A 56,398-nucleotide genomic window follows, 5' to 3' on the forward strand; every position below is an offset into this window, starting at 1 on the left:
GAAGACGGTGTTGCGCAGCAGCTCCAGCGCCTCTTCGCCGTAGCCGACCGCGGCGATCTCGACGTCTGTGTCCTCGATCAGCCGCGACACGCTCTCGCGCTGACGCACGTCGTCCTCCACCAGCAGGATGCGCTTGACCTTCTGCGCGAGCTTGGCTTCCAGGCGCTCGAACACGGACCTGAGTTCCTCGCGGGTGGCGGGCTTCTGCGCGTACCCCACCGCGCCCATGTGCAGCGCGGCCTCGCGGCGGTCCTCGACCGACACGATGTGGACCGGGATGTGCCGCGTGACAGGGTTCTCCTTGAGCCGCTCGAGCACCGTCAGGCCCGAATGGTCGGGCAGACGCATGTCCAGCAGGATCGCGTCGGGCCGGTATTCGAGCGCGGTGTCGTAGCCGCCGTCGGCGTTGTGGGCGATCAGGCAGCTGTAGTTGAGCTCGTGGGCGAGGTCGCAGAGGATGCGGGCGAACTGCGGCTCGTCCTCGATGATGAGCACGCAGCGATTCTTGAACGGATAAGTATCGCGATCGTCCGGAACCCGCTCGATAGGTTCCTCCCCGGCCGACTCGGCCGCCGGGCGTGCCGTCGGCCTGGCGAGGCTCGCCGGTGCCGGCCGCGAAGGCTCGACCGCCGCGGGCAATGCCGGCTGCGCCGCGCGGGCCGGCTCCTCGACCGCATCGGACCCGGTCACGGGGGCGACATAGTTTTCCGGAAGGACCAGCGTGAAGGTGCTGCCCGAGCCCGGCTCGCTTTCGACTTCGATATGGCCACCGAGCAGCTGCGCCAGCTCGCGGGAGATCGACAGGCCCAGCCCGGTGCCGCCATAGCGGCGGTTGGTGGTGCCGTCGGCCTGGCGGAACGCCTCGAAGATCACCGACTGCTGGTCTTTCGGGATACCGATCCCCGAATCGCTCACCGCGAACGCCAGCTGGCCCATGCCGTGGCGCCGCACCCTGAGCGTGACCGAGCCCTTCTCGGTGAACTTGAAGGCATTGGACAGCAGGTTCTTGAGGATCTGCTCCAGCCGCTGGCGGTCGGTGAAGATGCTCGGCGGCAGGCCCTCCTCGGCCTCGACCTCGAACTGCAGCGACTTGTCGATGGCCTGGGCCAGGAACAGGCTCTTGATGCCGTCGAGCAGGCGCGGCAGCACGGTCACTTCCGGCAGCACGTCGAGCTTGCCGGCTTCGACCTTGGAAATGTCGAGAATGTCGTTGATCAGGCTCAGCAGGTCGTTGCCGGCCGAGTAGATCGAACGGGCGAACTGGACCTGGTCGTCACTGAGGTTGCCGTGGGGGTTGTCGGCCAGCAGCTTGGCCAGGATCAGCGAGCTGTTCAGCGGCGTGCGCAGCTCGTGGGACATGTTGGCGAGGAATTCGGACTTGTAGCGGCTGGCACGCTGCAGCTCGTCGGCACGCTCTTCCAGCATCAGCTGGGCGTCGTTCAGGCGGCTGTTCTTCTCGTCCATCTCGTCACGCTGGCGGGCCAGCGTGTCGGCCTGTTCGGCCAGCTGTTCGTTGGTCTGCTCCAGCTCGGCCTGCTGCTCTTCCAGGTGAGCCTGGGATTCGCGCAGCGCGTTGGATTGCTCTTCGAGCTCCTCGTTGGCCGCGCGCAGCTCTTCCTGCTGCACCTGCAGCTCCTCGTTGAGCTGCTGGGTCTCGGAGAGGATCTGCTGCAGCCGCTGGCGGTAACGCGCCGCCTCGATGGCCGAGCCGACGTTGTCGGCGATGCGCTTGAGCAGCTCGCCATCCTCTTCCTCGAGCGGCCGCAGGAAGCCGAGCTCGAGCACGGCGTTGAGCGTGCCGCTGTCCTCGATCGGTGCGATCAGGACCGAGCGCGAGGCGGTATCGCCCAGCGCCGAGCTGACCTTCAGGTAGTCCTGCGGCAGGTCGCTCAGCGCCATCGGCCGCCGCTCGAGGGCCACCTGGCCGACCAGCCCTTCGCCCAGATCCAGGGTGCGGTGCTGGGCGAGCTGTTCCTTGTCGTAGCCGAACTCGGCGACGCGGTGCAGGCGACCCTCCTGCATCACGTAGAGCGCGCCGGCCGCCACGTCGATGTAGCGGGACAGGAAGCTGAGCACGCTCTGGCCCAGCGCCGGCAGGGTCAGCTCGCCAATGATCGCCTCGCTCAGCTGCATCTGCCCGGTGCGGTACCAGGCCTGCTTTTCCAGGGCCTGGGCATGGAGCTGCTGCTTGTTCAGCGATTCGCCATAGCTGGTCGAGAGCGACATCAGATCGCGCCGCCCCAGCAGCACCAGCACGCCGCTGAACACCAGGCTGAACAGCAGGAAGCCGCTGACCAGCGCCGCGCTGACGGTCTCGGCGGTGGCCGTGCGGCCGTTGCGCTTCTGCCGCTCGGCGGTGATGTAGTCATCGATTTCGGTGCGGAACTGCTCCATCAGCAGCTTGCCGCGGCCGGACTTCACATAGTCCTCGTACGACAGGCCCTGGCGGCGGCGCTCGATGGCCGCCTGGCTGAAGGCGTACCACTGCTGGTGCAGCGACTCCAGCTGCTCGACGCGGCGCAGTTGCGACGGGTCGCCGTCGGACTCGCTGCGCAGCTGGTCGAGGCTCAGCCTGAGCTTGGGCAGGCCGCGCACGTATGGCTCGAGGAACGTCTCGTCGCCGGCGATCAGGTAGCCGCGCATGCCGGTTTCCAGGTCCACCTGCTGCTTGAGCGTTTCGGTGGCGGTCCCGACGAGCTTGACCGAGCGCTCGACGTAGTGGCCGACCTCGAGGAGGTAATAGACGATGGCACAGAAGAACACCGCACTGAGCAGGCCGAAGCCCAGCGGCAGACCGATGTTGCGGTTGAGAATGCGCTTGAAGCTGTGCTGGTCGATGAAGGAATCGCTCATCGGGTTTCCTTATCCGGTTCGCCTAGCTGGCGGGCCCTGTTTGGAAGAGCGGTGAAACGACATTCCGGCCCGTGGCCGTAGCGTTCCGTTTCCCGGCATCTCTTGAGTGCGGGGCGCGGGATAGGTTCCCTCGCCCCCCTTTACGGGAACCGGACTTTACACGGCAAGGGGACGCAGCACAAAAAAGCCCGGCATGGGCCGGGCCAGAGCGATGGAGGACGGCTCAGCGGCGAGCGATGATCCATACCGCATGGATGATGCCGGGAATGTAGCCCAGCAGCGTCAGCAGGATGTTCAGCCAGAACGCACCGGCAAAGCCGACCTGCAGGAACACGCCCAGCGGCGGCAACAGAATGGCGACGATGATGCGAATCAGGTCCATGAAGCTCTCCAGAAGGACAAAAGGGCCGTGTGCGGCCTACGCTTCAATCGACCCGACGTCAGCGGAGGGGTTCACTGCACCCTTGGGCGCGCGGGAAGGGCCTGGGAAAGCTTCGCGGTCAAGACCGCGATTGTCTTTCGGCGAGCCTGACCCAGGCCGGCGCTACACCGCGTAGCCCAGCACCCGTGGCAGCCACAGGGCGATCTCGGGGAACAGCGCCACCAGCAGCAGCGCGCCGCCCATGGCGCAGACGAACAGCAGCGCCCAGCCGATGGTCTGTTCCAGGCGGATGCGCGCCACCTCGGCGGTCACCATCAGGTTGATCGCCACGGGCGGGGTGAACTGGCCGATGGCGATGTTCATCGCCAGCAGGATGCCGAACCACACCGGGTTCCAGCCGAAGTGCTGCATCACCGGGATGAGGATCGGCATCAGGATCAGGTAGATCGAGATGGCATCGAGCAGCATCCCGGCGAGCAGCACCGCGACCATCACCAGCAGCAGCAACACCGCGCCGTTGTCCGACAGCGAGATCAGCCATTCGGCCAGATGGCGGAAGGTCCCGAGCATCGTTCCGGCCCAGGCGAAGATGCCGGCCAGGGCGATGATCAGCATCACCACGCCGGACACCACCGCCGCCTCGCCGACCAGCCGCCAGAGGCTGCGCCAGTCCAGCTCGCGGGTCACGAACAGGCCGATTGCCACGCCGTAGGCGACCCCGGCGACCGCCGCCTCGGTGGGCGTGAACAGGCCGCTGCGCAGTCCGCCGAGGATCAGCACCGGGGCGAACAGCGCGGGCAGCGCCTGCCTGAAGCTCTCGCCGATCGGCGGACGCTCGCCCTCTTCAGGCGACTCCCAGCCATAGCGGCGCGACAGCAGCCAGGCCGGGATCAGCAGCACCAGCCCGGCGAGGATGCCGGGGAACAGCCCCGCGGCGAACAGCGCGCGCAGGTCGACACCGGGCACCACGATCGAATAGAGGATCAGCGCGATCGACGGCGGAATCAGGATCGCGGTGGACGCCGACGCGGCGATCAGCGTTGCCGAGAAGGGCTTGGGATAGCCCGCGCGGGTCATGCTCGGAAGCATCACCATCGCCACCGCCGCGGCATCCGCCGGGCCGGAGCCGCTCATGCCGCCCATGATCAGGCACACCAGCACCGCGACCAGGGCCAGCCCGCCATGGCGCGGGCCGATCAGCGCCTGGGCGAAGCGCACCAGGCGCAGCGCCACGCCGGCCTTCTCGAACACCAGGCCTGTGAGGATGAACAGCGGGATGGCGATCAGCGGATACTTGGCGACGCTGTTGTAGGTGTTGGTGCCGAGCGTCGCCAGCATCTCCGGGGAGAGGCCGGCGACGATGCCGATGGCGCCGGCCAGCCCCAGGGAGAAGGCGACCGGCACGCCGAGCAGCAGGAGCGCCAGGAAGCTCAGGATCAGCCAGAGATCAGGGCTCATCGGACAGCCTCCCGCGCAGGCGGTCGAGGGTCATCTGGGTCAGCCGCACCAGCATCAGCAATGCCAGCAGGGGCAGCCAGACCACGTACCACCAGTTCGGCAGGCCGAGCCCGGGGGACTCGGACTCCCACTGGTATTCCTCCAGCGCGAACTGCCCGCCGAACCAGAGCACCAGCCCCAGCACCAGCACGCCGGCCAGCCATTGCAGGAGGATCAGCGGCGTGCGCAGCCGCGGAAACATCCGCTCCAGCAGCCCGATGCGGATGTGTCGGTTGCGCCGCAGCGCGACCGACGCACCGCCAAAGGTCAGCACCACCAGCAGGAAGACGGAAATCTCCTCGGTGAAGGCGAAGGAAGCGTCGGTGAAATAGCGCACCACGACGTTGGCCAGGCTGATCACCCCGACGAGCGCCAGGGCCAGCGTGGCCAGCACGCGCTCCAGGGGCGCGTCCGGTTGGTTGTTCATCTCGTAAACCTCGAATCCCGGCGCTCACGCGCCGGGGATGCATTCGATCAGGGCTTGGCGACCGCCTCGCCCGCCGCGTCCATCAAGGCCTGGCCGATGCGCGAGGACCACTTGTCGCGCACGCTGGCAGTGGCCTCGGCAAAGGCCTGGCGTTCGGCCTCGCTGAGTTCGATCACCTCGACGCCCCGGGCGCGGATATCCTCCAGACGCTGGGCTTCGAGGGAGCGGGACAGCTCGATCTCCCACTTGCCGGCATCGATGGCCGCCTGGCGCAGCAGCTCGCGGTCCGCCTCGGGCAGCTCCTTCCAGATGCGCTGGTTGACGGCGAAGATCAGCGGGTCGGCCATGTAGTCCCAGAGGGTCAGGTGCTTCTGGCCGACCTGATCGATACGCGCGACGTCGAATACCGACAGCGGGTTCTCCTGCCCGTCCACCGCGCCGGTGGTCAGCGCCGGCTTGGCGTCGGCCCAGCTCATCTGCGTCGGGTTGGCGCCCAGCGCGTTGAAGGTGTCCTGGAACAGCGGCGAGCCGACCACGCGAATCTTCAGGCCCTTGAGATCGGCCGGCGCGCGCAGCGCACGGGCCGAGTTGGAGATCTGCCGGAAGCCGTTCTCGCCCCAGGCCAGCGGGACGATGCCGCGCTTCTCGATGGCCTCGAAGGCGAGCACACCGGCCTTGCCGCCGGTGATGGCGTCCAGGTCGGCGCTGTCGTTCATCAGGAACGGCAGCGAGAACAGATTGAGTTCCTGCACCTGGGGCGACCAGTTGATGGTCGAGCCGACCGCCATGTCGATCAGGCCCGAGCGCATCGCGGAGAACTCCTTGGTCTGGTCCCCGGCCACCAGCTGGGCGTTGGGGTAGACGCGCAGGGTGATGCGGCCCTCGGAGCGTTCGTTGACCAGGTCGGCCCACTTCTGCGCCGCCTGGCCCCAGGGGAAGGCGTCCGACAGGACGGTGGACACCGAATACTCGCGGGCCTGCGCGACGAAAGTGGCGGACAGCGCGGCGGCAGCGGCCAGCGCAGTGAAATAGCGGGACAGTTTCATGATGGCGTCCTAGGATCGTGGGTCTGTTGTCTTTTTTATGCGAGCAGCCACGGCCGTGGTCGGCAGTGGCGATCCGTGGCAACAGGATAGTCGCCGGGCGGCGCCGGATAGGCGCGGGAGAAGGGACGCGGGGGCTGAAGGATGGATCGACAGCGCGTGTTCGAGGGGCGTCACCGGCCGAGCTGCCTTGTGGGCAATACGGCAGCCTGGCTCAGGCCAGACGGGTGCAATATCGCAGAACGTGACCGGGAGCGCCATTACCGGCGCTCCCCGCGGGCGCGTCAGGGTCCTGGCCTGAAGGATGCATCGCTCGACCGATACCGGCCGCCTGCCGGACTAAATCTGCTCGCCGTGCAGCACCTTCTGCTGCCAACGGGTCGAATCTGTTAGACATGGCTTCCCGGAGGTGGATATGCCCGACATTCGATTTCAACGGATTGACACTGCAACCCTGCCCTGCCTCATGACGGTGCCCGAAGGCACCCCTCCGCCCAGCGGATGGCCCCTGCTCTGCTTCCTGCACGGCTATGGCGAAGCCGCACCGCTCCCGATCGAACAGGGCCTGACCCGCCACGGCCCCTGGCACGAAGCCGTCCCCGGGGAGATCCACCAGCGCTTCATCATCATCGCGCCGCAGCTGCCCCAGGCCGGCGACTACTGGAAACTGGTGGCCGGCGACGTCGAGGTCCTGGTGCGCCGCGCCCTGCTCGAACAGCAGGGCGACCCGTCGCGCTGCTACCTGTGCGGCTTCAGCTTCGGCGGCAACGGCGTGTTCGACATCGCGCTGAGCCAGCCGGGCCAATGGGCCGCGCTGTGGACCGTCGACCCGACGCGCGCGCCCCAGGTGCCGCTGCCCCATCCGCTGTGGGTGTCGATCGGGCAGGTCACCCGCCGGCTGCAGGCGCGCTTCATCCAGACGCTGCACCTGCAGCCGGTCACCGAGGAAGAGCCCAGCGGCGAGCGCCTGTACCTCGACGAAGGCGCGGACCACGTCAACTCGGCACGGCTGGCGTTCGCCGACCGGCGCATCTATGCCTGGCTGCTGCGCCACCGCAGCGCCGGCTGACCGCATCACGGGCCGGGCGGCGGTTCGTCCCGGCCCCGCTTGCGGCGGATGTTGATCAGCGACACCACGGCCAGCGCGATCATCAGCCCCGCCATGTCGTAGCTGCCGCGTCCGAGGTAGCCGAGCGCCGCCACCGCGCAGACGGTCAGGCCCAGCCAACTGATGAAATTCATGTCCCGCTCCTCTGCCCTGGTGAGGGTTGGACCACCCGGCGCCAGGGTTGGCACCGACCGTTGCGCTTGCATTCTTTACACCTGCACGGACCCTGCGCAGCGCGCCGCGCCTCGCTGTAATGATATGGTTTCTCACTTGCAAACGACCGAGGAGATTCCCACCCGTGAAAAAGCTCGCCCTGTCCGCTTCGATGCTGCTGGCGCTCACCGCCTGCAGCAGCTCGCCCGACGCGCCCACGCCGCCTGCGACCAGCGCCGGTCTGAGCGTCGGCCAGCCCGACGGCACCCAGATCGTCGTGCCTCGCAACCCGCGCAAGGTCGTGAGTTTCGACTTTGGTAGCGTCGATACGCTGGTCGCCCTCGGCCTGGGCGATCGCATCGCGGCCACCCCGTCGGGCGTTCCGGCCTACCTGCAGAGCAGCCTGCCCGCCCGGGCCGATGCCGGCAGCATGAAGGAGCCGGACCACGCGGCCCTGCGCCGGCTGAATCCGGACGTGATCATGATCACCGGGCGCCAGGGCGAGGAAGGCCAGGCGCTGGCCAAGATCGCCCCGACGCTGGACATGAGCATCAATGCACGGGACTACCTGAGCGGCTTCGAGCACAACGTCCTGACCCTAGGCTCGATGTTCGACAAGCTGCCCGAAGCCCAGCAGCAGCTGCGGGTGATGGCCGCCAAGATAGGCCAGGCCCATTCCCGCGTCGCGAATTCCGGACGGCGGACGCTGGTGCTGACCCACAACGCCGGCAACTTCTCGCCCACCGAACAGCCGCTGATCTACTCGGTCCTGCAGGCGCCGCGCGCCTTGCCGGCTCCGCCAGCCCCCAAGCCCGGCGAGCCGCGTCAGCGTCCGCAACCGGTGGACCTCGAACAAGTCCTGGCGGCCGACCCGCAGGTGATCTTCATCATCGACCGCAGCGCGGCCATCGGCGCCGAGCCGCTGAGCAGCGAAGCCCTGCGCGCCTCGCCGCTGAGCCGCACCAGCGCCGGACGTGAGGGCCGCATCGTCTACCTGACTCCCGCCCTGTGGTATCTCTCGGGCGGCGGGCTGCTGAGCATGAGCCTGCAACTGGACGAGGCCGCCGCGGCCTACTGAGGCATCCGACCGGCAGCCGCCGCCGTGGCGGCTGCCCTTGGCGGCTGACCGGCCCGCATGCGCTCCAGCTCCCGGGCGTCGTGGCTGCAGAACAGGCTCACTTCGTCCTTGTGCTCGAGCGAGAGCATCCACAGGCGGTGCTGATTGGCCAGCCGCGCGCTGCGGTCGACCTCCATCATCCGCTGGTAGAACGCCAGCCCCGGCGTGCAGTGGCGGTCGACCTGGCCGACTTCCTCGCGATAGAAATACGCATCGCCCGCATGCAGCAGCCAGCCCTCCGTGGTCTGCAACGCCACGCCCGCATGCCCGTGGGTATGGCCGGTCAGCGGAATCAGCAGGATTTCCGGCGGCAACCCCGCCAGCTCGCGCACCGCCTGGAAGCCGAACCAGGTGTCGCCGCCCGGCTGGTAGAACTGCCAGTCGCGCACCTCGTCCCACTGTTTTTCCCGGTAGCGGTTGCGGCCGATGATGCTGCGCGCCGTCCGGGCCGCATCCATCTCGCGCTGCAGCACGTGCACCTTCGCCTGGGGGAAATCCTCGAGCCCGCCGGCGTGATCGAAATCCAGATGGGTCAGGACGATGTGGCGCACGTCCTCCGGCGCGAAGCCGAGCTGCTTCACCTGCTCCAGCGCCGTGTAGCGCCGCTCGAACCGGATGTTGTTGAATAGGATGAAGAACGGGCTCAGGCGCTTGCGTGGCGTGGCCACGTCGCAGCTGCCGAAGCCGGTGTCCACCAGCACCAGGCCGTGATGATCGGTTTCGATCAGCAGGCAGTGGCAGACCAGGCTGGCGGTCAGCCCTTTGCTGAAACCATCGAACAGGGCCCCGCCCACGGGACACATGCAGCCACAGTTCAGATGATGAACGCGCATGGAAGGCTTCCCCCCGGCTGTTATAAATCGAACCTCGGCCCGGCCCGCGGCCTCATAGTCATGAGAGAAATCCCGGCGAAGGGAAGTTCAGCGAGCCCGCCGAACGTCGCCTTGCCTGCGAACGGAGGAACCGATGCCCCGCCTGGTCTACCGGATGCTCTGCTGCCTGGGCCTGCTGCTGGGGCTCAACGCGCCGCTGCTGGCCGCCGCGCTGGCCGCCGCGCCGGTCGTCCTGCTGGACGTCGAAGGAGCGATCGGGCCGGCCAGCGCCGGCTACATCGAACGCGGCCTGGAGCACGCGGCGGACGAAGGCGCGCAGCTGGTGGTCCTGCAGCTCGACACCCCCGGCGGCCTGGACAGCGCCATGCGCAGCATCAACCAGGCGATCCTGGCGAGCCCGGTTCCGGTCGCCACCTACGTCACCCCCAGCGGCGCCCGTGCCGCCAGCGCCGGCACCTACATGCTCTACGCCAGCCACATCGCCGCCATGGCGCCGGGGACCAACCTCGGCGCGGCGACACCGGTGGCCATTGGCGGGCCCGGCTCGCCCGCCGGCGGCGAACCCGCCGACAAGCCCGCCGAACCCGACGCCATGGGCAGGAAACAGGTCAACGACGCCTCGGCCTATATCCGCGGCCTGGCGCAACTGCGCGGGCGCAACGCCGACTGGGCCGAACAGGCGGTGCGCGAGGCGGTGAGCCTGTCGGCCAGCGAAGCGCTGGAACTGAAGGTCATCGACCACGTGGCCCGCGACGTCGACCACCTGCTCCAGCAGCTCGACGGCACCACCCTGACCCTGGCCGCCGGCCCGGTCACCCTGCGCACGGCCGACGCCACGCTCATCCACCACGACCCGGACTGGCGGGTGAAGCTGCTCGCCGTGATCACCAACCCCAGCATCGCGCTGATCCTGATGATGATCGGCATCTACGGGCTGATCTTCGAGTTCTCCAGCCCGGGCGTGGGCGTCGGCGGCGTGCTGGGCAGCATCTGCCTGATCCTCGCGTTCTATGCCCTGCAGATGCTGCCGGTGAGCTATGCCGGGCTCGCGCTGATCCTGCTCGGCATCGGTTTCATGGCCGCCGAGGCGTTGCTGCCCAGTTTCGGCGTGCTCGGCATTGGCGGCGCGGCCGCCTTCGTCGCGGGTGCCGTGATGCTGATGGACACCGACGCGCCGGGCTTCGGCATCCCGCTGGGGCTGATCCTGACCCTCGCGGTGGTCAGCGCGGTGACCATCTTCGCCATCCTGTTCATGGCCGTGCGTGCCCGGCAGCGCGCGCCGCTGGGCGGCGATGCCGAGCTCATCGGCCACCTGACCCCCGTCACCGGGGTGCGCGAGGACGATCCGCGCCAGGGCTGGGTGATGCTGCGCGGCGAACAATGGCAGGTCCACAGCCAGGCGCCGTTGCTGCCGGGCCAGCAGGTCCGGGTGACGGCGCGCAACGGTCTGAAGCTGGACGTAACCGCGGCTGACCAACAGCCGCCCAGAGGAGGCAACTGATGGGTTTCGAAATGAGTTTCTTGGTGCTGGCGTTCCTGGTGATCGGATTGCTCGCCTCGACCTTCCGCATCCTGCGCGAGTACGAGCGCGGCGTGGTGTTCCAGCTCGGGCGCTTCTGGAAGGTCAAGGGCCCCGGGCTGATCATGGTCATCCCCGGGCTGCAGCAGATGGTGCGGGTCGAGCTGCGCACCCTGGTGCTCGACGTGCCGACCCAGGACGTGATCTCCCGCGACAACGTCTCGGTCAAGGTCAACGCGGTGGTCTACTACCGGGTGGTCGATGCGCAGAAGGCGATCATCCAGGTCGAGGATTACCACTCGGCGACCAGCCAGCTGGCCCAGACCACCCTGCGCGCGGTGCTCGGCAAGCATGACCTGGACGACATGCTGGCCGAGCGCGAACAGCTCAACAACGACATCCAGTCGGTGCTCGATGCGCAGACCGACGCCTGGGGCATCAAGGTGGCCAACGTGGAGATCAAGCACGTCGACCTCGACGAATCCATGGTGCGCGCCATCGCCCGCCAGGCCGAGGCCGAACGCGAACGCCGCGCCAAGGTCATTCATGCCGAGGGCGAGCTGCAGGCCTCGGAAAAGCTGATGCAGGCCGCCGAGATGCTCGGCCGGCAATCCGGCGCCATGCAGCTGCGCTACATGCAGACCCTGAGCAACATCGCCGCGGACAAGAACTCCACCATCGTCTTCCCGCTGCCGATCGAGCTGCTGCAAGGGCTTTCGGCGCTGACGTCGAAAACCATCAAGACCACTCCCGACACGGACAAGCCATGACCCACCGCTCCCTCGTACTGCCCCTCTCGCTCGCCCGCGGCCTGCTCGGCGCGCTGCTCGCCCTGACCCTGCTCAGCGGCTGCGCCGCCTTCACCCAGCGCGACCCGCTGAACATCCAGGTCGCGGGAATCGAACCGCTGCCCGGCGAGGGGCTCGAGCTGCGCCTGGCGGTGAAGCTGCGCCTGCAGAACCCCAACGATTCGGAGATCGACTACAACGGCGTGGCGCTGGACCTGGAAGTCAACGGCCGCCGCCTGGCCAGCGGTGTCAGCGACCAGAGCGGGCGCGTCACGCGCTTCGGCGAGACGGTGCTGACCGTGCCGGTGACCATCTCGGCGTTCTCGGCGGCCCGCCAGGCCTTGGGCGTCGCCGAGGCCGGCGGCATGCAGGAGGTGCCCTACGTGCTGCGCGGCAAGCTCGCCGGCGGGCTGCTCGGGACAGTGCGTTTCACCGAGAAGGGCACCTTCGACCTGTCCGCCGCGACGGGCGGGATCTACCGCTGAGCGCCCGTCCAGCCAGCGTCATAGCGGCGTCTCACCACAGCATGAGGCCGTAGCCCACCACCCCGAGCCCGAAGCCCATCTGGGCCGTGAGCAGCGCCCGGATGGCGAAGGTGTAACTGACCACCGGATTGTTGCCCTGCGCATCCAGGGCGAACAGGCGGTAGCTTTCCGGATAGTCGGCCTCGATTTCCCGCAAGGCCAGGATGGTGATGCTCAGCAGTTGCCGGCTGCGGGCATCGACCAGCCAGAACACGGCGGCCAGCAGGACGGTAAAGAGGCCCAGCAGTATCAGCAGGCCCGGCGAGAAGCCCCGCTCCAGGGCGGTCAGCACGCCTCCGTCGGCGAAGATCGCCAGCAGCACGAAGAAGTTGAACCCGCGCAGGCGCTGCTCGGCATTGAGCTTGAAATGCGCCCAGACAAACCCTCGACTGTCCACAGGCAATCCCCTATCGAAACGGCCGTCGCCGTACATGAGAGCGCGGCCGCCGGCGATAAATCCCGGCACGGATGCGCAAGGCGCGGCGGATTGTTCATGCACGGGAAACGGTGCATCCAGCGCCACGCACTTTATCCCGGCCAACGGTCACAACAGACTGAACTCTGGAGGCGGCGTCCGCTGCCTGAGACAGGAGAACCCGATGAACACTGACCAGAAGATTGCCATTGTCACAGGGGCGTCGCGTGGTATCGGCCGCGCGATCGCCCTGCGGCTCGCCGCCGACGGTTTCGCGGTGGTGGTCAACTACGCCGGAAACAGAAGCGCGGCCGAGGAAGTGGTCGGCCTGATCGCCGAACAGGGCGGCAAGGCCTTCGCCGTGCAGGGCGATGTCGCCGAACTGGCGGACATGCAGCGGCTGTTCGAGGACACCACGCGCCGGTTCGGCCGGGTGGACGTGGTGGTCAACAATGCGGGCACCATGCCCTACCTGAAGATCGCCGAACTGGACCTGCAGGGGTTCGACGAGGTCGTGCGCACCAACCTGCGCGGGGCCTTCGTGGTGCTGGGCCTGGCCGCGCAGCACGTGGCCCAGGGCGGGCGGATCATTGCCCTGTCGACCAGCGTGATCGCCAAGGCGTTTCCCGCCTATGGGCCCTACATCGCGTCGAAGGCCGGCGTCGAGGGGCTGGTGCACGTGCTGGCGAACGAACTGCGGGGGCGCGCCATCACGGTCAACGCCGTCGCGCCGGGTCCGGTCCCGACCGAACTGTTTCTCAACGGCAAGACCGACCAGCAGATCGAGCAGATCCGCCAGCTCGCGCCGCTCGAACGCCTCGGCACGCCGGAGGAAATCGCCGCCGCGGTGTCCTTCCTGGCCGGCCCGGACGGCAGCTGGGTCAACAGCCAGGTCATCCGGGCGAACGGCGGGTTCGCCTGAGCCGGCCACGCGCAAAAAAGGCCCCTGCTCGAGGGGCCTTGTTCCGTTCAGTGATGCTGACACGCCTGGGAAAGCGTGCGGTGCACCGAGCGCCGCTCGGTTCCGTTGCTGTCGAGGTAGACCATGGCCTCGTCCACCACTTCGCACAGCTCGGTGGCGGGCTGTTCGATGCGCAACACACGGGCGATATCCAGGCGGTCGCCGTAGCGATACGACTCGGATTCGCCGCCCTCGGCCGCCTGTGAAGGACCTGCGAGCGCCAGCAGTGGCAGTACGAACAGGATGAAGGGGGCACGCTTGTTCATGGAGAGACACCGTTAGAAGATTGCGTGACAGAAACGCTCTGCGCCTTGAGGGAAGGGGTCGCCAGGCGACTATCCAGCGAGTGGACGCCCGGACCGCGCAGCACGAGGTAGAGCGAAAGCACCAGCATCAGCAGCGGATACTCGATGCCTCGATCGATCCAGGCCCAGGTCGGCGCCAGGATGTAGACGATGGCCAGCATCTGGATCGCCATCAGCGCCGCGACCACCCGGGTCGCCAGGCCGACGGCGAGCATCAGGCCGCCGAGGCCCTCCAGCAGCGCGACCATCAGGGCGAAGGTGCCCGGAAAGGGCAGACGGAGCACCTCGTCGATCAGCCGCGTCGAGGCGGCCATCGGGTCCCCCATCGAGCCGTGCGCCTGGCCGAGCAGCTTGGGCAGCCCGTGGGTCACCATGATCGCTCCGTAGGTCGCACGCAGCAGCGCGTAGGCGATCGCCTCACCCCGCGCCGCGCCGGGTGTCGCCAGGGCAGCGAACAGACTGAGCAGTTTCATGGGCGCCCCTCCGATACGGCCTGGGAATGTGCGCCCCAGAGGACGTGCAGCCTGGACGCCAGCAGCCCCGCCACCGCGCCGAGCGTGGCGGCGCCGCCCAGCTCGCCGAAGGTCAGGAGGGTCGGGGGCAGATGCGAGGCGAAATAACTGACCAGCCCGAGGAAGAACGCGAGCAGATTGTTGAAGACCGCCAGGCGCCGCGTCGACAGCACCAGGACCGCGACCACGAAGACCACCGGCATCACGGTCAGCGGCCCCAGGGTCGGCGACAACGCCGCGGTTGCGGCGCCGGCCGCCATGCCCAGCGCCAGGCCGGCCAGGGTGCAGGCCAGGTTGATCGCGCCCTGGCGCACCCCCGGCGCTCGGGTGAAAAAGGAAATCCAGCCGATGAACATCGCCCAGATGGGCAGCTCGACGATCAGCGCACAGAAACTTGCGGCAAGCGCGGCGACGGCGGATTCACCAAGGGTCAACTTGAAATGGTCGGGGATGGTCAGGGTCATGCTTCACCTCCATAAGGACTTACCCGAGACGTGGGCAGGTCGATTGTGGAAGGCGAAGACGGTTGGATAATCGTCGCCGGGTTGTTAAGACTATTCCGGCACCCTGAACAATGGATAAGGCGCATGGACCGGCTGGACACGCTCAACCTCTTCATCCGCATCGTCGAGCTCGGCAGCTTCACCCGGGCCGCCGGCGAGCTGAACCTGCCCCGGGCCACCGCCACCCAGGCGATCAAGAGCCTCGAGGCCCGCCTCGGCGCGCGGCTGCTGGAGCGCACCACGCGGCAGGTCAAGCCCACCCGGGACGGGCAGGCCTACTACGAGCGCTGCAAGCGGATTCTCAGCGAACTGGACGACGCCGAATCCTCGCTCAGCACCCTGGCCGGCAACCCGAGGGGCACCCTGCGCCTGGACCTGCACGGCTCCCACGCCACGCGCATCATCCTGCCCAACATCCAGGCCTTCCGGGAGCGCTACCCCGGGATCGACCTGGCCATCAGCAGTGGCGACCGCCTGGTCGACCTGGTGGGCGAAGGGATCGACTGCGTGGTGCGGGCGGGCAACCCGCGTGACTCCTCCCTGGTCGCCAGACGCCTGGCCGTGATGCCGGAAGTGATCTGCGCGAGTCCCGCCTACCTCGCCCGCTTCGGTACCCCCCGCCACCCGGACGAGCTGAGCGAACACCAGGTCGTCGGCTTCTTCAGCAGCAACCATGACATCCGCTACCCGCTGACCCTGCTGGTCGACGATGAACCCACGGATTTCGAACCGCAAAGCTGGATCAGCGTGAACGACGCGGAGTGCTACACGACCTGCGCGCTCAACGGCTGCGGCCTGATCCAGGTGCCGCGCTTCAGGGTGGCGCCCCATCTGCAGGCCGGCGAGCTGGTGGAGGTGCTGGCCGACTGGCCGAGCCCGGGCCTTCCGGTGTCCGTGCTCTACCCCTACCACCGTGAGCGCTCGCACCGCGTGAAGGTGTTCGTCGACTGGGTGGTCGACCTCTATGCAGAGCGTTTCGCCGAGGCGCCCTAGCGCGCCGCCGGCTCCCTGACGCCCGTGCGGCGCCTTACAGCTTGAAATGCCCGACCAGCTCGTCGAGCTGGGTCGACAGGCTCTGCAGGCTGGTACTGGCCTGGTTGAGCTGATCGGCGATCTGCGCGGTTTCCTGGGTGAAGTGGTTGATCCCCTCGACGTTGCGGTTGATCTCCTCGACCACGCAGGACTGCTCCTCGGTCGCGGTGGCGACCTGGATGTTCTGGTCGCTGATCTGGCTGATGTGGTCGTTGATCTGCTCCAGGGCGGCGGAGGCCTTGCCGGCGAATTCCACCACCCGCTCGCTCTGCTGACGGCCCCTGGCCATGACTTCCACCGCGGCACGGGATTCGTTCTGCAGGCGGTCGATCACCTGCTGGATCTCCTCGGTCGAGGCGCCCGAGCGGCTGGCCAGGGTGCGCACCTCATCGGCCACCACCGCGAATCCGCGGCCCTGCTCGCCGGCACGCGCGGCCTCGATGGCGGCGTTGAGCGCCAGCAGGTTGGTCTGTTCGGAAATGCTGCGGATGGTGTTGAGGGTCGAACTGATGGCGTTGATCTGCCCGGCCAGCGTCTCGACCACCTGGGAGGCCTGCTGCAGCTCGCCGCTCAAGGTGTCGATCTGCTGGTGGGCCTGGACCACCACCTGGCGTCCATCGCTGGCGTGGCCGCTGGCTTCGCGCGCCACGTGGGCGGCGTTTTCCGCGTTGCCGGCGATTTCGTTGACGGTCGAGCCGAGCTCGTTGATCGCGGTGGCGACCTGCACCGTGCGATCGCTCTGCGCGGCGCAGTTGCTCTGGGTCAGGCGGGCCCGTTCGGCCACTTCGCGGGCCATGACCGACAGCTGGCGCGAGTTACCGGCGAGCTGTTCCATGGTGCGGTGGATCTTGTCGATGAAGCGGTTGAAGCTGCTGGCGATGTCGCTCAGCTCGTCCTGGCCGGGCAGCTCGATGCGGGTGTTCAGCGCCAGGTGCTCGGCGGCGTTGCCGAGTTTGTCCTGGAGAATGGAAACCCGGCGGCGCAGGTTGGCGACGATCAGCCAGGCGGTGATGGCCGACACCAGCAGGCCCAGGGCGATGATCGCCAGCTGGCGGCTGCGGCCGCTGGCATAGCTTTCGTGGCTGCGCTGGTTCTGCTGTTCGGCCTGCAGCAGCAGGCTGTCGAGCAGCTCGTTGGCGCCCTGGCGCATCACCCCGTAGCTCTTGGCGTACTGGTCACGGTAGATGAGTTGGGCACGGGCCATGTCACCGCTGTCGAGGGCGCGCAGCATGGGCGTCAGTTCGGCGCTCACCATGCTTTCGAACTGGTCGAACAGGCGCTGCGCCTGTGCCTTGCGCTCCGGGTTGGCCTGGGCTTCGACCGCGCGGCGCATGGCCTCGCGCATCTCGGGGATGTCCTCGTTGAGGGCCTCCTGGACACGGGTCTTGACCCCGCGCTCGTCGCGCAGGCCGGTCTCCTGCAACAGCATCATGTCGATGCCCACGCGCATGCGCGGAATGCGCGACGCGGCTTCGGCCATCGCACGCATCGGCGCCGCGGTATTGAGGTAGAGCGCGCTGGCCTCGCGCTGCATGGTGGACATGCTGTTGAGGCTGGTCACCGCCACCAGGATCAGGGCGATGCAGGGAATGGCCACGGCGATGATCAGCCGGCTTTTCAGAGTCAGAGAGTCGAGGCGCATGGCGGCCTTCCTTTCGGGAGCACAGGGGGTGTCGTCCGTCCATGCCGGCAGGATGCGGCGGCATTCGGGTCCTATCAGGAGATCGGCAGAGCGGGACGAAACATGAGACGGCCTGCGACCTGTCGTCGCAGGCCGGGCGTGCAGCGAGACGGCCGGAACAGGCGGAAACGGGCGGTTCACCCAGACGCCGGCCGTCCTGCTGCGCGGCTTTGCGCAGCGGGCGGTGGCGATCGAACAGACGGCTACGAACGCTCGGGCGGGCGCCTCAGTCCTCCGTGCGGCAGCGCCCGGCCCGGCAGCGATGGGCCTCGTGCTTGGGGTCTTCCTGCAGGAGCTTGCGGGTGACGCCGTTGGTCCAGCCGAAGCCGTCCTGCAGCGGATACTCGCCGCCGCCGGCGTGCTCGGCGGTGGGCCGCAGCACGTATTTCTCGACCAGCTTGCTTTCGCGCTCGAACAGGTCCGAGACGATCATCAGCCAGCGCTTCTCGATCTCGATGGCCAGGTCGTGGTGCCCGTAGTGCTGCAGGCCGCGGATGCCCATCCACTGCAACGGCGCCCAGCCATTGGGACGGTCCCATTGCTCGCCGCTGCCGCTGACTTCGGTGGTGGAGAGCCCGCCCGGCGCCAGCAGCCGCTCGCGCACGATCCGCTCGACCTTCGCCGCCTGCTCGGCGGTGGCCAGGTGGACGAACAGCGGCACCACGGTCGCGGCGGTGAGGTTCTCGCGCCGCACGTCGCGCTGCCAGTCGTAGTCGAAGTAGGCGCCCACCTCCTCGTTCCACAGGTAACGGTCGATGCCTTCGCGGCGGCGATCGGCCCGTTCGCGAAAATGCGCCGCCGACTCATGGTCGCCCTTGATCTCGCTCAGGCGCGCGATCTGCTGCTCGAGCTTGTACAGGAAGGCGTTGAGGTCCACCGGCAGCAGGCGGGTGGTGCGAATGGTGGACAGGTCGGAGGGATCGTCCAGCCAGCGTGAGCTGAAGTCCCAGCCGGACTCGGCGCCGGCCCGCAGGTCAAGGTACACGTGGTGCGGTGGCCGGCCGGAGCGCGCGGCGGTTTCCACGTCTTCCCAGTAGGATTCGTCGCGCGGGGTATCGCGGTCATCCCAGTAGCGGTTGAGCAGCACGCCGTCGGCCATGCACACGCAACGCCGGTGGCTTTCGCCCGGGCGCAGCACCTCGGAGCCGTCCATCCAGAACGCGTGTTCCTTGCGCAGCTGCGGCAGGTAATCGCTGGCGCGGCGGATGCCGTGTTCCTCGAACAGGTCGGTCATCAGCGCGAACACCGGCGGCTGCGAACGGCTCAGGTAGTAGGAGCGGTTGCCGTTGGGCACGTGGCCGTAGGTGTCGATCAGGTAGGCGAAGTTGTCGGCCATCGCCTGCATCAGCTCGCACTGCCCGCTTTCGTCCAGGCCGAGCATGGTGAAGTAGGAATCCCAGTAGTACATCTCGGTGAAGCGGCCTCCCGGCACCACGTACTCATAGGGCAGCGGCAGCAGCGAGGAACGCGGCGGATGCTCGGTGGGCGAGCGCGTCAGCACCGGCCAGAGCCGGTCGATGTGCTCCTCCAGGGTGTTGTCCGGGTCGGCGACAAACTCGCGCGGCTCGAACTCGAACACGCTGAAGTGCTCGTGCACGAAGGCCGCCAGGTCGAAATCCGGGCGCGAGCGCTGGGAACGGTAGGCGTCGAGGATCTGCTCGGGATAGCGCTTGGGCGCGCAGTCGGCGAAGGTCTTGCTGTCTTCGAAGATGCGCTTCATCTGCACTTCGACGAAGAACTCCTGGTAGCGGTCCGCCGGGCTCAGGGTGTCCGCGCCGGCGACCTTGCGCAGGGCCTTCTCGAACGGGTCGACCAGATGATTCTCGCTATTCACTGTTCGCTGTAGTTCCACAGCAGACCTCCATCGACGAAAAGCGTGGTGCCGGTAATGTAGTCGGCGTCATCCGACACCAGGAAGGCCACCGCGCCGGCCACATCGCGGGGCTGGCCGAGCCGGTTGGCGGGAATGTTGCCCAGCAGGTTGGCGAGCTTGTCGGGCCGGTTCATCAGGTCGCGGTTGATCGGCGTCTCGATGGCACCGGGCGCGACGTTGTTGATGGTGATGCCCAGCGGGGCGAGCTCGATGGCCAGGTTGCGCATCATCATCTTCAGCCCGCCCTTGCTGGCGCAATAGTCGGTGAAGTTCGGCATCGGCAGCTCCTCGTGGACCGAGCTGTTGTTGACGATGCGTCCGCCACGACCGGTTTCGACCAGGTGACGGGCGAACGCCTGGGTGATGAAGAACGGGGCGCGCAGGTTGACGTTCAGTATCTGGTCGTAGTCCTGCGGCTCGGCATCGAGGAAGGCCGCGTTCTTCTGCATCCCGGCGTTGTTGACCAGGATGTCGAGGCGCCCCATCTGTCGGATCGCCTCCTCGACCAGCCGGCGGCAGGCGGACACCTCGGCCAGATCCGCCGGAATGACGCAGGCGCGCCGTCCCAGTGCACGGACCTCTTCGGCGGTTTCCCGGCCTTCGTCCTCGCTGCGCCCGGTGACGACGATATCCGCGCCTTCCTGCGCCAGACGCACGGCGATGCCGCGGCCGATGCCCTGGGTGCTGCCGGTGACCAGCGCCACTTTGTTCTCGAGCCTCATCAATGCTCTCCGTCGATGCTGATTGCAGGTGGGGTAATGATCTGACGAAGGTGCATCGGTGCCGTTCCACGGTTCGGCGCCGGCGAGCGGCCCAGGACCCGCGAGCAAAGCGCCCAGCCCAGAGATGACGGCGCCTGGGCCGCATCGGCGCCTGATGAGCCCGTTTTTGCAGAATATTGCCGGACGCCCCGGGCGGGGCTTGCGATGGCCACGCCAAGGCCTGGCGGGCAACCGCGCGCCCGATGGAACACTGCGATCGGGACGCGGCGATCAGGTCCCGATCACGCCGCCGTCGTCCTTGGTGATCAGCACCGTGGTCGAGCGCGGCCGGGTGCTGCCGTCGCTGGCCGGGTAGCTCAACGACGGGTGCTGGATGTTGATCCATAGGGCGCGGTAGTCGGGGCTCCAGGTGATCCCGGTGATCTCGCAGCCCCGCGGGCCGACCAGAAAACGCCGCACCTCGCGGCTTTGCGGGTCGGCGCAGAGCAGCTGGTTGCAGCCCATCGCCTGCATCGCCGGGTCGCGGTCCTCGTAGTCGGTCTCGATCCACAGGCGTCCGGCCCCATCGAACGCCAGCCCATCGGGCGAGGAGAACAGGTCGCCATTGATGGTGCCGATCAGGTTGGCCGGCACCGCTTCGCCCGTGGCGGTTTTCGCGCCTTCCGGCTCGCCGGCGAGGAGGAAGAACTCCCAGCTGAACTCGGTGGCGGTCGGGTCGGCGCCCTCCTCGTTCCAGCGGATGATGTGCCCGTGCAGGTTGGCCGGACGCCGGTTGGCCTCGTTGGCCGGCTGCCGGGTGCCGCGCCCGTCGTTGTTGGTCAGGGTCACGTAGACCTCGCGGGTGGTCGGGTGGACCGCGACCCACTCCGGCCGGTCCATCGGCGTCGCCCCCAGCAGGTCGGCCGCGGCCCGGGCGTTGAGCAGCACCTCGGCCTGGCTGGCGAAGCCGTTCTCGGCGGTCAGCCCGCCTTGGCCATGCACCAGGGGCAGCCAGCGGCCACGGCCCTCGGCGTCGAACCGGGCGACATAGAGCGTGCCCTCGTCGAGCAGGTCGCGGCTGGCCCTGGGGTTGGCCGCGTCGAAGCGTCCGCTCGGGACGAACTTGTAGATGTATTCGCCCTTGGTGTCGTCGCCCGAATAGAACGCCATGCGCCCGTCCTCGCCCAGCGAGAGCACCGAACACTCGCGGCAGTAGCGGCCGAACGCGGTGCGCTTGACCGGCTGGCTGTCCGGATCGAAGGGGTCGAGCTCGACCACCCAGCCGAAACGGTGGGGTTCGTTGACGTAAGCGCCGTGGGGCTGGCTGGCGTCCGGGGTGGCATCGAAGCGCGCATCGGCGGTCTCCCAGCCGTAGAGCTTGCTCATCCCCTCGTTGGCCAGCCCGTAGCGCTTGTGCGAGACGCGGCGGGCGAAGTCGGCCTGATCGTGGTTGACGAAGTAGTTGTGCCAGTTCTCTTCGCAGATCAGGTAGGTGCCCCAGGGCGTGAAGCCGCTGGAGCAGTTGTTGAAGGTGCCCAGCACCTCCCGTCCGGACGGATCGGCGACGGTCTTCATCGCCTCGTGTCCGGCCAGCGGGCCGCTGATGCGCATCGGCGTGAAACCCGAGATGCGGCGGTTGTAGCGCGACGGCATGACCCGCTGCCATTGCCCGTCGGCATCCTTCCTCACCTCGATGACGCTGGCACCGTGGGCGGCCTGTTCCTTCTTGACCTCCTCGAGCGGACGCCTGCCGTCACTGAGCGTCATGCCGTTGGGGTGCAGCGTCGGATTGACGTACTCGTGGTTGATGACCAGCAGGCCGTGGCTGTCCGGCGCCTCGGGGAACGGGAAGAAGTGCATGCCGTCGTGGTTGTCGCCGGCCTGTCCGAGCTGCGCCTGCCAGTCGTCGCGGGCGTCCGGACGCCAGGCCGGCGCATCGGGCAACACCGCATCGCCCCAGGAAAAGAACGGCCGCGCCCGATAGCCTTCGGGTACCAGCACCTGGTCGAAATCATCGGCCTGCTGCACCGCCACGCCCTGGAAGCCAAGCAGCGGGCTGGCGGCCAGGCTGCCACGGCAGGCGGCCAGCCCGCCCCCCATGAAGCCGAGCGCGGCGAGCGTCAGGCTGCCCTTGAGCAGGTTGCGCCGGCCGCTGTCGATCATCTGCTCGAGGCTCGGGTTGCGGCTGGGGTTGATCGCCTGGTCGTCGTGGGCGGCCAGGCGGGCGTGAAAGGCTTCGAGATCCTGCTTCATGTCGACTCGCGTGTAGTGAATGGGCGGTGGGGCCGGCGGCTGCGCGCCCGCCTCACTCGATGCGGTAGCGAAAGGTATTCTTCACGCCGGCCACCGCCACGCTGCGGCCGTCGACGACCCGGGGCTGGTAGCGAAACCCCTTGGCGGCGTTGAGCGAGGGGCGCACGAACAGCGGATGACACTCGCCCAGTACCTGCGGGTCTTCCACCCGGCCCTGCGTGTTGACCGTGTAAATCACCGTGCATTCGCCCTCGATGCCCTTGTCCAGCGCGCGCTGCGGATAGGCCGGCGCCTGCTTGACCAGCGGCTCGTACTGGCGGCTGGCGGCGGCCGCAGCCTGACGCGCCTGTTCGGCGGCCGCCTCGGCCCGGGCTTGAGCCTGGCGCTCGGCCTGCAGGCGCTGTCGCTCGGCCTGGGCGAGACGTTCTTGCGCCTGACGTTCACGTTCGGCCTCGGCCTGCCGTTCGCGCTCGCGCGCTGCCTGGCGCTGCTGCTCGGCACGCTTTCGCGCCAGGGCCGCCTCTTCCAGGCGACGCTGCTCGCGCTGGGGGTCGACCTTCGGCACGTCCGGTTCCGGCGGTGCCTGCACCCGTGGCTCGGGCACGGGTTCGGCTTCGGCTTCGGCCACCACGGGCGTCGCTGGCACCGGCTCGGGCGCGGCCTCGGGCAACGGCCTGGGCAGGCTGACCAGCTGGGTCTTGAGCAACGGGGGCGCCGCCGGCGCGGGCGACTCGAAGGAGCCGCCGTGCAACAACAGGGCGAACAGACCCAGGTGCAGGCCGAGGGTCAGGCTCAGCGCGGCGGCATGGCTGCGCCAGGCGCCATCGACGGCCGGCAGCGCCACGCCGCGCAGGGACAGGCTGCTCATCTCAGGGCGCCTCGGTGATCAGGCCGATCTGGGACACCCCGCCGCGCTGCAACGCGGCGATGCCGGCGACCACCACGCCATAGTCGGCCCCCTGGTCGGCGCGGATGTAGACCTGGGTATCGCTGCGCGCGGCGACCACCGCCGAGACCTTGGCACTCATCTCGGCCAGGTCCACGGCGCTGTCGGTCTGCTGCTCGACGTTCAGCTCGTTGCCCAGGTTCCAGTAGTAGCTGCCGTCGGCCTTCACCGAGAGCGTGAGGACCTGCTGCCGGCTGTCGGCGGGCATCGCCTCGGCGGCCACCTTGGGCAGTTCCAGCTTCACGCCCTGGGTCAGCATTGGCGCGGTGACCATGAAGATCACCAGCAGCACCAGCATCACGTCGATGTAGGGCACCACGTTCATTTCGGCTTTCGGGCCGTGCTTGTGCGGGGGACGAACCAGCATGACGTTCTCCTCAAGCCGCCGCGGCGACCACCGGGACACCATGCAGACGCCGGTGCAGACGCGCCTGCAGCTCGTTGCCGAAGCTGTAGTAGCGGGCGATCAGCCGTTGGCTGCGCGTTGCGAAGCGGTTGTAGGCCATCACCGCGGGAATCGCCGCGAACAGGCCGATGGCGGTGGCGATCAGCGCCTCGGCGATGCCCGGCGCCACGGTGGAGAGGGTCGCCTGCTGCACCTGGGACAGGCCGAGGAAGGAATTCATGATCCCCCAGACGGTGCCGAACAGGCCGATGTAGGGGCTCACCGAACCCACCGTAGCGAGGAACGGCAGGCCCTTCTCGAGCCGTTCCTCCTGCTCGGCGATGGCCACGTAGAGGCTGCGTTCGACCCCTTCGATCACCGCCTCCGGTGAGATGCCCGGCTGGTGCTGCAACTGGGAAAACTCGCCGTAGCCGGCCAGGAAGATGCGCTGCAGGCCGGCATCGGCGTGCGCCGCCTGGTTCTCGCGGTGCAGCCGGGCGAGGTCGCCGGTCTCGCGGAACTGACGCTGGAAGCCGTTGAGCAGACGTTCGCTGCGCCGCAGCAGGCTGCCGCGCTGGATGATGAGGTACCAGCTGATCAGCGAGGCCAGCACCAGGATGAGCATCACCGCCTGGACCACGGGGCTTGCGTCGCGAACCAGACCCCAGGCGCTCATGTGTTCGAGGCTGCTGTGCATGGTTTGTCTCCTCTGCCGCCCTGACCGGGCGGCTGTTATTGGATGAGGTTGCAATTGCGCTTTGATGACAGCCGGCGCGGCCTAGGGCAGCTTCAGCGCCTCGGCGACGGCGCTCCAGGGCAGGTACTTGTAGTTCTGCCGACCCTCGGGCATGCGCTTGCGCCCGTCCTGGACCACCAGCATGCCCCGGCTCCAGATACCGCCGAGGTTGGCCGAGGTGACCTCCAGCCCGTCGGTCTCGGAGACGCCATCGATGCCCCGCTCGGCGTTCAGGCCGATGCGGAAGGCGCCGCGCACCGCATAGGGCGCCTGCCCGTCGAGCACCACGAAGCTGTCGTTGCCCTGGCTGGAAATCACCAGATAGTCGCCGCCCTCGCCCCGGTAGAAGGCCAGCCCTTCGATGTCGGCCTGCACCTCGGCACCGGCGTCGATGACCTTCTCCAGCACCGCCGGCGCGTCGCCGCGCGCATCGAGGGTCCAGACCGCGACGTCTTCCTCGCCAATGAACAGGCGCTGGTTGCGGTCATCCGCGACGCACCCTTCGGGCTGGCTGGCGGTGGCGAATTCGCGCATCAGCTCGGCCTCGACCTTCCCGCTGCGACCGTCGAGGCGGTACTGCAGGAAGCGTCCGCTCTTGTCGTTGGGGATGGCGTGGATCGCCTCGGCGGCATCCTTGAACAGGCACAGCCCATAGATGTCGTCCAGCGGCGTGGGCAGCCAGCCGAGGTCGCTCAGCTCGCCGCTGCTGCGGTCGATGGCGAACAGTTGCAGGCCGTTGTGATCGCGATGGCTGGCGACGGCGAGGTCCACCGTGGCCTGCCCCAGGCGAAACCCCGGACGCACGTCGACGTTGTTCAGGCGACCCACCCGCAAATCCTGCAGCGCGCGGCCCTGCAGGTCGTACACCTGCAGCCCACCCTGCTTGTCGGTGCCCAGCACGCGGCTCGCGGCCGGGTCCTTCGGGTGAATCCAGATCGCCGGGTCATCGGCCGCATCGCCCAGGCTCGGCACCGGCTCGGTCTGCACCTGGGCCGGCAGCACCGGCAGGGGCGCTGCGGCCCGGGGAGCCTCCGGCCGCCAGTCGAGCAGCGCACGGTGCTGGCCGTTGTCATCGCCGATCGACAGGGCCAGGCCCTGCCCGGAGAGACGCGCGCTGAGCTGTTCGGGCTCGGCCAGGCCCACCAGTTGCAGCGCCGGTTCGGCCTGCCAGCGCTGGCCGTCGCGGCGGTAGCGATGCAGGGCGCCGGCGGCGGGGTCGAGCGCCAGCACCGCGCCCGGCACAACGGCGACGCCGGCGAGGGCCTCGGCGATGTCGCCGAAGGGCTGCACCAGGGCGACCGGCTGGCGGACCAGATCGGCTTCTGGATGCGCCGCGTAGGCCCAGAGGCCGACCGCTTCCTCGTTCACGTAGAGCAACTCGTCGCGGTCGTCGACCTGGCAGTACTCGCTGGCCGGCGGCAGGCTCAGGCGCCGCACCCGCAGCGGCTCGCGCAAGGGCGTCTGCGCCGTGGCCACCAGCCACTGCTCGCCGATGCCCTCCTCGCCGACCAGAAAGAGGAAGGCGTTGTCGCCCTGGTCGCGATACAGGCACAGCCCGTCGACCTTGAAGTCGGGACGCGGCAGGTACACCGGATCGCTCCAGCTGCGGTCGCGGGCCGAAAGCGCGAGCAGCACCGGCTGCTGACGGTCGACGTCGACGGTCGCCACCAGCAGCCCATCGGCGGAGGCGCGGTGGTCGAGCGCGCCGAAGGTCCCGGGCAGCGCGCTCAGGGTGGCGCCGGCGGCGTCAAGCAGGCGCAGCCCCTGGCGCTTGCTGGTCGCCAGCCGATCGGCGCCGGGCCAGAAGCGGTCGTCGGCCAACAGCTGGGCGGCCTCGATGCGCATCGGTTCGGCGGCCTGCCAGGGTTCGCTCTTCAGCGGGGCCGCAACAGCGGCGCCGGCCGGCGCGCCCAGCAGGGCGAAACTGGCCAGCAGTGCCCGCGCGAGCGGCTGGCGGGAAAAAGGAAGGTTCATCGAGCGGTAAATCCTTTTGACGAGCGGCGCCCACGCGGCGGTGGGCGCCTTCCGGGATCAGAAGTGGGTGAAGGTCAGGCCGAGCCGATAGGTCGGGCCGTACTCTTCGTACTGGGCGTTGTAGGCGCGGCGGCCGGTGTAGACGTAGTAGGACTCGTCGGTGAGGTTCTGCGCCTCGAAGGTCAGCTGCAGCCCGGGGGTGATGAAGTAGCCGGCGCTGAAGTCGACGAACAGCTGCTTGTCGGCGTAGAGGTCGTGGGCCGGATCGTCGATCGCCGCGACCTGCATCAGGTAGTCGGACTTGTAGTTGGCCGACAGGCGCAGGCTGAGCCGGTCGTTCTCCCAGCCGAGCATCAGGTTGCCGACCGTGTCGGACTGGTTCGGCAGGTCGATGCTGCGGCTCAAGCCCTGGCCTCGGACCTTGGCGTCGGAGCGGCTGAAGGTGGCGTTGGCGCCGAGCAGCAGGCCGTCCCAGGGCGCCGGCAGCCAGCTGAATTTCTGCGAGTAGGCCAGCTCGATGCCGTAGAGCCTGGCCTTGTCGCCGTTGGCGTAGCTCAGCGCCTCGTCGAAACCGGCCCAGTCGCCAGTGCCGGCCAGGTCGGTGTCGTAGACGAAATTGTCGATGTCCTTGTAGAAGGCGAAGGCCGAGACCACGCCCGCGCGTCCCATGTAGTGCTCGATGCCCAGGTCGACGTTCATCGACTCCAGCGGCTTGAGGTTCGGGTTGCCGAACTCGGCGTCGTTGCCGTCGATCACGAAGCCCGGCGCCAGCTGGCCGAACGTCGGCCGCACCACCGTGTTGGTCCAGGCCGCACGGAGCTGGGTGTCGGGGTCCAGCTGATAGCGCGCATGCAGGCCCGGCAGCCAGTGGTCGTAGCGCTTGCTGCTCTGGGCCGCCTCGAAGGCGCCGTCACGGATGCCGGTGCCCTTGGCTTCGAAACGGGTGCCCTCGTAGCGCAGGCCCGCGATCAGTCGCCAGTCGTCGATGTCCATCGTGTTCATCAGGTAGGCGGCGTTGATGTCTTCGCTCATCCGGAAGTCGTTCCAGCGCGACTCCTCGGCGTCGTGGAAGGCGTCGCGGTCGAGCCCGCCGATCAGGCGTTCGATGGCGCCCGCGCTCAGCCCCGGCCCGAAACGGCCCAGCGCGTAATCCACCTGGCCGCGCTGGAAGCCGTCCATGCCGATGGTGTTGAAGTTGTCGTAGACCCAGACGTCGGTGTCGTTGTCCTTGTCGCGGCGGCTGAGCTTGCCGCCGAACTTGAGCTGCGAGGCGTAGCCGGCGAGCAGGTAGTCGCGGGCCAGGTCGAGCTTGATGTTCTTCTCGGTGTCGGTGGTATCGGTCTTCTCCCACTCGACCTCGTCGAGGGTGAAGCTGGCCGGGTCGTAGAACGAGGGGTCGACCACCAGACGCGGCTTGCGGGTGCCGCTGTAGCCGGCATCGGTGAAGTCGCCGACGAAGGTGGCGCCCGCGATGCCACCGGGATTGCGCTCGCTCGAACGGCTGTAGCCGGCCTGGCCGTTGAGCGTCCACAGCCCCATCTGCCGCTCGCCACCGAACACGTAGGACTTGATCTCCTGGGTCTCTTCGCGCGATTTCAGCTCGCGCCAGCCCTCGGCATCGCCCAGTTCGCCGGGCAGCTGCGCATCGTCGAACTCCACCCCGGCGGCGTTGCGGGTCTCGGTGTCCTTGAAGCGGCTGTAGAGGGTGCGCAGGTAGTAGCTGGAGACGTCGTCGGGCTTGTAGTCGAAGTTCAGGCCGAACCCGGTGCGCTCACGGGTGATGCGGTAGTCACGCTGTTCGACCTCCTCGAGGCGGGCGCCGTTCTCGAAGTCCCAGGCACCGCCGGTCTCGACGTTGTCGGAGCCGAAGTCGCGCTTCTGCCAGCTCAGCGCGGCGGCCACGCCGAAGTTGTCCACCCCGTCGCCCAGGCTGAAGCGCTCGCTGATGGCGCCGGAGAACTTCGGGCTGCTCCGGTCGGTGTTGTCGTCGTAGCTGCCCTCGCCGCTGAAGGTGTAGAACAGCCCGTCATGGTCGAACGCCGAGAGGCTCTGAACCTCGATCGTGCCGCCGAGGGAGTTGGCGTCCATGTCCGGGGTCAGGGTCTTGACCACCGACAGCGACTGCACCAGTTCGGCGGGCAGCACGTCCAGCGCCACGGCGCGACGGCCGCTTTCCGGCGCCGGCACCAGGGTGCCGTTGATGGTCACGCTGTTGAGGTCGGGGCCGATCCCGCGCACGCTGACGAAGCGGCCTTCGCCCTGGTCTCGCTCGACCGAGAGCCCGGGGATGCGCTGCAGCGCCTCGGCGGCGTTGTCATCGGGCAGCTGGCCGATGGCGTCGGCGTGCACCACGCTCCTGACGCTGTCGGAGCTGCGCTGGTCCTTGAGCGCCGCGTCGATGCTCGCGGCCTGGCCGATCACGTCCAGGTGCTCGACCTCCTCGGCGGCCCAGCCGCTGTTGATCGACGTGGCGATCGCCACCGCCAGAATGCTGATCCTGAAACCCGCCTTGCGCTGAACCTTCATGGCCATAGCCTCCCTTGCGTCCCCCGGCACGGCGCCGGCAATGGAGGCGAACGGTAGGAACGCCCGATGACACTTCGGTGACGGCAACCGGCCATGAACGCCGCTCCGGCCTTCCAGCGGCATGCGGAGTGGCTTTTTTGAGCCGAAACGACCTGTCGCAGCGCTCGGCGCGGCCCCTTGCGCGCTCCTCGACGGCCACTGCCGCAACACCCGGGCGCCCCCATGGCCCATCGGGTGCCGACGAGGGTGAAAAAGCACTGGTCCGATTCGACCCCCCGCGCTGTCACCGAAGCGTCATGGCCCTGTGCTTCCGTGACGGCTGGCGCACGCGCGCCCTACTGGAGAGCCGATGAGATCCTTCCTGAAACTGCATTCGCTGACGCTGATCGGACTGACCGTGGCCGCCAACCTCGGCCTGCAGATCTACCTCGCCGTCGGCGACATCAAGACCTGGGCCGAGATCGACTGGATGGATGTCGCCGGCGAAGGTGGCTCGGCGTTGCTCGCCTTGTTGTGGCTGACGATGCTGCTGCACAGCCGCCCGGCCGGACGCGTCACCCGACTGCTCGCCCTCGGGCTGTGCTGCATCTTCCTGTCCTGGTGGATGGATACGCTGGACGAATTCATCCGCCTGCCCGACTCGGTCGCCTGGACCAACTGGCTGGAAACCGCGCCGATGCCGATCGGCCTGCTGCTGCTCACGGCCGGCGTCTTTCACTGGCACCGCGAACAGCAGGCGATCAACCTGCAGATGAGCAAGCGCGAGCGACTGTTCCGCGAGCATCGCCTGTTCGACAAGCTGACGCCGCTGGGCGCGGCCGAATACCTGCGCCAGCAGGTGCAGCTGGCCCTGCAGCAGGCCCGCCAGCTGCAACAGCCATTGTCGCTGGTGGCCATCGACCTCGACGACTTCAGTGCGATCAACCACCGCTTCGGCCATGCCGAGGGGGACGAGGTGCTGCAGGCCACCGCCCAGTTGCTGCTGCTCAACCTGCGCCAGCAGGACCTGCTCTGCCGGCTGGCCGGCGATCGCTTCGTCGCCCTGTTGCCAGCCACCGGCGAAAGCCAGGCCCGGCAGATCGCCGAGGAACTCAGGCAGGCCGTGGCGAGCCTGGCCCATCGCAGCCGGCAACACGGCGAGCGGCTGCAGCTGAGCGCCAGCGTCGCGACGGTGATGGCCTTCGACGAAACCCCGGAGCGCCTGCTCGAACGGCTGAACCTGGGCATCGCCCGGGCCAAGCAGGGGCTGGCCCGCTGTGCCTGAAACGCCGATCGCCGCCGGCTACGACTGCGACAGTCGCTTCATCGCCGCGCATTATCAGCCCGCCACGCTGATCGATCTGGCGCTGTCGCGCGGGATCGACAGCCATTGCCTGCTGCGCGGTTGCGAGCTGTTCCACGAGGACATCGTGCGGGGCCAGGCACGGGTCAGCCCCCGGCAGTTCCTCACGCTGATCGGCAATGCCGAACGCCTGCTGGGCGCGGCCGACAGCAGCTTCCTGTTCGGCCAGCGTCTGCTGCCGGGGCACTATGGCGAGGCCAGCCATGCGCTGCTGCATGCGCTGGACCTGCAGCAGGCGCTGGACCATCTGTGCCGCTTTCGCGCCGTGCTCAGCCCGCTGCTGCGGCCATACCTGCTGTGCGACGAGCAACAGGCGCATCTCTACTGGCTGGACAGTTGCGGCAGCGGTGCGCAGCAGCGTTTCGTGCTGGAGGCGGGAATGACCGCCGTGGTGTCGATGGCGCGCCGGCTTTCGGGGGAACCCCTGCCGTGGCGCTTCCATCTCGCCCATCCGCAGCCCCGCCAGGTGGAGCAGTACTGGGTGCATCTGGGCGAGCAGCTGAGGTTCGACCAGCCGCTGAACCGGATGAGCCTGCCGCGCGAATACCTGCATCGCCGCTGGCCTCATGCCTCGAGCACCGCGGGCGGCGTCGCGCAGCAGGGCGCACAGGCCCAGCTCGATGCCCTGGGCTGGTCGGCGAGCTTTATCGATCAGCTGCACGATCACCTGCGCGAGCACATCCGCTCGGCGCTGAACCTGGAGCGCGTGGCGCTGGCCTTCGGCATGAGCCCGTCGTCGTTCAAGCGGCGGCTGCAAAAGCACGGCACCCACTTCCAGGAACAGCTCGACCTCGTGCGCACGCACGTGGCGATTCATCTCTACCAGGCCAAGGGGTATACCAACGAGGAAGTGGCCGCCTACCTGCGCTTCAACGACACCACCAACTTCCGGCGTTCGTTCAAGCGTTGGACGGGCCTCGTGCCCAGCAGCCTGAGGCAGCTGCTGTAGGCAGGGTTAATTCGTGGGGACTAATCCCAACCCTGTTTCCGGACCGCAGAAAAAGAAAAACCCCGCCGAAGCGGGGCTTTGCAGACTGTATCCTGACATTCCTTAGTCTTGCGCCGTCCTGGCGCATCTCCAGTGCTTGTCCCTGTTGATAGGTGCGCTTCCTGCGCGAAGTCCATGAGCAGAAGATTAACGACCCGTTCATTGAACGAATAGCAGCCAACTGCGGCAGTCTTTGTAAGCGATTGCTTACAGGGAACCTTCCGTGGCTCAGGCCTGTAAGTAATGGCTTACTCAACGTGCACATCTATGACCGGGGTGATGGCTGAAACGTTCCGAAACATGGCCAAATAATTTCAATATGCCCTCAGATTAAGCCGATATCCTTAGAACTGCGCGGCTTCCAGCAGGTAGAGCGATTCGCTTCCCGCCTTCACCGAGGCGCTGAGCGAATGGATCCTGGGGAGTAATCGGGCGAAGTAGAAACGCGCGGTGCCCAGCTTGGCGACATAGAAATCGTCGCCCGTCCTGCCCAGCGCCGCCGCCGCCATCCGCGCCCACAGGTAGGCATAGGCGGTATAGCCGAACACGTGCAGGTACTCCACCGAGGCGGCGCCGATCTCGTTGGGATCGCCCTTGGCCCGGTCCAGCACCCAGGCGGTCAGCTCGTCCAGGTTGTCCAGCGCCAGGCGCAGGGGTTCGGTGAATTCGCGCTGCTCGGCCGGGGCGTTGGCGATGAAGCTGCGAATCTCCTCGGAGAACGGGCGGTAAAGCGCCCCGCCGCTGCCGACCACCTTACGGCCGATCAGGTCCAGCGCCTGGATGCCGTTGGTGCCCTCGTAGATCTGGGTGATGCGGCAGTCGCGCACCAGCTGCTCCTGGCCCCATTCGCGGATGAAGCCATGGCCGCCGAACACCTGCTGGCCGTGGATGGTGGTTTCGAGCCCCATGTCGGTGAGAAACGCCTTGGCCACGGGGGTCAGCAGGGCCACCTGGGCTTCGGCGCGTTCGCGCGCTGCCGGGTCTTCGCTGAACTTGGCGATGTCCAGCTGCAGGGCCACGTAGCTGGAGAACGCCCGCCCGCCTTCGTTGAGCGCCTTCATGGTCAGCAGCATGCGGCGCACGTCGGGGTGGACGATGATCGGGTCGGCCGCCTTGTCCTGCGCCACCGCTCCGGTCGGCGCCCGGCTCTGGAGGCGTTCACGGGCATATTCAACCGCGCTCTGGTAGGAACGCTCGCCGGTAGCCAGGCCCTGGATGCCGACGCCCAGGCGCTCGTAGTTCATCATGGTGAACATCGCGGCGAGGCCCTTGTTCGGCTCGCCGACGAGCCAGCCGGTGGCGCCGTCGAAGTTCATCACGCAGGTGGCCGATGCCTGGATGCCCATCTTGTGCTCGATCGAGCCGCAGGACAGCGCGTTGCGCTCGCCCAGCGAGCCGTCTTCGTTGACCAGGACCTTGGGCACCAGAAACAGCGAGATGCCCTTGGAGCCGGCCGGCGAGTCCGGCAGCTTGGCCAGCACCAGATGGATGATGTTCTCGGCCAGGTCGTGCTCGCCGCCGGTGATGAAGATCTTGGTGCCGCTGACCTTGTAGCTGCCGTCGGCCTGCGGCTCGGCCTTGGTGCGGATCAGGCCCAGGTCGGTGCCGGCATGGGGTTCGGTGAGGCACATCGAACCGGTCCAGACGCCGGCGTACATGTTGGGCAGGTATTTTTCCTTCAGCGCCTCGCTGCCGTGGGCGTGGATCGACAGGCAGGCGCCGGAGGTCAGCATGGGATACAGGCCGAACGCCAGGCTGGCCGAGTTGATCATTTCCTCGACCTGGGCGGAGATCGCCTTGGGCATGCCCATGCCGCCGAACGCCGGATCACCGGCGACGCCGACCCAGCCGCCTTCGGCGTACAGGCGATAGGCCTCGGGATAGCCGGCCGGGGTGCTGACCACACCATCGTTCCAGCGACAGCCCTCTTCGTCGCCGCAGCGGTTGAGCGGGGCGATGGAATTGGCGGTGATCTTGCCGGCCTCCTCAAGGACGGCTTCGGCGGTATCGGCATCGACCACCTCGGCCAGTGCCGGCAGGCTCTGCCACAGGGCCGGAGCCTCGAGAACCTCGTTGAGGACGAAACGCATGTCGCGCAGCGGTGCTTTGTAATCAGCCATGGAGAGAGCCTCGCAGATCGTGGCGCCGGGCCGGCTGGCCGCAGCGTTTTCCCGAGTCTAGCCGACACCGACAGGCGCCCGAAGCGTCTAGTTGTGACCAATCGGTTCCGCCTCTTCCAGGCCGGTCACCCATGAAAAAGCCCGCCGAAGCGGGCTTTGTGGCGCTGCCTTTTCTCAGAAGACGAACTGGTCGGCCGCAAGCTTCATCAGCGTCTCGCCGCCGGCCTCGATCGACGCCCGGTGGGCCGCGGTGCGCGGCAGCAGACGGCTGAAATAGAACTCGGCGGTGACGATCTTCGATTGGTAGAAGGCCGCATCGCCCTCGCCGGCCTGGAGCTTGGCCTGGGCGACCACCGCCATGCGCAGCCAGAAATAGCCGAGGACCAGGTAGCCGCAGTACATCAGGTAGTCGACCGAAGCCGCGCCGACCTCGTCGGCGTTCTTCATCGCCGCCATGCCGATGCGGGCGGTGATCGCCCCCAGGTCCTGGTTCAGCTCGGCGAGCCGCTGGACCTGTCCCTTGAGTTCGGGATGTTCGGCGTTGGCCTGGCAGAACCTGTGGACCAGCTTGGTGAAGCCCAGCATCAGCTTGCCCTGGCTGCCCAGGACCTTGCGGCCGAGCAGGTCGAGCGCCTGGATGCCATTGGTGCCTTCGTAGATCGGGGCGATGCGGCAGTCGCGCATCAATTGCTCCATGCCCCACTCGCGAATGTAGCCGTGGCCGCCGAACACCTGCATGCCGAGGCTGGTGACCTCCAGTCCGGTATCGGTCATGAAGGCCTTGCAGATGGGCGTGAGGAAGGCCAGCAGCGCCTCGGCTTCCTCGCGCTTGCCCGCCTCGGGGCTGTGCAGCTGATCGAGCAGCTGCGCGGTGAAATAGGCCAGCGCGCGGTTGCCCTCGTTGAAAGCCTTCATGGTCAGCAGCATGCGCCGCACGTCCGGGTGGACGATGATCGGATCGGCAGGCTTGTCGGGAAACTTCGCACCGGTCAGCGAGCGCATCTGCAGGCGCTCCTGGGCGTACTTCACCGCGCCCTGGTAGCTCGCCTCGCCGTTGCACAGCCCCTGCATGCCGGTGCCGAGGCGCGCATGGTTCATCATGGTGAACATGCAGTTGAGGCCCTTGTTCGGTTCGCCGATGAGAAAACCGCGGGCGCCGTCGAAGTTGAGCACGCAGGTGGCCGAGGCCTTGATGCCCATCTTGTGCTCGATCGAGCCGCAGGCCAACGCGTTGCGCTCGCCGGCATTGCCGGCCGCATCGGGCAGGAACTTGGGCACGATGAACAGCGAGATGCCCTTGGTGCCGGCCGGTGCGTCGGGCAGCTTGGCCAGCACCAGGTGCACGATGTTCTCGGCCAGGTCGTGCTCGCCGGCGGAGATGAAGATCTTGGTACCGCTGATGGCGTAGCTGCCGTCGGCCTCGGGCACCGCACGGGTCTTGATGATCCCCAGGTCCGTGCCGCAGTGGGGCTCGGTCAGGCACATGGTGCCGGTCCAGCGGCCCTCGGTCATGCGGCTGAGGTAAGTGGACTTCTGCGCCTCGCTGCCGTGGGCGCCGATGGCGGCCATGGCGCCGTGGGTCAGCCCCGGGTACATGCCGAAGGAGGTGTTGGCCGAGCCGACCATTTCGCCGATCACCAGGCCCAGCGAGTGCGGCAGACCCTGGCCGCCATACTCGGGCGTCGAGGCCAGCCCCATCCAGCCGCCCTCGGCGTACTGGGCGAAGGCTTCCTTGAAGCCCTTCGGCGTGGTCACCACGCCATTGTCGAAATGGCAGCCTTCCTCGTCGCCGCTGCGGTTGAGCGGCGCCAGCACCTGCTCGCAGAACTTGGCGCCCTCCTCCAGGATCGCACCGACCATGTCCGGGGTCGCATCCTCGGCGCCGATGGCGGCATAGCTGGCGTGGAAATCGAACACGTCGTCGATCAGAAAGCGCATGTCGCGCAGGGGAGCCTTGTACTCGGGCATGTTGTTGTTCTCCAGAAGGCAGCGCCGGGCAGTTATCCAGCCGGCAACCTACTGCTGGGGAGCGGGGTCAACAATCACATCATGGGCGCTGAATGCGCCGCCATAACCACCGGTTCGTCAGGCCGGCTCGCGCGGCGCGCGCACCGCACCGCGGCGGTTCTCGCCATGGGCGCGTACGCAGTTTCGCCCGGCGCTCTTGGCACTGTAGAGCGCCTTGTCGGCGGCCTTGATGACCTCTTCGGCGTTGCGCTGCGAGGGTTGTCGCTCGGCCACGCCGATGCTGATCGTCACCGAGACCTGGCTCGCCGTCTTGCCGGCGCGGCGCTGCCGACCCTGCTCGTCGCTCTTCGGCCGGCTGGCCGTGTCGCGCAGCTGCAGGGCATAGCCTTCCACCGCCAGCCGGATGTCTTCCAGATGGGGCAGGCAGGCCTGCAGGTCGCGGCCGGGGAAGACCAGGGTGAATTCCTCGCCGCCATAGCGGTAGGCCCTTCCGCCACCGCCGATCCTGCGCAGCCGGCTGGCGACCAGGCGCAGCACCTGGTCGCCCACGTCATGCCCGTGGGTGTCGTTGAACGACTTGAAATGGTCGACGTCCGCCATGGCGATCACATACTGCCGGCCGAGTCGCTGCAACCGCTCGTTGAGCGCCCGCCGATTCGGCAAGCCGGTGAGCTCGTCGCGAAACGCCATCAGGTAGGCTTCCTGCACGATGGCGACCACCAGGATCAGCATCGTCAGGCTGGTCAGCACGTTCAGCGCGCCCGGCCGGCTGAACACCTGCGGCAGCATCAGCAGCAACCCGGGCAAGGCCACCAGTTGCGCCGCGTGCAGGGCACGGGGTCTTCGCCAGTACTGCACCGCCAGCGCGACGAAGCCGAGCAGGAACGGCGGATAGGCCAGCTGGATCAGCTGCAGCCAGTCGGCCTGCAGCGCGGGCCAGCGAACCGTCACCAGCCATTCGTGCACGGCTTCGGGAAAGCGCCGCCCCAGCGCGAACGCGAGGCTGACCACCACCAGGAGCACGGCGGCGCGCGCCAGGCCGTCCTGCAGGAGATGGGTGCGCTCGTGCCAAAGGGCATAGACGCCGTAGAGCAGCGGCAGCAGCAGGCTGCACAGATGGAAGGTCAACGCCGCCTCGGGCAGCAGCGTGCCGGTGGCCCGGTAATGGTCGGCCTGGGTGTCGAGCAGGAAATAGGCGATGTACACCACGAGCAGCAGAAACAGCTCGCGCAGCCGCCCGTAACCCAGGCACAACGCGCCGCCCATCAGCACCAGCACGGTCGGCAGCACGTTGAACAGGGAAACGAAAAACTCGTTGAGCACGGGCCGACGTGCCGTCAACAGCCCGACCGCCAGCAATCCCAAGGGCGGCAGGACATGACTGAAGCGCGCGGCGGCTGAACGGGGCACGGGTACTCCGGCGGACGGCCAGGAAAGCGGCATTTTGCCTGCATTCGCTCAGCTGTACACCTTTCTTGTCCCGCGCGTGAAACAGGCGAAAAAAAAACCGCTGCCTGCGCAGCGGTTCTTTTACGCGTCCGAAGGACTCAGTACGCCAGGGCGAAGTGTTCTTCGTCCATGTCCATCAGGTTGTCGGCGCCCGACAGCATGGCTTCGACGTGGGTGCGGGTACGCGGCAGGATGCGCTTGTAGTAGAAGCGCGCCGTCTGCAGCTTGGCCTTGTAGAAGCCTTCCTCGGCGGTGCCGGCGGCCAGCTTCTCCGCGGCCACCCGCGCCATGTCGGCCCAGAAGTAGGCCAGGCAGGCATAACCGCAGTACATCAGGTAGTCCACCGAGGCGGCACCGACTTCTTCGCGGTTCTTCATGGCCGCCATGCCGACCTTCATGGTGATGTCGCCCCACTCCTTGTTCAGCTTGGCCAGCGGCTCGACGAATTCCTTCACCGCCTCGTTGCCTTCGTTGGCCTGGCAGAACTTGTGCACGACCTTGGTGAAGCCCTTGAGCGCCTCGCCCTGGGTCATCAGCACCTTGCGGCCGAGCAGGTCGAGCGCCTGGATGCCGGTGGTGCCTTCGTACAGGCAGGAGATGCGGCTGTCGCGCACGTTCTGCTCCATGCCCCACTCGGCGATGAAGCCGTGGCCGCCATAGATCTGCACGCCGTGGTTGGCGGACTCGAAGCCCACTTCGGTCATGAACGCCTTGGCGATCGGGGTCAGGAAGGCGAGCATGGAATCGGCGGCCTTGCGCTGCTCCTCGTCCGCGCTGCGCTGGACGATGTCCACCTGCTTGGCGGCGAAGTAGAGCATCGCGCGGTTGCCCTCGGCGAAGGCCTTCATGGTCAGCAGCATGCGGCGTACGTCCGGATGCACGATGATCGGGTCAGCGGCCTTGTCCGGCGCTTTCGGACCGGTCAGCGAACGCATCTGCAGGCGCTCGCGGGCGTACTGGATACCGCCCTGGAAACCGATCTCGGCATGGGCCAGGCCCTGCAGCGCAGTGCCCAGGCGCGCGGTGTTCATGAAGGTGAACATGCAGTTCAGGCCCTTGTTCGGCGGGCCGATCAGGAAGCCGGTGGCGCCGTCGAAGTTCATCACGCAGGTCGCGTTGCCGTGGATGCCCATCTTGTGCTCGAGCGAGCCGCAGGACACGCCATTGCGCTCACCCACGCCGCCCTCGGCGTTCGGCAGGAACTTGGGCACGATGAACAGCGAGATGCCCTTGGTGCCTTCCGGCGCATCGGGCAGGCGGGCCAGTACGATATGGACGATGTTGTCGGCCATGTCGTGTTCGCCGGCGGAAATGAAAATCTTGGTGCCGGTCACCTTGTAGCTGCCATCGGCCTGGGGTTCGGCCTTGGTACGCAGCATGCCCAGGTCGGTGCCGCAGTGCGGCTCGGTCAGGCACATGGTGCCGGTCCACTCGCCGGACACCAGCTTGGTCAGGTAGGTCTGCTGCTGCTCGGCCGTGCCGTGGGCGTGCAGCGTGTTCATCGCACCGTGGGACAGGCCGGGGTACATGCCCCAGGACCAGTTGGCTTCGCCGACCATCTCGCTGACGGCCATGCCGAGGGACTCCGGCAGGCCCTGGCCGCCGTGCTCGACGTCGTGGGCCAGGCTCGGCCAGCCGCCTTCGACGAACTGCTTGTAGGCTTCCTTGAAGCCGGTCGGCGTCTTCACGCCCGACTCGCTCCAGGTGCAGCCCTCGATGTCGCCGACACGGTTGAGGGGAGCGATCACCTGCTCACAGAACTTCGCGCCTTCATCGAGAATGGCATTGACCATGTCCGGCGTCGCGTCTTCACAACCCGGAAGGCTCTGATAGTGCGCCTCGTAGCCGAGCAGCTCGTCACGTACGAAGCGGATATCGCGCAAGGGGGCCTTGTAATCAGGCATAGCGTAAACCTCAGCGGTGAGTTCTTTTGATCAGATGACCGGCTGGCCGGTCGCTTCAGGTTCGGATATTGACCGGTCGGCAGCAGGCCGAAGGGGTCAAACAGGCGTTTGAAACATACGTTTAGGCCTGAGGGATGTCAAGCAGGCACCCCCTTTCCGTTTATCGGCAGATATCAGGATATGCAAGGCATGACAGGGCGCCCGGCGATGGCCGGGCGCCCTGGATTCGAAAGGAGAAGAAGAAAGAGGCGCTGAAAGGTCAGGCGCGGGTATCGATCAGCGTACCGAGCACTTCGTCGGCGCTGCGCACCAGGCGGGCCCCGATCTGGGCGTCGTAGCGGCCCTGCTGCAGCTCGACCAGCTGCAAGGCGAGTTCCGCACTGCTGGGAGCGTCGCTGTTGTCCGGAACCGATGCTCCGGCGATACGCCCTGCGGCCTGCTCGACGCGCTGTTGGCCCGCGTTGATGGCGGTCACTCCGTAGGAGAACAGGCTGTTGGAGATCTGCATGGCGGTACCCGGGATGGAATCGTCTGGCCATTATTGAAGCAGAGTCGTTCCGTTGACGCCAGAGACATAACGGAATCAACCCGCCTTCCCTTATACCCAGCGCCACATTCAGTCACTGCTGCACAGGAACGCCAGCGCCTCGGCGGCAGTCCTCTCTAGCAGTATCCATTGCCCGGAGCACGACATGAACCGATCGAAATCACCTTTGCTCGCACAGCGCCTCGACGCGGAAATGGCCCAGGCGCCGAACGTCCACGGCCTCGAACGCCTGGCGTCAGGGCTGATCGGCGGCTGGCTCGTCGGGCGCGGCCTGCGCAGCGGCGGCCTGTTCGGCCTGGTGGGAATCGCGCTGGGCGGCATGGCGATCGCCCGGGGTGGCTCGGGCCATTGCGCCGCCAAACGCGCCCTGTCGCCGAGCGACTATGAGAAGCAGGTGGCCGAGGAGAACCGCTGGAGCAGTGCCAAGGCGCTGTCGTGCAGCATCACGGTCAATCGCCCCCGCGACGAGGTCTACGCCTACTGGCGCGATTTCAGCCACATGCCGACCTTCATGGCGTTCATCGAGCGGGTCGAGGCTCGCGACGACCACCACGCGCACTGGGTCGCCCGACTGCCGATGACGGACAAGACCCTCGAATGGGACACCTACGTGACCGAGGACGTGCCCGGCGAACGCCTGGCCTGGATGTCCGAGGCCGACGCGCCGATCCGCAACCTCGGCTGGGTGACCTTCCGCGATGCGCCCAACGGCAGCGGTACCGAAATCCAGGCGGTGATCGCCCACGAAGTGCCCGGCGGCCAGATCGGCTATGCGCTGGCCAAGGGTTTCAGCACCCTGTCCGGCTTCGAGGTCAGCCAGGACCTGCGCCGGTTCAAGGAACTGATGGAAACCGGCCGGGCCGGCGCCTAGCCGACCCGCAACTGCCCCAGATCCAGATGTGGCGCGACGACCGATGGCGTCGCCGCCGCAAGCTGCGGCACGAGCCCGATACAGGGCGCATCCAGACGGTCGGCCAGCGTGCCGAGGTTCTCTTCGAGACGCGAGGTCTGCGCATCGACGATGTTGGCGACCCAGCCCGCCAGGGGCAGCCCGTCACGGGCTATCGCCTCGGCGGTGAGCAGCGCGTGGTTGATGCAGCCCAGGCGCACGCCCACCACCAGGATCACCGGCAGGCCCAGCAGAACGGCGAGATCGGACAGGTTCTGCCGCCCCGACAGTGGCACCCGCCAGCCTCCGGCACCCTCCACCAGGCTGAAATCGGCCGCCAGCCCCAGCATCGCCCGCACCGGCGTTGCGAGCCCTCCGGCGCTCAGCTCGACCCCGGCTTCCCGAGCGGCCAGATGCGGCGCGATGGCTGGCTCGAAGGCGAACGGATTGACCTGCTCATAGCCCATCGGCAGCGTGCATTCGCCCAGCAGCGCCAGGGCATCGGCGTTGCGCAGGCCGGCCGCGGTGCGCTCGCAGCCCGAGGCGACCGGCTTGGCGGCCGCCGTGCTCAGCCCGGCAAGCCGCGCGGCATGGAGCAGCCCCGCGGCAATGGTGGTCTTGCCGACCTCGGTGTCGGTACCGGTGACGAAAAACGCCGCGGCCATGCTCAGGCCTCCTTCAGCAAGAGGCCCTGGACGACCTGATAGGTCACCGGCAGGCCCTGGGGCTGGCGCAGGTGTTCGTAGGCCTCGATCAGCGCCCGCATGCGCGCCCGGCCGGTCAGTCCACCCGGGCGCCCGGGGTTGAGGTTATGGGCGCCGAGCGCCTTGAGGTCGTGGGTCAGCCGCCGCAGATCGGGGAAGAACAGCCGGTGGGGCACCTGCTCGAGCTGCGCCGCCCGCAGGCCGCTGCCCCCGCACAGCGCCTGGTACTGCTCGAAACGGCGGAAGCGATTGACGTGGACGAAACCGTCGACCTGCTCCCAGCTGTCACGCAGCTCCTGCAGCGTGCCGGCGCAAAGGCTGGTGAAGGCGAACACCCCGCCCGGACGCAGCACCCGCCGGGCCTCGCCGAGCACCGCGGCGAAATCCGGACACCACTGCACTGCCAGGCTGGAAAACAGCACATCGACCGAGCCGTCGCGCAGCGGCAGCGCCTCGGCATCGCCGGCGACGAAATCCTGCGCCCCGCCCTGCAGGCGCGCGTGCCGCAGCATGCCCTCGGCGATATCCAGCGCCAGCCCTTCGGCGGCGGGGAAACGCTGCGCCAGCTGGCGACTGAAGTAACCGGTGCCGCAGCCCAGGTCGACCCAGCGCTCGATGCCGCCCTTGGGCAGGGATTCGAGCAAGGCCTCGCCCACCTGGCGCTGCAGCTGGGCGACGGCATCGTAGCTGGCCGCCGCCCGGGAAAACGACGCGGCCACCTCGCGCTTGTCGGGCAAGCCGGGCGCGCTGACCACAGGTCGCTCCGCGATCATCTCAGCCATCTTCGCCCTCGCGCATGAATCGAACCATCAGCCGCGCGACGGTATCGGGCTGCTCCAGCGGCAGGCCATGGCTGGCGTCATCCACGATGCGGATGTCCACATCCGGCACTTCGGCCTGCAGCGCGTCGGCAGCGGCGACCGGCACCAGCGCATCGCGACCGGCGAACAGGTGCAGCTGCGGCCCGGCAAAGGCACCCAGCACGTCGCGGTTGTCCAGGTGCGCGAGCAGTTGCAGGCCGGCGTCCAGGGCGGCCGGGCTCATGGCCGCGTGGGAGACCTGCAGCTGGCGGGCCAGGGTCTTCGGATCGAAGGCGCCACGACTGACCAGCAGGGTGAAACGCTTGAGGGTCAGCTCGGGATCGAGACCAAAGGCCTGGTGGAAGGTATCGAAGATCTCGGCCGGCATCGCCGTCGGCCATTGTTCGCTGCTGCGAAAACGAAGGTTGCTGGCGATGCCGATCAGCCCACGGCAACGCTCGGCACGGCTGGCCGCCAGGCGCGCCGCCAGCATGCCGCCCAGCGACCAGCCGGCGAGCCAGGCGCCATCGGGGATCTGCGGATCGAGCGACTTGAGCCACTCGGCAGGCTCTGCCCGGTCGGGCAACGGCAGGATATCGACCTGCAGGTGGGAGTCGCGCTCGAGCAGCGCGTCGCGAAGCGGGGCCAGCGCCGCCTCGCCAAAGGCCCAGCCAGGCAGCAGAATCAGTCGGTTACGCATTCTCGAAGGCCTCCTGGGCCAGTCGGTTCCAGCATTCGGCCAGGATATCCAGCAGACGTTCCACCTGCGCCTCGCTGTGGGCGGCCGTCAGGGTCACCCGCAACCGGGCGCTGCCCGCCGGGACCGTCGGCGGGCGAATCGCACCGACCAGGATGCCGCGTTCGCGCAACAGCGCCGAAAGACGCAGGGCGCGCTCGCTGCTGCCGACCAGGATCGGCTGGATCGGCGTCGGGCTGTCCATCAGGGTCAGGCCGATGTCCGCCGCGCCCTGGCGAAAGCGTGCGATCAGCCGGTTCAGATGCGCCCGTCGCCAGCTCTCGCCCCGCAGCAGCTCCAGGCTTTTCAGGGTCGCGCAGGCCACCGCCGGTGGCTGGCTGGTGGTGTAGATGTAGGGCCGGGCGAACTGGATCAGGGTCTCGATCAGCTCTTCGCTGCCGGCCACGAAGGCACCCGCGGTGCCGAACGCCTTGCCCAGGGTGCCGACCAGCACCGGCACGTCGTCGATGCCCAGCCCGAAGTGTTCGACGATGCCACCGCCGGTCGCGCCGAGCGGGCCGAAGCCGTGGGCGTCATCCACCATCACCCAGGCGTCACGGGCCTTCGCGGCGGCGCACAGGGCGGGCAGGTCGGCCAGATCGCCGTCCATGCTGAACACCCCGTCGGTCACCACCAGCGTGTTGCCGGTCGCCTTCTCCAGGCGCTTGGCCAGGCTCGGGGCGTCGTTGTGCAGGTAGCGCGAGAAACGCGCGCCGGACAGCAGGCCGGCATCGAGCAGCGACGCGTGGTTGAGGCGGTCCTCCAGCACGGTGTCGCCCTGCCCCACCAGCGCGGTGACGGCGGCGAGGTTGGCCATGTAGCCGGTGGAGAACAGCAACGCCCGTGGCCGCCCGGTGAAGTCGGCGAGCTCCTCCTCCAGTTCGTGGTGCGGCGTGCTGTGGCCGACGACCAGATGCGAGGCACCGCCGCCGACGCCCCAGCGCTCGGCGCCCCGCTGCATGGCGCGGATCACTTCGGGGTGGTTGGCCAGCCCCAGGTAGTCGTTGGAACTGAACGCCAGCACCGCCTCGCCATCGACCACGACCTCGGGCCCTTGCGGGGCCTGGAGCAGCGGGCGCTGGCGGTAGAGGTGTTCGGCCCGGCGGGCGGCGAGGCGGGAAGCGAGATCGAAGGGCATACGAAGCTCTCAGCTGGAAGCCTGAAGCGGGAAGCCACGCCGAACCGCTTCAAGCTTCCGGCTTATAACTTCCAGGGCGTAGGGTGGATGACGCGCAGCTCATCCACCATGGGCATCAGGCGGTGGCGTCGTAGAACAGCTTCGAATCGCGCTGCTCCACCAGGGCCTGCTCGATGGCGGCCTGGTGCACTTCGTCGTCGTGCTCCTCGCGGGCCTCGGGCTGGATGCCCAGGCGCTTGAACAGCAGCATGTCCTTGTCGGCCTGCGGGTTGCCGGTGGTCAGCAGCTTCTCGCCGTAGAAGATCGAATTGGCACCGGCGAAGAAGGCCAGCGCCTGCATCTGCTCGTTCATCTGCTCGCGGCCGGCCGACAGGCGCACATGGGATTTCGGCATCATGATTCGCGCCACGGCGAGCATGCGGATGAAATCGAAGGGGTCGACGTCCTGCTCGTCGGCCAGCGGCGTGCCCTTGACCTTCACCAGCATGTTGATCGGCACCGACTCGGGATGCTCGGGCAGGTTGGCCAGCTGGATCAGGAGGCCGGCGCGATCGTTCAGCGACTCGCCCATGCCGAGGATGCCGCCGGAGCAGATCTTCATGCCCGCGTCACGCACGTAGCTCAGCGTCTCCAGACGATCGGCGTAGGTGCGGGTGGTGATGATGTTGCCGTAGAACTCAGGCGAGGTATCGAGGTTGTGGTTGTAGTAGTCCAGCCCCGCTGCGGCCAGTGCCTTGGTCTGCTCCTGGTCGAGCTTGCCGAGGGTCATGCAGGTTTCCAGGCCCAGCGCCTTCACGCCTTCGACCATCTTCAGGACGTAGGGCATGTCCTTGGCGGACGGATGCTTCCAGGCCGCGCCCATGCAGAAGCGGGTCGAGCCGATGGCCTTGGCTTCGGCCGCGGCCTTGAGCACCTTCTCCACCTCCATCAGCTTTTCCTTGTCCAGGCCGGTGTTGTAGTGGCCGGACTGCGGGCAGTACTTGCAGTCTTCGGGACAGGCGCCGGTCTTGATCGACAGCAGGGTGGACACCTGCACGCGGTTGGCATCGAAGTGCTGACGATGGACGGTCTGCGCATGGAACAGCAGATCGTTGAAGGGCTGCTCGAACAGCGCCTTGACCTCATCGAGGCGCCAATCGTGGCGCAGGGCGGAAGCGGAAGTGGCGCTCATGGGCAGTCCTTGTAATAGAGTGGTGCCTGACACGGATGCGAAATGGTTAGCCAACCCCGACAGGCTGTCAACCAGGAATGGAATCATGGTGAACAACTGGCTAAATAATGAACACTTCTGCCTGCTGTGCGACGAACCGAGCGAAGCCGGCCAGGCCCTGTGCAGTCCTTGCGAGGCCGACCTCCCCTGGCTCGGCGGCCGCTGTGCGATCTGCGCGCTGCCCTTGCCCACCCGTGGGCTGGCGTGCGGCGCCTGCCTCAAGCGCCCGCCGGCTTTCGATCACGTCGAGGTGCCATGGCGCTTCGCCTTTCCGGTCGATGCGCTGATCACCCGCTTCAAGCACCAGGCACGCTGGCCGCTCGGCCGTCTGCTGGCGCAGCGCCTGGGACTGCACCTGAGCCACGCCTTCGACGAGGGGCTGGCGCGGCCGGATGCACTGCTGCCGGTCCCGCTGTCGCACAAGCGCCTGCGCGAGCGCGGCTTCAACCAGGCGCAGATGCTGGCCGGCTGGCTGGGCCGTTCGCTGGACATCGAGGTCGACGAACACTCGCTGGTACGCACCCAGGACACCGCCTCGCAACAGCAGCTCGACGCCGCGGCGCGCCGGCGCAACCTTCGCCAGGCCTTCGCGCTGGGTTCGGCCGGGACGATACGGGGTCGCCACCTCGCGCTGGTCGACGACGTGCTGACCACCGGCGCGACCGCCGAGGCGCTGGCGCGGCTGCTCAAGCGCGCCGGCGCCGCCCGGGTGGATGTCTACTGCCTGGCCCGCACGCCGAAACCGGGCGACTGAGCCGCCCCTGAACGGCAGTGCCTGGATGCACCGCGGTTGTGCAAACATCTGGTTGCAATACACTGACCGGCCACGCCCGCGGAGACGCCCATGTCCCATCCCTTCGATACCCTCACGCCCGACCTGGTACTCGACGCGGTGGAGAGCCTCGGCTACCTCAGCGATGCCCGGGTACTCGCGCTCAACAGCTACGAGAACCGCGTCTATCAGGTCGGCATCGAGGACGAAACGCCGCTGATCGCCAAGTTCTATCGCCCCGGGCGCTGGAGCGACGAGGCCATCCTCGAGGAGCATCGCTTCAGCCTGGAGCTGGCCGAGCGCGAGGTGCCGGTGGTCGCACCGCTCATGCGCGATGGGCAATCACTGTTCGAGCACGCCGGGTTCCGCTTCACGCTGTTTCCCCGACGCGGAGGCCGCGCACCGGAGCCGGGCAACCTGGACCAGCTCTATCGTCTCGGCCAGCTGCTGGGCCGGTTGCACGCGGTGGGCTCCGCGCGGCCCTTCGAGCATCGCGAAAGCCTGCTGCCGCGCCATTTCGGCCATGACTCGCTCGCCACCCTGCTCGACGGCAACTTCGTCCCCGCCAGCCTGCGCCCGGCCTACGCGTCGGTCGCCCGGGACCTGCTCGCCCGCATCGACGAGGTCTTCGCGGCCACGCCGTACACGCCGATCCGCCTGCACGGCGACCTGCATCCCGGCAACATCCTCGGGCGGGACGATGCCTTCTATCTCGTCGACATGGACGACTGCCGGATGGGCCCGGCGGTGCAGGACCTCTGGATGATGCTCGCCGGCGAGCGCCACGAGCGCATGAGCCAGCTGGCGGAACTGGTTGAGGGCTATCAGGAGTTTCACGACTTCTCGCCGCGCGAACTGCCACTGATCGAAGCGCTGCGGGCGCTGCGACTGCTGCACTACAGCGCCTGGCTGGCGCGCCGCTGGGACGATCCGGCCTTCCCGATGAGCTTTCCCTGGTTCGGCAGCGAACGTTACTGGGGCGACCAGGTGCTGATCCTGCGCGAACAGCTCTCGGCACTGGCCGAAGAACCGCTGAAGTTGTTCTAGCGGGGGCGCCTCGCTGGGCACGCCTGGTGGAGCGGCGTCTGGAAGGCAAACAGCGGGAGCACGCGAAGGTGCTGGAGAAGGCAGGCTCAGGCCTGGATCGCGACAGGTTCGACCGAACCCTGGAGCGGAAAGAAGCGCCTGCGCATCGATTGCGGCAGGCGCTCGGAAATCAGTTCTGGTAACCCTCGCCCGTGCAGCCCAGGCAGCGCACGAACGCCGCCTTGCCCGGCTCGACCACCAGTGCCTTGCCGGCTTCGCCGACGTTGCCGCCCAGCGCGGTGAACGGCAGGCTGACCAGGAACGCGCCGGCACCGATGACGGTAGCGCCGATCAGCAGCGGACGGGCGATCAGCAGGTCGCCGATCATGGAGAAGGCCTTGGGCGCCTCGACGGTGTACATCGGATCGCCGCTGGCGTTCTGGGGAGCGTTCACCACTTCTGCCGCCTGGGCCGGCAGTGCCATCAGGCCAGTGGTCAGTGCCAAGACAACGGCGGTCGAGCGGAACAGTTTCATGGTGTGGTCCTTCAGCTGTGCAGAGCGTGGCGATGAGTTGTAGTGCCGCCAACTATAACAGCGGCGCACGGCTTACCAACGTGAACGCCGTCAACGACCGGACGGGAAAATCGGCCATCGATCGCCTTTCCCCTCAGCGCTGGCAACGCGCGCAATACACGCTGGCGCGTTGTCCCAGGCGGATTTCGCGCAGCGTCCCGCCGCAGGTCTTGCACAGTTCCCCGCCTCGTCCATAGACGAACAGCTCCTGCTGGAAGTAGCCGGGCTTGCCGTCGCCCCCGACGAAATCGCGCAGCGTGGTGCCGCCGCGCTCGATGGCCATCGCCAAGATCCGTTTGATCTCCACGGCCAGCTTCAGGTAGCGCGCCTTCGAGATGCTGCCGGCTGGCCGCCGCGGGTCGATGCCGGCGGCGAACAGCGCCTCGCTCGCGTAGATGTTGCCGACGCCCACCACCACCGCGTTGTCCATGATGAACGGCTTGACCGCCATGCTGCGCCCGCGCGACAGCCGGTACAGGCGATCGCCGTCGAAGGCCTCGCCGAGCGGTTCCGGGCCGAGCCCGGCGATCAGGACGTGGGCGTGGGGGTCGTCGCTCCAGAGCAGCGCACCGAAGCGGCGCGGATCGGTGTAGCGCAGCGCCATGCCCGAATCGAGCAGCACGTCGACATGGTCGTGCTTGCCGACCGCGAGCGACGGGTCGACCAGGCGCAGGCTGCCGGACATCCCCAGATGGGCGATCAGGGTGCCCTGCTCCGCGTGGATCAACAGGTACTTGGCGCGCCGCTCGACCGACTCGATGCGCTGGCCGGAGAGGCGCACGTCCAGGTCCTCGGGAATCGCCCAGCGCAGGCGGCGCTCGCGCACGATCACGCGGCTGACGCGGTGGCCGAGCAGGTGCGGCTCGATGCCGCGGCGGGTGGTTTCGACTTCGGGTAGTTCAGGCATGGCAAACGGAGCGTGGGGAATGCGGGCGGCTACCCTAGCAGGAACGCCACCGGCCGACGAGGCGCGGCACTAGGCCACGCCGAGTTCGCGGATGCTGTCCTTGAGGTTGAGGAAGTCGTATTCCGACAGGCCCACGTATTCGAGCACCAGCTGGGAAATGTGCGCCCACTCGTGGTCCTCTTCCTGCCCGCCGAGCACGCGGTGGCAGGCACAGATGTGCTCGGCCATCTTGAGGATCGCCAGCAGCGTCTTGAGCTGGGCATCGCGCCCCGAATCGTCGACGAACAGCGACCAGGCGTTGTGGTGATTGGCGATCGCGTCGCACAGCCGCAGCGGCAGGTTCCAGGACTTGGCGGTGAAGTAGCCGACCACCGCGTGGTTGGTGTTGAGCACGCGGTTCTCGACATCGACGATGCGCTGTTCGGCGCAGCAGCTGGCATAGGCTTCTTCGAGCACGCCCATGTAGTTGGGGAAGCGCTTGAGCATCAGCGGAATGCCGCAGTCGTGGAACAGCCCGAGGGTATAGGCCTCGTCGGGGGCCTGGTAGCCGATCCGCTTGGCCAGGGTCAGGCTGGTCATGGCCACGTCCTGGGCGGTGTCCCAGAAGCGGTTGAGGGTGACGATGGTCTCGTCGCTCATCTCGCCCTTGATCGACTGGGCGTTGATCAGGTTGATCACCGAGTCGCAGCCCAGCAGGTTGACCGCCTGCTGGATCGAGGCGATGCGGTTGGACAGCTCGAAGAAACGCGAATTGACGATCTTCAGCAGCGCCCCGGAAAGCCCCGGGTCCTGGCTGATCAGGCGGGCGATGATCTTGAGGTCCGGAACCGGCATCACCTGTTCCATCTGCAGGTCCACCAGGATCTGCGGCTGAGGCGGCACGCTGATTCCCTGCAACACGTGGCGGATCTGCTCCGCGGTTAATTCGACGGCCATGGCAACGACTCGAGGGAGAGAAGGCAATAGGCCATCCTGTGGCCGGAGCGAAACTTTGGCCGAGAAGGTGGTCGGATTTCAAGAGAGCGGCGCCAAAAGGCGTGTCCTTTTTTGTTACCGAGGAGGAGATAACATGGCCAATGAAATCGCGGGTAAACGTGTCGCCATCTTGGTCACCGACGGCTTCGAACAGGCCGAGCTGACCGGGCCGAAGGAGGCGCTCGAGAAAGCCGGCGCCAAGGCCGAGATCATTTCCGCCAAGGGCGGCAAGGTCACCGGCTGGAACCACACCACGCCGGCGGACGAGTTTCCGGTGGACAACACCTTCGACAGCATCCGCGTCGAAGACTACGACGCCATCCTGCTGCCCGGCGGCGTGGTCAATTCCGACACCATCCGCACCGACGAGATGGCCCAGGAGCTGGTCCGCGACGCGGCCCGCGCCGGCAAGACCATCGCGGTGATCTGCCATGGCGGCTGGCTGCTGATTTCCGCCGACCTGGTCAAGGGCAAGCGCATGACCAGCTGGCCGTCGCTGACCGACGACCTGAAGAACGCCGGCGCCAACTGGGTAGACGAGCAGGTGGTGGTCGACGGCAACCTGATCAGCAGCCGCAAACCGGACGACATCCCCGCCTTCAGCCAGGCCCTGATCGACGCACTGGCAGCGGCCTGAGCCCCCACCCACTCCTTCCGGCCCGTGCTGCCGAGGCGGCCTCAGAAGCCGCCCGCAGCCGGTGCCTGGTGCCTATGGCTTTAGCCTATAATCCCGCCCCTTTTGCCGGAGCGCCTTAATGACACTGCCCAGCCTGCGCCTCAAAGCCAACGCCGACCGTCGCCTGCGCGCCGGCCACCTGTGGGTCTACAGCAACGAGATCGACACCGCGGTGACCCCGCTCAACGCCTTCCCGGCCGGGGCCCAGGCGGTGCTCGAAGCCGCGGGCGGGCGACCACTGGGCATCGTCGGCGTGTCGCCGAACAATCTGATCTGCGCGCGCCTGCTGTCGCGCGACCTCAAGCACAGCCTCGACAAGTCGCTGCTGGTGCACCGGATCAAGGTGGCGCTGTCGTTGCGCGAACGGCTGTTCGACCAGCCCTGCTACCGCCTGGTCTATGGCGACTCCGACCTGCTGCCCGGCCTGGTGGTCGATCGCTTCCACGACATCCTGGTGGTGCAGCTCGCCTCGGCCACCATGGAGCAGCACCGCGAGGCCGTCCTCGAAGCCCTGGTGCAGGTACTCAAGCCACGCGGCGTGCTGTGGAAGAACGACTCCAGCGCGCGCGACGCCGAAGGGCTCGAACGCTACGTCGACACCGCCTTCGGCGTGGTCCCCGAGTGGGTCGCGCTGGAAGAGAACGGCGTGAAGTTCGAGGCCCCGGTGATGCAGGGCCAGAAGACCGGCTGGTTCTATGACCACCGCATGAACCGCGCGCGCCTGGCGCCCTACGTCAAGGGCAAGCGCGTGCTCGACCTGTTCAGCTACATCGGTGGCTGGGGCGTGCAGGCGGCCGCCTTCGGCGCGACCGAAGTGATGTGCGTCGACGCCTCGGCCTTCGCCCTCGATGGCGTCGAGCGCAACGCCACCCTCAATGGCGTCGCCGAGCGTCTGGTCAGCGTCGAGGGCGACGTGTTCGAGGCGATCAAGGAACTCAAGGCGGCCGAAGAACGCTTCGACGTGGTCATCGCCGACCCGCCCGCCTTCATCAAGCGCAAGAAGGACCTGAAGAACGGCGAAGCGGCCTATCGTCGCCTCAACGAGCAGGCCATGCGCCTGCTGAGCAAGGACGGGGTCCTGGTGAGCGCGTCGTGCTCCATGCACCTGCCCGAGGACGACCTGCAGAACATCCTGCTCTCCAGCGCCCGCCACCTGGACCGCAACATCCAGCTGCTCGAGCGCGGTGCCCAGGGCCCGGACCACCCGGTGCACCCCGCGATTCCCGAGACGCGCTACATCAAGAGCCTCACCTGCCGCCTGCTGCCCAACAGCTGAGCGCACCGCCAAGGCACAGCCCGGCGCCAGGCCGCACCAGCGGCAGGCATGGCGCCGGCCGCCCACCCGCCGGGCGGGTGTTACGCGTCCCTACACCGCCATGATGACCAGGGCGACTTCCCGACCGCCTAGAGCCCGCCGCAGAGCGCAGCACCGTGGATGAGGCACCCATGGCCCGCTAATTGCTTTTCAACCTCGCTGATACTGCCGCTCCCAAATGAAGCAGGCAGACGCCTCAAATCGGGCCAGGCCAGACGCCGCGCCCCTGGAAAGGACCTAGCGGGGATATGGACGCACAGGCCGGTGGCACACCCTTCCTGCAATTCACCCACGTCAAGAAGACCTACGACCACAAGACCCTGGTGGTGAAGGATTTCAACCTCGACGTCGCCCGTGGCGAGTTCATCACCCTGCTCGGCCCGTCCGGCTCGGGCAAGACCACCTGCCTGATGATGCTGGCAGGCTTCGAGGACGTGACCAGCGGCGAGATCCTCATCGACGGCCGTCCGGTCACCAGCATCGCCCCCTACCATCGCAACATCGGCATGGTGTTCCAGCAATACGCGCTGTTTCCCCACATGACCCTGCGCGAAAACCTCGCCTACCCGCTGAAGGTCCGCAAGAGACCGAAGGAGGAGATCCGCGCCAAGGTCGACGAATACCTCGCTCTGGTCGAGCTGCAGGCCTTCGGCAACCGATATCCCGCCCAGCTTTCCGGCGGCCAGCGCCAGCGCGTGGCACTGGCCCGCGCGCTGATCTTCTCCCCCGACATCGTGCTGATGGACGAGCCGCTCGGGGCCCTGGACAAGAAGCTGCGCGAGCAGATGCAGTTCGAGATCAAGCGCCTGCACGAGCAGCTGGGCTTCACGGTGATCTACGTCACCCATGACCAGACCGAAGCGCTGACCATGTCCGACCGCATCGCCGTCTTCAACCACGGCGTGGTGCAGCAGTGCGCCGCGCCCCACGTGCTCTACGAGCGCCCGGCCAACCTGTTCGTCGCCGACTTCATCGGCGAGAGCAACAAGCTCGGCGGCGTGATCGAGGCGGTCGGCGAGGACACCGTCACGGTGCGGCTGGCCGACGGCGAGCAGGTCAGCAGCCTGAAAGTCGACTGCAGCGAAGTCGGCCAGCCGACCACCGTCTCGATCCGTCCGGAAAAGCTCACCTTCAGCGACCACCTGGGCAGCGCCGGCAACCGGGTCAAGGCGCGCTTCGTGACCCGTCATTACGTCGGCGAATACATCCGCTACCACTTCGAGACGACGACCGGCACCGAGCTGGTGGTCAAGAACATGAACGACCGCTCGGCGCCGCAGTTCAACGCCCGGCAGGAAGTGTCCCTGGCCTGGCTGCCGCATGACAGCCAGGCCCTCGACGGCGCACCGGCACCCGCGCCCGTCTAGAGCAGGCAGCAAGCGTCGGCCCGAACGGGCCGCGTGGAGAGCAGGCGGCAAGGCATCGCCAGGCAGTGAATCGACGATGCACAGCGGACCCTGAGCAAGCGCGAACACCCACTGAACGGACGGAGCATCACCCATGGCGAAACCACTGACACTTCACTTCCCCGCACTGGCCCTGGCGGCGGCCATCGGCCTGGCCGCCCAGACCGCCTACGCGGCCGAAAGCCTGACCGTCGTTTCCTGGGGCGGCGCCTATGGCGCGGCCCAGCAGAAGCACATGATCGATCCCTTCCAGAACGACACCGGGGTCAAGGTGCTGTTCGAGGACTACACCGGCGGCGTGGCGGAAATGAAGGCCCAGGTCGAATCCGGCAACGTCCAGTGGGACGTGGTCGACGTCGAGGTGATCGACCTGGAGCGCGCCTGCTCCGAAGGCCTGCTCGAAGAACTCCCGCGCGACATCCTGCCGGCCGGCGCCGACGGCACGCCGGCGGCCGAGGACTTCATCCCCGAGGCCCTGGCCAGCGAATGCGCCGTGGGCAACATCGTCTGGTCGGTGGTCTTCGCCTACAACAAGGACACCATCGGCGGTACCGCGGCCGCCTCGATCGGCGACTTCTTCGACCTGGGCAAGATCCCGGGCAAACGTGCCATGCGCAAGCGTCCGCAGGTGAACATGGAATGGGCGCTGATGGCCGATGGCGTGCCGCCGGAAGACGTCTACGAGGTGCTGGCGACGCCCGAAGGGCAGCAGCGCGCCTTCGACAAGCTGGCCACCATCAAGAAGGACATCGTCTGGTTCGATTCCTGGTCCCAGGCACCGCAACTGCTCAACGACGGCGGCGCCGTGCTGGTGCAGTCGGCCAACGGCCGCTTCTACGATTCGATCCGCCAGGAAAACAAACCCTTCGTGATCGTCTGGGACGGCCATGTCTACGACCTCGACGCCTGGGCCATCCTCAAGGGCTCGAAGAAAAAGGACCTGGCGCTCAAGTTCATCGCCTACGCCACCGAGTCCAAGCCGCTGGCCGGAATGTCGGACGTCGCCTACGGCCCGACTCGCAAGTCCTCCACGCCGATGATGGACCCCACCGCCGCGCCGCACCTGCCCACCGCCCACCTGGACAAGGGCATCCAGGCCGGTTCCGAGTTCTGGGCCGACTACGGCGAATCGCTCGGCGAGAGATTCAACGAGTGGCTGTTGAAGTAACCGACCCGCGCCCGGCCGAGCGGCCGGGCGCGATCCACCTCGACCGTCAGCGCTGCGCAGGAGCCCCTGCTTGTCATCCCTCACCACTACCGAGGCCGGCCAGGCCACACGCGCCAGACGCCGCAGACGGCTGACCGCTTTCCTGTTCGTCGTGCCGCTGCTGGCGTTCATCCTGGTGACCTTCGTCGCCCCCATCGCCAGCATGCTCTGGCGCAGCGTCCACCACCCGACGGTCGCCGAGCTGATTCCGCAGACCCTCGGACAGCTGCAGCGCTGGGATGGCCAGGCCACCCCGGACCGGGACACCCTCGACACCTTCGCCCGCGAGCTGCACGGGCTCGCCGGCGAACGCCTCTCCGGCAAGCTCGCCGAAGAGCTCAACCGCGCCTACGCCGGCATGTCCAGCGTGGTGAAGAGCAGCGCGCGCCAGGTCGGCCGGCTCGATGCCGGGCAGCTCCAGGCCAAGGGCGCCGACACCCTGCTCGACGCCCATCGCAACTGGAGCCGTCCGGACGTCTGGCATGCGATCCAGCGCGCCGGGCAGCGCTACACCTATGACTATTACCTGACGGCGCTGGACCTGCAGTTGCATCCCGAACAGGGCCTGCAGGTGCGCGAGGACACCCAGATCTACCTGCAGCTGTACGGCAAGACGCTGAAGATGGCGCTGGTGATCACCCTGCTCTGCGCCCTGCTCGGCTATCCCCTGGCCTATTACCTGGCCAACCTGCCGGAACGCCGCGCCAACCTGCTGCTGGTGATGGTGCTGCTGCCGTTCTGGACCTCGTTGCTGGTGCGCACCACCGCCTGGATCGCGCTGCTGCAGACCAACGGCGTGATCAACTCCCTGCTGCTCGGTATCGGCCTGATCGGCACGCCGTTCGAGATGCTCTACACCTCGTTCGCCACCGTGGTGGCAATGACCCACATCCTGCTGCCGTTCATGGTGCTGCCGCTCTACAGCGTGATGCGCGGCATCGACCCCAGCTACCTGCGGGCGGCGATGTCGCTTGGCGCCAAGCCGCTGCCGGCCTTCGCCAGGGTCTACTTCCCGATGACGCTGCCGGGCCTGAGCGCCGGGGCGCTGCTGGTCTTCATCATCTCGGTGGGCTACTACATCACCCCCGCGCTGGTCGGCGGGACCGATGGGCAGATGATCAGCAACATCATCGCCTTCCACATGCAGCGCTCGAACAACTGGGAGCTGGCCGCCGCGCTCGGCTCGCTGCTGCTCGCGGTGATCCTGCTGCTCTACTGGCTGTACGACCGCTTCGTCGGCGTCAGCAACATCAAGCTGGGGTAAGCCGATGACGACCGCCTATTACGGATTCTGGCACCGCCTCGGCGCCTGGCTGCTCAAGGCCAGCTCCTGGCTGGTACTGCTCTTCCTGATGCTGCCGATCCTGGTGATCGTGCCGCTGTCGTTCAACGTCGAGCCGTTCTTCAGCTTCACCGAAGGCATGCTGACGTTCCAGCCCGACGCCTATTCCCTGCGCTGGTACCGGGAGATCTTCAACGATCCCAAGTGGATGCTGGCGGTCAGGAACAGCTTCTTCATCGGCATCTGCGCGACCCTGATCGCGACCGCCCTGGGCACCTGCGCGGCGGTGGGCCTGGCGCGGGACGACATGCCGCTGCGCCGGTTGATCACCGCCCTGCTGCTGTCGCCGATGATCGTGCCGCTGATCATCACCGCCGCCGGCATGTTCTTCTTCTATTCGGACCTGGGCCTGGCCGGCAGCTACCTGGGCGTGATCCTGGCCCATGCGGCGCTGGGCACGCCGTTCGTGATCATCACCGTGACCGCCACCCTGGCCGGCTTCGACTATTCGCTGGTACGCGCGGCGCTCAACCTCGGCGCCAGCCCGCTGCGGGTGTTCTTCGACGTGATCATGCCGCTGATCCGCCCCGGCGTGATCTCCGGCGCGCTGTTCGCCTTCATCACCTCGTTCGACGAAGTGGTGGTGATCCTGTTCATGGCCGGCCCGCAGCAACGCACCATCTCGCGACAGATGTTCTCCGGCCTGCGCGAGCAGATCAGCCCGAGCATCCTGGCCATCGCCACCCTGCTGATCCTGCTGTCGATCGCCCTGCTGGTGACGCTGGAACTGTTGCGCCGCCGGTCCGAACGCCTGCGCGGCGTCGAGCATCCCGTCTGACGGCGCCTGGAGCGAGGATCGCGGTCGAGACCAGGCGTCCCCGACCGCGCCCGGCGCCCGCCATTGCACTTCATGGGCCAGTCTTTCGCCCCTGCGCCATGCGGCGTAGAATCGCGCCATTCCTCGCCAACCATCCCCCGGCGGGCCAGTGAGCCCAGGCCCCTGCGAGCGGTGACCCCGCCTCGCCGAATGGCCACTTCCGCACCGTACGGCCATCGCCGTTTGCATCCACACCGGTCGACGCTCACGATACGCACATAACCTGACTGCCTGATCGCGTAGGAAACCGCCATGCCTGACTATCGCTCGAAAACCTCCACCCATGGCCGCAACATGGCCGGTGCCCGCGCACTGTGGCGGGCCACCGGGATGAAGGACGAAGACTTCAAGAAGCCGATCATCGCCATCGCCAACTCCTTCACCCAGTTCGTGCCCGGCCACGTGCACCTGAAGGACCTGGGCCAGCTGGTCGCCCGCGAGATCGAGAAGCACGGCGGCGTCGCCAAGGAATTCAACACCATCGCGGTCGACGACGGCATCGCCATGGGCCACGACGGCATGCTCTATTCGCTGCCTTC

General features: G+C 67.5%; 52 protein-coding genes (2 of these 52 running past the window's edge). 19 read left to right on the plus strand and 33 right to left on the minus strand.

Annotated features, from left to right (window positions below; translation table 11 throughout):
* From DN824_RS07735 to DN824_RS07755, 5 genes are all read right to left on the minus strand, one after another.
* Positions 1–2,853: the 5' portion of a response regulator gene (locus tag DN824_RS07735; protein ID WP_138407773.1), read on the minus strand. 681 nt of this gene lie to the left of the window's left edge; the window shows 2,853 of its 3,534 coding nt (coding positions 1–2,853); it begins with the start codon at positions 2,851–2,853; its stop codon lies beyond the left edge, outside the window.
* A gap of 223 nt (positions 2,854–3,076) precedes the next feature.
* Positions 3,077–3,235 (minus strand): YqaE/Pmp3 family membrane protein, encoded by a 159-nt coding sequence (locus DN824_RS07740; protein ID WP_015275395.1) that lies wholly within the window; start codon positions 3,233–3,235, stop codon positions 3,077–3,079.
* Between the two features lie 162 nt (positions 3,236–3,397).
* The gene (locus DN824_RS07745; protein ID WP_138407774.1) at positions 3,398–4,693 is read right to left on the minus strand and encodes a TRAP transporter large permease; all 1,296 of its coding nucleotides are present in this window, start codon (positions 4,691–4,693) and stop codon (positions 3,398–3,400) included.
* Positions 4,683–5,159 (minus strand): TRAP transporter small permease, encoded by a 477-nt coding sequence (locus DN824_RS07750; RefSeq protein WP_138407775.1) that lies wholly within the window; start codon positions 5,157–5,159, stop codon positions 4,683–4,685. The genes DN824_RS07745 and DN824_RS07750 overlap by 11 nt, the downstream gene beginning before the upstream one ends.
* 47 nt (positions 5,160–5,206) lie before the next feature.
* A complete protein-coding gene (locus DN824_RS07755) occupies positions 5,207–6,205 on the minus strand; it encodes a DctP family TRAP transporter solute-binding subunit (RefSeq protein ID WP_138407776.1) in 999 nt (332 codons plus the stop codon).
* A gap of 412 nt (positions 6,206–6,617) precedes the next feature.
* Here DN824_RS07755 and DN824_RS07760 point away from each other — a divergent pair, with 412 nt between their 5' ends.
* Positions 6,618–7,271, plus strand: coding sequence for a hypothetical protein (locus tag DN824_RS07760; protein ID WP_138407777.1), 654 nt, complete (start codon positions 6,618–6,620; stop codon positions 7,269–7,271).
* A 5-nt stretch (positions 7,272–7,276) separates the two neighbouring features.
* Here DN824_RS07760 and DN824_RS22545 read toward each other — a convergent pair whose 3' ends face one another.
* On the minus strand, positions 7,277–7,444 hold the full coding sequence (locus DN824_RS22545) for a hypothetical protein (protein WP_174236481.1): 168 nt from the start codon (positions 7,442–7,444) through the stop codon (positions 7,277–7,279).
* A gap of 164 nt (positions 7,445–7,608) precedes the next feature.
* On the opposite strand from DN824_RS22545, the gene DN824_RS07765 reads away from it, so the two are divergent.
* Entirely contained in the window at positions 7,609–8,541 is a 933-nt protein-coding gene (locus DN824_RS07765; RefSeq protein WP_158295372.1) for an ABC transporter substrate-binding protein, read from the plus strand.
* Here the strand turns inward: DN824_RS07765 and DN824_RS07770 are convergent.
* The gene (locus DN824_RS07770) at positions 8,535–9,413 is read right to left on the minus strand and encodes an MBL fold metallo-hydrolase (protein ID WP_138407779.1); all 879 of its coding nucleotides are present in this window, start codon (positions 9,411–9,413) and stop codon (positions 8,535–8,537) included. The two genes, DN824_RS07765 and DN824_RS07770, sit on opposite strands and share 7 nt — an antisense overlap.
* A gap of 133 nt (positions 9,414–9,546) precedes the next feature.
* Here DN824_RS07770 and DN824_RS07775 point away from each other — a divergent pair, with 133 nt between their 5' ends.
* The 3 genes from DN824_RS07775 to DN824_RS07785 are packed head-to-tail and all read left to right on the plus strand — an operon-like array spanning position 9,547 to position 12,205.
* Positions 9,547–10,914 carry an NfeD family protein gene (locus tag DN824_RS07775; protein WP_138407780.1) on the plus strand — a complete coding sequence of 456 codons (1,368 nt, stop codon included), beginning with the start codon at positions 9,547–9,549 and terminating at the stop codon, positions 10,912–10,914.
* Positions 10,914–11,702 carry a slipin family protein gene (locus DN824_RS07780; protein WP_138407781.1) on the plus strand — a complete coding sequence of 263 codons (789 nt, stop codon included), beginning with the start codon at positions 10,914–10,916 and terminating at the stop codon, positions 11,700–11,702. Before DN824_RS07775 ends, DN824_RS07780 begins: the two co-directional genes overlap by 1 nt.
* Positions 11,699–12,205 (plus strand): LEA/WHy family protein, encoded by a 507-nt coding sequence (locus tag DN824_RS07785; protein ID WP_138407782.1) that lies wholly within the window; start codon positions 11,699–11,701, stop codon positions 12,203–12,205. The genes DN824_RS07780 and DN824_RS07785 overlap by 4 nt, the downstream gene beginning before the upstream one ends.
* Positions 12,206–12,236: 31 nt before the next feature.
* Here DN824_RS07785 and DN824_RS07790 read toward each other — a convergent pair whose 3' ends face one another.
* A complete protein-coding gene (locus tag DN824_RS07790; RefSeq protein ID WP_138407783.1) occupies positions 12,237–12,641 on the minus strand; it encodes a hypothetical protein in 405 nt (134 codons plus the stop codon).
* 202 nt (positions 12,642–12,843) lie between these two features.
* Between DN824_RS07790 and DN824_RS07795 the strand changes: the two genes are divergently transcribed.
* Positions 12,844–13,581, plus strand: a complete 738-nt coding sequence (locus tag DN824_RS07795) for an SDR family oxidoreductase (RefSeq protein ID WP_138407784.1) — start codon at positions 12,844–12,846, stop codon at positions 13,579–13,581.
* A 47-nt stretch (positions 13,582–13,628) separates the two neighbouring features.
* Here the strand turns inward: DN824_RS07795 and DN824_RS07800 are convergent, their stop codons facing one another.
* Genes DN824_RS07800 through DN824_RS07810 form a run of 3 tightly spaced genes read right to left on the minus strand, consistent with a single transcriptional unit; the run spans position 13,629 to position 14,901 of the window.
* Complete coding sequence (locus DN824_RS07800; protein WP_138407785.1) at positions 13,629–13,886, minus strand: DUF2790 domain-containing protein; 258 nt, start codon at positions 13,884–13,886, stop codon at positions 13,629–13,631.
* Complete coding sequence (locus DN824_RS07805; protein WP_138407786.1) at positions 13,883–14,398, minus strand: DoxX family protein; 516 nt, start codon at positions 14,396–14,398, stop codon at positions 13,883–13,885. Before DN824_RS07805 ends, DN824_RS07800 begins: the two co-directional genes overlap by 4 nt.
* A complete protein-coding gene (locus DN824_RS07810; protein ID WP_138407787.1) occupies positions 14,395–14,901 on the minus strand; it encodes a DUF1097 domain-containing protein in 507 nt (168 codons plus the stop codon). The genes DN824_RS07805 and DN824_RS07810 overlap by 4 nt, the downstream gene beginning before the upstream one ends.
* A gap of 123 nt (positions 14,902–15,024) precedes the next feature.
* Here DN824_RS07810 and DN824_RS07815 point away from each other — a divergent pair, with 123 nt between their 5' ends.
* Complete coding sequence (locus DN824_RS07815; RefSeq protein ID WP_138407788.1) at positions 15,025–15,933, plus strand: LysR family transcriptional regulator; 909 nt, start codon at positions 15,025–15,027, stop codon at positions 15,931–15,933.
* Positions 15,934–15,967: 34 nt separating this feature from the next.
* Here the strand turns inward: DN824_RS07815 and DN824_RS07820 are convergent, their stop codons facing one another.
* From DN824_RS07820 to DN824_RS07860, 9 genes are all read right to left on the minus strand, one after another.
* Complete coding sequence (locus tag DN824_RS07820) at positions 15,968–17,614, minus strand: methyl-accepting chemotaxis protein (RefSeq protein WP_138407789.1); 1,647 nt, start codon at positions 17,612–17,614, stop codon at positions 15,968–15,970.
* Positions 17,615–17,879: 265 nt separating this feature from the next.
* Positions 17,880–19,487: an alpha,alpha-trehalase TreF gene (gene treF, locus DN824_RS07825; protein WP_241663947.1), complete on the minus strand. Its 1,608-nt coding sequence runs from the start codon at positions 19,485–19,487 to the stop codon at positions 17,880–17,882.
* A complete protein-coding gene (locus DN824_RS07830; protein WP_138407790.1) occupies positions 19,484–20,248 on the minus strand; it encodes an SDR family NAD(P)-dependent oxidoreductase in 765 nt (254 codons plus the stop codon). Before DN824_RS07830 ends, treF begins: the two co-directional genes overlap by 4 nt.
* Positions 20,249–20,518: 270 nt before the next feature.
* Positions 20,519–22,480 (minus strand): PhoX family protein, encoded by a 1,962-nt coding sequence (locus DN824_RS07835; RefSeq protein ID WP_138407791.1) that lies wholly within the window; start codon positions 22,478–22,480, stop codon positions 20,519–20,521.
* Positions 22,481–22,532: 52 nt separating this feature from the next.
* Positions 22,533–23,348, minus strand: a complete 816-nt coding sequence (locus DN824_RS07840) for an energy transducer TonB (protein WP_138407792.1) — start codon at positions 23,346–23,348, stop codon at positions 22,533–22,535.
* Between the two features lies 1 nt (position 23,349).
* Positions 23,350–23,793, minus strand: a complete 444-nt coding sequence (tolR, locus tag DN824_RS07845) for a protein TolR (RefSeq protein WP_138407793.1) — start codon at positions 23,791–23,793, stop codon at positions 23,350–23,352.
* Between the two features lie 10 nt (positions 23,794–23,803).
* Positions 23,804–24,508, minus strand: a complete 705-nt coding sequence (tolQ, locus tag DN824_RS07850; RefSeq protein WP_138407794.1) for a protein TolQ — start codon at positions 24,506–24,508, stop codon at positions 23,804–23,806.
* Positions 24,509–24,589: 81 nt separating this feature from the next.
* Complete coding sequence (locus DN824_RS07855; RefSeq protein ID WP_138407795.1) at positions 24,590–26,521, minus strand: phytase; 1,932 nt, start codon at positions 26,519–26,521, stop codon at positions 24,590–24,592.
* Between the two features lie 57 nt (positions 26,522–26,578).
* The gene (locus DN824_RS07860; protein ID WP_138407796.1) at positions 26,579–29,047 is read right to left on the minus strand and encodes a TonB-dependent receptor; all 2,469 of its coding nucleotides are present in this window, start codon (positions 29,045–29,047) and stop codon (positions 26,579–26,581) included.
* A 349-nt stretch (positions 29,048–29,396) separates the two neighbouring features.
* Between DN824_RS07860 and DN824_RS07865 the strand changes: the two genes are divergently transcribed.
* Together DN824_RS07865 and DN824_RS07870 are read left to right on the plus strand one after the other, a co-directional pair.
* Positions 29,397–30,311 carry a GGDEF domain-containing protein gene (locus DN824_RS07865; RefSeq protein ID WP_138407797.1) on the plus strand — a complete coding sequence of 305 codons (915 nt, stop codon included), beginning with the start codon at positions 29,397–29,399 and terminating at the stop codon, positions 30,309–30,311.
* Positions 30,312–30,318: 7 nt separating this feature from the next.
* The gene (locus tag DN824_RS07870; RefSeq protein WP_138407862.1) at positions 30,319–31,338 is read left to right on the plus strand and encodes an AraC family transcriptional regulator; all 1,020 of its coding nucleotides are present in this window, start codon (positions 30,319–30,321) and stop codon (positions 31,336–31,338) included.
* A 383-nt stretch (positions 31,339–31,721) separates the two neighbouring features.
* On the opposite strand, the gene DN824_RS07875 is transcribed toward DN824_RS07870, so the two are convergent.
* The 5 genes from DN824_RS07875 to DN824_RS07895 all read right to left on the minus strand — a co-directional run bounded on the left by DN824_RS07875 (position 31,722) and on the right by DN824_RS07895 (position 39,326).
* Positions 31,722–33,497 (minus strand): acyl-CoA dehydrogenase C-terminal domain-containing protein, encoded by a 1,776-nt coding sequence (locus tag DN824_RS07875; RefSeq protein ID WP_138407798.1) that lies wholly within the window; start codon positions 33,495–33,497, stop codon positions 31,722–31,724.
* Between the two features lie 174 nt (positions 33,498–33,671).
* Positions 33,672–35,465 carry an acyl-CoA dehydrogenase C-terminal domain-containing protein gene (locus DN824_RS07880; protein ID WP_138407799.1) on the minus strand — a complete coding sequence of 598 codons (1,794 nt, stop codon included), beginning with the start codon at positions 35,463–35,465 and terminating at the stop codon, positions 33,672–33,674.
* Positions 35,466–35,582: 117 nt separating this feature from the next.
* A complete protein-coding gene (locus tag DN824_RS07885; protein ID WP_414718400.1) occupies positions 35,583–36,908 on the minus strand; it encodes a GGDEF domain-containing protein in 1,326 nt (441 codons plus the stop codon).
* A gap of 104 nt (positions 36,909–37,012) precedes the next feature.
* Entirely contained in the window at positions 37,013–38,818 is a 1,806-nt protein-coding gene (locus DN824_RS07890) for a phenylacyl-CoA dehydrogenase (protein ID WP_138407801.1), read from the minus strand.
* 259 nt (positions 38,819–39,077) lie between these two features.
* Positions 39,078–39,326, minus strand: coding sequence for a hypothetical protein (locus DN824_RS07895; RefSeq protein ID WP_138407802.1), 249 nt, complete (start codon positions 39,324–39,326; stop codon positions 39,078–39,080).
* A 184-nt stretch (positions 39,327–39,510) separates the two neighbouring features.
* Between DN824_RS07895 and DN824_RS07900 the strand changes: the two genes are divergently transcribed.
* Positions 39,511–40,236: an SRPBCC family protein gene (locus DN824_RS07900; RefSeq protein WP_138407803.1), complete on the plus strand. Its 726-nt coding sequence runs from the start codon at positions 39,511–39,513 to the stop codon at positions 40,234–40,236.
* Here DN824_RS07900 and bioD read toward each other — a convergent pair.
* From bioD to bioB, 5 genes are all read right to left on the minus strand, one after another.
* Positions 40,233–40,919 carry a dethiobiotin synthase gene (bioD, locus tag DN824_RS07905; protein WP_138407804.1) on the minus strand — a complete coding sequence of 229 codons (687 nt, stop codon included), beginning with the start codon at positions 40,917–40,919 and terminating at the stop codon, positions 40,233–40,235. The genes DN824_RS07900 and bioD overlap by 4 nt on opposite strands.
* A gap of 2 nt (positions 40,920–40,921) precedes the next feature.
* The gene (bioC, locus tag DN824_RS07910; RefSeq protein ID WP_414718403.1) at positions 40,922–41,731 is read right to left on the minus strand and encodes a malonyl-ACP O-methyltransferase BioC; all 810 of its coding nucleotides are present in this window, start codon (positions 41,729–41,731) and stop codon (positions 40,922–40,924) included.
* Between the two features lies 1 nt (position 41,732).
* The gene (locus tag DN824_RS07915; protein ID WP_158295347.1) at positions 41,733–42,506 is read right to left on the minus strand and encodes an alpha/beta fold hydrolase; all 774 of its coding nucleotides are present in this window, start codon (positions 42,504–42,506) and stop codon (positions 41,733–41,735) included.
* On the minus strand, positions 42,451–43,632 hold the full coding sequence (gene bioF / locus DN824_RS07920; protein WP_138407807.1) for an 8-amino-7-oxononanoate synthase: 1,182 nt from the start codon (positions 43,630–43,632) through the stop codon (positions 42,451–42,453). Before bioF ends, DN824_RS07915 begins: the two co-directional genes overlap by 56 nt.
* Before the next feature lie 115 nt (positions 43,633–43,747).
* Positions 43,748–44,803, minus strand: coding sequence for a biotin synthase BioB (gene bioB / locus DN824_RS07925; protein ID WP_138407808.1), 1,056 nt, complete (start codon positions 44,801–44,803; stop codon positions 43,748–43,750).
* An 85-nt stretch (positions 44,804–44,888) separates the two neighbouring features.
* On the opposite strand from bioB, the gene DN824_RS07930 reads away from it, so the two are divergent.
* Both DN824_RS07930 and DN824_RS07935 read left to right on the plus strand, forming a co-directional pair.
* Positions 44,889–45,596 carry a ComF family protein gene (locus DN824_RS07930; RefSeq protein WP_138407809.1) on the plus strand — a complete coding sequence of 236 codons (708 nt, stop codon included), beginning with the start codon at positions 44,889–44,891 and terminating at the stop codon, positions 45,594–45,596.
* 90 nt (positions 45,597–45,686) lie between these two features.
* On the plus strand, positions 45,687–46,661 hold the full coding sequence (locus DN824_RS07935) for a serine/threonine protein kinase (protein ID WP_138407810.1): 975 nt from the start codon (positions 45,687–45,689) through the stop codon (positions 46,659–46,661).
* A 169-nt stretch (positions 46,662–46,830) separates the two neighbouring features.
* On the opposite strand, the gene DN824_RS07940 is transcribed toward DN824_RS07935, so the two are convergent.
* From DN824_RS07940 to DN824_RS07950, 3 genes are all read right to left on the minus strand, one after another.
* A complete protein-coding gene (locus DN824_RS07940; protein ID WP_138407811.1) occupies positions 46,831–47,175 on the minus strand; it encodes a multidrug transporter in 345 nt (114 codons plus the stop codon).
* 133 nt (positions 47,176–47,308) lie between these two features.
* Positions 47,309–48,121 (minus strand): bifunctional DNA-formamidopyrimidine glycosylase/DNA-(apurinic or apyrimidinic site) lyase, encoded by an 813-nt coding sequence (gene mutM, locus DN824_RS07945; RefSeq protein ID WP_138407812.1) that lies wholly within the window; start codon positions 48,119–48,121, stop codon positions 47,309–47,311.
* Between the two features lie 69 nt (positions 48,122–48,190).
* Positions 48,191–49,057: an HDOD domain-containing protein gene (locus tag DN824_RS07950; protein WP_138407813.1), complete on the minus strand. Its 867-nt coding sequence runs from the start codon at positions 49,055–49,057 to the stop codon at positions 48,191–48,193.
* A gap of 133 nt (positions 49,058–49,190) precedes the next feature.
* Here DN824_RS07950 and DN824_RS07955 point away from each other — a divergent pair, with 133 nt between their 5' ends.
* The 7 genes from DN824_RS07955 to ilvD form a co-directional block, all read left to right on the plus strand.
* Entirely contained in the window at positions 49,191–49,733 is a 543-nt protein-coding gene (locus DN824_RS07955) for a type 1 glutamine amidotransferase domain-containing protein (protein WP_138407814.1), read from the plus strand.
* 118 nt (positions 49,734–49,851) lie between these two features.
* Positions 49,852–51,048: a class I SAM-dependent rRNA methyltransferase gene (locus tag DN824_RS07960; protein WP_138407815.1), complete on the plus strand. Its 1,197-nt coding sequence runs from the start codon at positions 49,852–49,854 to the stop codon at positions 51,046–51,048.
* A 287-nt stretch (positions 51,049–51,335) separates the two neighbouring features.
* Positions 51,336–52,454 (plus strand): ABC transporter ATP-binding protein, encoded by a 1,119-nt coding sequence (locus DN824_RS07965; RefSeq protein WP_138407816.1) that lies wholly within the window; start codon positions 51,336–51,338, stop codon positions 52,452–52,454.
* Positions 52,455–52,587: 133 nt separating this feature from the next.
* Positions 52,588–53,661, plus strand: coding sequence for an ABC transporter substrate-binding protein (locus tag DN824_RS07970; RefSeq protein ID WP_138407817.1), 1,074 nt, complete (start codon positions 52,588–52,590; stop codon positions 53,659–53,661).
* A gap of 70 nt (positions 53,662–53,731) precedes the next feature.
* The gene (locus DN824_RS07975; RefSeq protein ID WP_138407818.1) at positions 53,732–54,964 is read left to right on the plus strand and encodes an ABC transporter permease; all 1,233 of its coding nucleotides are present in this window, start codon (positions 53,732–53,734) and stop codon (positions 54,962–54,964) included.
* 4 nt (positions 54,965–54,968) lie between these two features.
* On the plus strand, positions 54,969–55,820 hold the full coding sequence (locus tag DN824_RS07980) for an ABC transporter permease (RefSeq protein WP_138407819.1): 852 nt from the start codon (positions 54,969–54,971) through the stop codon (positions 55,818–55,820).
* Between the two features lie 291 nt (positions 55,821–56,111).
* On the plus strand, positions 56,112–56,398 hold the 5' portion of the coding sequence (ilvD, locus tag DN824_RS07985; protein ID WP_138407820.1) for a dihydroxy-acid dehydratase. Its footprint extends 1,552 nt past the window's final position; only the first 287 of its 1,839 coding nucleotides appear in the window; its start codon is at positions 56,112–56,114; its stop codon lies beyond the right edge, outside the window.

It is taken from the genome of Stutzerimonas nosocomialis (genome assembly GCF_005876855.1).
Lineage (GTDB): Bacteria > Pseudomonadota > Gammaproteobacteria > Pseudomonadales > Pseudomonadaceae > Stutzerimonas > Stutzerimonas nosocomialis.

Coding starts and splice junctions, on each gene's coding strand:
- DN824_RS07740 (WP_015275395.1), bottom strand. CDS start 3,235: ATGGACCTGATTCGCATCATCGTCGCCATTCTGTTGCCGCCGCTGGGC.
- DN824_RS07745 (WP_138407774.1), bottom strand. CDS start 4,693: ATGAGCCCTGATCTCTGGCTGATCCTGAGCTTCCTGGCGCTCCTGCTG.
- DN824_RS07750 (WP_138407775.1), bottom strand. CDS start 5,159: ATGAACAACCAACCGGACGCGCCCCTGGAGCGCGTGCTGGCCACGCTG.
- DN824_RS07755 (WP_138407776.1), bottom strand. CDS start 6,205: ATGAAACTGTCCCGCTATTTCACTGCGCTGGCCGCTGCCGCCGCGCTG.
- DN824_RS07760 (WP_138407777.1), top strand. CDS start 6,618: ATGCCCGACATTCGATTTCAACGGATTGACACTGCAACCCTGCCCTGC.
- DN824_RS22545 (WP_174236481.1), bottom strand. CDS start 7,444: ATGAATTTCATCAGTTGGCTGGGCCTGACCGTCTGCGCGGTGGCGGCG.
- DN824_RS07770 (WP_138407779.1), bottom strand. CDS start 9,413: ATGCGCGTTCATCATCTGAACTGTGGCTGCATGTGTCCCGTGGGCGGG.
- DN824_RS07775 (WP_138407780.1), top strand. CDS start 9,547: ATGCCCCGCCTGGTCTACCGGATGCTCTGCTGCCTGGGCCTGCTGCTG.
- DN824_RS07780 (WP_138407781.1), top strand. CDS start 10,914: ATGGGTTTCGAAATGAGTTTCTTGGTGCTGGCGTTCCTGGTGATCGGA.
- DN824_RS07785 (WP_138407782.1), top strand. CDS start 11,699: ATGACCCACCGCTCCCTCGTACTGCCCCTCTCGCTCGCCCGCGGCCTG.
- DN824_RS07795 (WP_138407784.1), top strand. CDS start 12,844: ATGAACACTGACCAGAAGATTGCCATTGTCACAGGGGCGTCGCGTGGT.
- DN824_RS07800 (WP_138407785.1), bottom strand. CDS start 13,886: ATGAACAAGCGTGCCCCCTTCATCCTGTTCGTACTGCCACTGCTGGCG.
- DN824_RS07805 (WP_138407786.1), bottom strand. CDS start 14,398: ATGAAACTGCTCAGTCTGTTCGCTGCCCTGGCGACACCCGGCGCGGCG.
- DN824_RS07810 (WP_138407787.1), bottom strand. CDS start 14,901: ATGACCCTGACCATCCCCGACCATTTCAAGTTGACCCTTGGTGAATCC.
- DN824_RS07815 (WP_138407788.1), top strand. CDS start 15,025: ATGGACCGGCTGGACACGCTCAACCTCTTCATCCGCATCGTCGAGCTC.
- DN824_RS07820 (WP_138407789.1), bottom strand. CDS start 17,614: ATGCGCCTCGACTCTCTGACTCTGAAAAGCCGGCTGATCATCGCCGTG.
- DN824_RS07830 (WP_138407790.1), bottom strand. CDS start 20,248: ATGAGGCTCGAGAACAAAGTGGCGCTGGTCACCGGCAGCACCCAGGGC.
- DN824_RS07835 (WP_138407791.1), bottom strand. CDS start 22,480: ATGAAGCAGGATCTCGAAGCCTTTCACGCCCGCCTGGCCGCCCACGAC.
- DN824_RS07840 (WP_138407792.1), bottom strand. CDS start 23,348: ATGAGCAGCCTGTCCCTGCGCGGCGTGGCGCTGCCGGCCGTCGATGGC.
- tolR (WP_138407793.1), bottom strand. CDS start 23,793: ATGCTGGTTCGTCCCCCGCACAAGCACGGCCCGAAAGCCGAAATGAAC.
- tolQ (WP_138407794.1), bottom strand. CDS start 24,508: ATGCACAGCAGCCTCGAACACATGAGCGCCTGGGGTCTGGTTCGCGAC.
- DN824_RS07855 (WP_138407795.1), bottom strand. CDS start 26,521: ATGAACCTTCCTTTTTCCCGCCAGCCGCTCGCGCGGGCACTGCTGGCC.
- DN824_RS07860 (WP_138407796.1), bottom strand. CDS start 29,047: ATGAAGGTTCAGCGCAAGGCGGGTTTCAGGATCAGCATTCTGGCGGTG.
- DN824_RS07865 (WP_138407797.1), top strand. CDS start 29,397: ATGAGATCCTTCCTGAAACTGCATTCGCTGACGCTGATCGGACTGACC.
- DN824_RS07875 (WP_138407798.1), bottom strand. CDS start 33,497: ATGGCTGATTACAAAGCACCGCTGCGCGACATGCGTTTCGTCCTCAAC.
- DN824_RS07880 (WP_138407799.1), bottom strand. CDS start 35,465: ATGCCCGAGTACAAGGCTCCCCTGCGCGACATGCGCTTTCTGATCGAC.
- DN824_RS07885 (WP_414718400.1), bottom strand. CDS start 36,908: ATGCCGCTTTCCTGGCCGTCCGCCGGAGTACCCGTGCCCCGTTCAGCC.
- DN824_RS07890 (WP_138407801.1), bottom strand. CDS start 38,818: ATGCCTGATTACAAGGCCCCCTTGCGCGATATCCGCTTCGTACGTGAC.
- DN824_RS07895 (WP_138407802.1), bottom strand. CDS start 39,326: ATGCAGATCTCCAACAGCCTGTTCTCCTACGGAGTGACCGCCATCAAC.
- DN824_RS07900 (WP_138407803.1), top strand. CDS start 39,511: ATGAACCGATCGAAATCACCTTTGCTCGCACAGCGCCTCGACGCGGAA.
- bioD (WP_138407804.1), bottom strand. CDS start 40,919: ATGGCCGCGGCGTTTTTCGTCACCGGTACCGACACCGAGGTCGGCAAG.
- bioC (WP_414718403.1), bottom strand. CDS start 41,731: ATGATCGCGGAGCGACCTGTGGTCAGCGCGCCCGGCTTGCCCGACAAG.
- bioF (WP_138407807.1), bottom strand. CDS start 43,632: ATGCCCTTCGATCTCGCTTCCCGCCTCGCCGCCCGCCGGGCCGAACAC.
- bioB (WP_138407808.1), bottom strand. CDS start 44,803: ATGAGCGCCACTTCCGCTTCCGCCCTGCGCCACGATTGGCGCCTCGAT.
- DN824_RS07930 (WP_138407809.1), top strand. CDS start 44,889: ATGGTGAACAACTGGCTAAATAATGAACACTTCTGCCTGCTGTGCGAC.
- DN824_RS07935 (WP_138407810.1), top strand. CDS start 45,687: ATGTCCCATCCCTTCGATACCCTCACGCCCGACCTGGTACTCGACGCG.
- DN824_RS07940 (WP_138407811.1), bottom strand. CDS start 47,175: ATGAAACTGTTCCGCTCGACCGCCGTTGTCTTGGCACTGACCACTGGC.
- mutM (WP_138407812.1), bottom strand. CDS start 48,121: ATGCCTGAACTACCCGAAGTCGAAACCACCCGCCGCGGCATCGAGCCG.
- DN824_RS07950 (WP_138407813.1), bottom strand. CDS start 49,057: ATGGCCGTCGAATTAACCGCGGAGCAGATCCGCCACGTGTTGCAGGGA.
- DN824_RS07955 (WP_138407814.1), top strand. CDS start 49,191: ATGGCCAATGAAATCGCGGGTAAACGTGTCGCCATCTTGGTCACCGAC.
- DN824_RS07960 (WP_138407815.1), top strand. CDS start 49,852: ATGACACTGCCCAGCCTGCGCCTCAAAGCCAACGCCGACCGTCGCCTG.
- DN824_RS07965 (WP_138407816.1), top strand. CDS start 51,336: ATGGACGCACAGGCCGGTGGCACACCCTTCCTGCAATTCACCCACGTC.
- DN824_RS07970 (WP_138407817.1), top strand. CDS start 52,588: ATGGCGAAACCACTGACACTTCACTTCCCCGCACTGGCCCTGGCGGCG.
- DN824_RS07980 (WP_138407819.1), top strand. CDS start 54,969: ATGACGACCGCCTATTACGGATTCTGGCACCGCCTCGGCGCCTGGCTG.